Annotated in this window: 43 protein-coding genes (1 of these 43 only partly in view); 22 read left to right on the forward strand and 21 right to left on the reverse strand. The window is 65.0% G+C overall.

Translation table 11 applies throughout. The features are described from left to right. Together flgK and flgL are read left to right on the forward strand one after the other, a co-directional pair. Positions 1-1,058 carry the 3' portion of a flagellar hook-associated protein FlgK gene (flgK, locus tag DER72_RS06825; RefSeq protein WP_110069254.1) on the forward strand. Its footprint begins 556 nt before the window's first position, so 1,058 of the gene's 1,614 nt are visible here — the last part of the coding sequence; its start codon lies off the left edge, out of view; its stop codon occupies positions 1,056-1,058. A gap of 17 nt (positions 1,059-1,075) precedes the next feature. After that, entirely contained in the window at positions 1,076-2,338 is a 1,263-nt protein-coding gene (gene flgL, locus DER72_RS06830; RefSeq protein ID WP_110069255.1) for a flagellar hook-associated protein FlgL, read from the forward strand. A 100-nt stretch (positions 2,339-2,438) separates the two neighbouring features. On the opposite strand, the gene fliR is transcribed toward flgL, so the two are convergent. The 13 genes from fliR to fliF form a co-directional block, all read right to left on the reverse strand. Continuing rightward, entirely contained in the window at positions 2,439-3,227 is a 789-nt protein-coding gene (fliR, locus tag DER72_RS06835; protein ID WP_110069256.1) for a flagellar biosynthetic protein FliR, read from the reverse strand. A 10-nt stretch (positions 3,228-3,237) separates the two neighbouring features. Next, positions 3,238-3,507 (reverse strand): flagellar biosynthesis protein FliQ, encoded by a 270-nt coding sequence (fliQ, locus tag DER72_RS06840; protein WP_110069257.1) that lies wholly within the window; start codon positions 3,505-3,507, stop codon positions 3,238-3,240. A 57-nt stretch (positions 3,508-3,564) separates the two neighbouring features. Beyond that, positions 3,565-4,308: a flagellar type III secretion system pore protein FliP gene (gene fliP / locus DER72_RS06845; RefSeq protein ID WP_110069258.1), complete on the reverse strand. Its 744-nt coding sequence runs from the start codon at positions 4,306-4,308 to the stop codon at positions 3,565-3,567. Next, positions 4,305-4,757, reverse strand: coding sequence for a flagellar biosynthetic protein FliO (gene fliO / locus DER72_RS06850; protein WP_110069259.1), 453 nt, complete (start codon positions 4,755-4,757; stop codon positions 4,305-4,307). The genes fliP and fliO overlap by 4 nt, the downstream gene beginning before the upstream one ends. Continuing rightward, on the reverse strand, positions 4,754-5,320 hold the full coding sequence (gene fliN, locus DER72_RS06855) for a flagellar motor switch protein FliN (RefSeq protein WP_110069260.1): 567 nt from the start codon (positions 5,318-5,320) through the stop codon (positions 4,754-4,756). The genes fliO and fliN overlap by 4 nt, the downstream gene beginning before the upstream one ends. Continuing rightward, positions 5,313-6,356 (reverse strand): flagellar motor switch protein FliM, encoded by a 1,044-nt coding sequence (gene fliM / locus DER72_RS06860; RefSeq protein WP_110069261.1) that lies wholly within the window; start codon positions 6,354-6,356, stop codon positions 5,313-5,315. Before fliM ends, fliN begins: the two co-directional genes overlap by 8 nt. Before the next feature lie 14 nt (positions 6,357-6,370). After that, on the reverse strand, positions 6,371-6,910 hold the full coding sequence (gene fliL / locus DER72_RS06865) for a flagellar basal body-associated protein FliL (protein WP_309064160.1): 540 nt from the start codon (positions 6,908-6,910) through the stop codon (positions 6,371-6,373). 72 nt (positions 6,911-6,982) lie between these two features. Further along, positions 6,983-8,248 carry a flagellar hook-length control protein FliK gene (locus tag DER72_RS06870; protein ID WP_110069263.1) on the reverse strand — a complete coding sequence of 422 codons (1,266 nt, stop codon included), beginning with the start codon at positions 8,246-8,248 and terminating at the stop codon, positions 6,983-6,985. Between the two features lie 14 nt (positions 8,249-8,262). Further along, on the reverse strand, positions 8,263-8,721 hold the full coding sequence (gene fliJ, locus DER72_RS06875) for a flagellar export protein FliJ (protein WP_110069264.1): 459 nt from the start codon (positions 8,719-8,721) through the stop codon (positions 8,263-8,265). Positions 8,722-8,756: 35 nt separating this feature from the next. Further along, on the reverse strand, positions 8,757-10,145 hold the full coding sequence (gene fliI / locus DER72_RS06880; protein WP_110069265.1) for a flagellar protein export ATPase FliI: 1,389 nt from the start codon (positions 10,143-10,145) through the stop codon (positions 8,757-8,759). Then, positions 10,142-10,927 (reverse strand): flagellar assembly protein FliH, encoded by a 786-nt coding sequence (locus tag DER72_RS06885; RefSeq protein WP_110069266.1) that lies wholly within the window; start codon positions 10,925-10,927, stop codon positions 10,142-10,144. Before DER72_RS06885 ends, fliI begins: the two co-directional genes overlap by 4 nt. Next, the gene (fliG, locus tag DER72_RS06890) at positions 10,920-11,924 is read right to left on the reverse strand and encodes a flagellar motor switch protein FliG (protein ID WP_110069267.1); all 1,005 of its coding nucleotides are present in this window, start codon (positions 11,922-11,924) and stop codon (positions 10,920-10,922) included. The genes DER72_RS06885 and fliG overlap by 8 nt, the downstream gene beginning before the upstream one ends. Then, entirely contained in the window at positions 11,921-13,663 is a 1,743-nt protein-coding gene (gene fliF / locus DER72_RS06895; RefSeq protein ID WP_110069268.1) for a flagellar basal-body MS-ring/collar protein FliF, read from the reverse strand. Before fliF ends, fliG begins: the two co-directional genes overlap by 4 nt. 269 nt (positions 13,664-13,932) lie before the next feature. Here fliF and fliE point away from each other — a divergent pair, with 269 nt between their 5' ends. Beyond that, on the forward strand, positions 13,933-14,262 hold the full coding sequence (gene fliE / locus DER72_RS06900) for a flagellar hook-basal body complex protein FliE (protein ID WP_110069269.1): 330 nt from the start codon (positions 13,933-13,935) through the stop codon (positions 14,260-14,262). A gap of 67 nt (positions 14,263-14,329) precedes the next feature. On the opposite strand, the gene DER72_RS06905 is transcribed toward fliE, so the two are convergent. Further along, positions 14,330-14,704, reverse strand: a complete 375-nt coding sequence (locus DER72_RS06905; RefSeq protein WP_110069270.1) for a flagellar protein FlaG — start codon at positions 14,702-14,704, stop codon at positions 14,330-14,332. Positions 14,705-14,857: 153 nt separating this feature from the next. After that, a complete protein-coding gene (locus tag DER72_RS06910) occupies positions 14,858-16,831 on the reverse strand; it encodes a methyl-accepting chemotaxis protein (protein WP_258306228.1) in 1,974 nt (657 codons plus the stop codon). A 339-nt stretch (positions 16,832-17,170) separates the two neighbouring features. Between DER72_RS06910 and DER72_RS06915 the strand changes: the two genes are divergently transcribed. The 5 genes from DER72_RS06915 to DER72_RS06935 all read left to right on the forward strand — a co-directional run bounded on the left by DER72_RS06915 (position 17,171) and on the right by DER72_RS06935 (position 24,718). Further along, entirely contained in the window at positions 17,171-18,589 is a 1,419-nt protein-coding gene (locus DER72_RS06915; RefSeq protein ID WP_110069271.1) for a diguanylate cyclase domain-containing protein, read from the forward strand. 125 nt (positions 18,590-18,714) lie between these two features. Then, positions 18,715-20,094, forward strand: coding sequence for a diguanylate cyclase (locus DER72_RS06920; RefSeq protein WP_110069272.1), 1,380 nt, complete (start codon positions 18,715-18,717; stop codon positions 20,092-20,094). After that, the gene (locus tag DER72_RS06925; protein ID WP_110069273.1) at positions 20,094-21,833 is read left to right on the forward strand and encodes a bifunctional diguanylate cyclase/phosphodiesterase; all 1,740 of its coding nucleotides are present in this window, start codon (positions 20,094-20,096) and stop codon (positions 21,831-21,833) included. Before DER72_RS06920 ends, DER72_RS06925 begins: the two co-directional genes overlap by 1 nt. Positions 21,834-21,916: 83 nt before the next feature. Next, the gene (locus tag DER72_RS06930) at positions 21,917-24,442 is read left to right on the forward strand and encodes an EAL domain-containing protein (protein WP_110069274.1); all 2,526 of its coding nucleotides are present in this window, start codon (positions 21,917-21,919) and stop codon (positions 24,440-24,442) included. 84 nt (positions 24,443-24,526) lie between these two features. Further along, the gene (locus DER72_RS06935; protein WP_110069275.1) at positions 24,527-24,718 is read left to right on the forward strand and encodes a hypothetical protein; all 192 of its coding nucleotides are present in this window, start codon (positions 24,527-24,529) and stop codon (positions 24,716-24,718) included. Here the strand turns inward: DER72_RS06935 and tnpA are convergent. Continuing rightward, complete coding sequence (gene tnpA / locus DER72_RS06940; RefSeq protein ID WP_110069276.1) at positions 24,694-25,107, reverse strand: IS200/IS605 family transposase; 414 nt, start codon at positions 25,105-25,107, stop codon at positions 24,694-24,696. The two genes, DER72_RS06935 and tnpA, sit on opposite strands and share 25 nt — an antisense overlap. Before the next feature lie 56 nt (positions 25,108-25,163). On the opposite strand from tnpA, the gene DER72_RS06945 reads away from it, so the two are divergent. The 4 genes from DER72_RS06945 to DER72_RS16140 all read left to right on the forward strand — a co-directional run bounded on the left by DER72_RS06945 (position 25,164) and on the right by DER72_RS16140 (position 29,352). Beyond that, the gene (locus tag DER72_RS06945) at positions 25,164-26,339 is read left to right on the forward strand and encodes an RNA-guided endonuclease TnpB family protein (RefSeq protein ID WP_110069277.1); all 1,176 of its coding nucleotides are present in this window, start codon (positions 25,164-25,166) and stop codon (positions 26,337-26,339) included. Between the two features lie 50 nt (positions 26,340-26,389). After that, a complete protein-coding gene (locus tag DER72_RS06950) occupies positions 26,390-27,985 on the forward strand; it encodes a methyl-accepting chemotaxis protein (protein ID WP_258306233.1) in 1,596 nt (531 codons plus the stop codon). Positions 27,986-28,118: 133 nt separating this feature from the next. Next, on the forward strand, positions 28,119-28,805 hold the full coding sequence (locus tag DER72_RS06955) for a hypothetical protein (RefSeq protein WP_110069279.1): 687 nt from the start codon (positions 28,119-28,121) through the stop codon (positions 28,803-28,805). After that, positions 28,798-29,352: a hypothetical protein gene (locus tag DER72_RS16140; protein WP_181395616.1), complete on the forward strand. Its 555-nt coding sequence runs from the start codon at positions 28,798-28,800 to the stop codon at positions 29,350-29,352. Before DER72_RS06955 ends, DER72_RS16140 begins: the two co-directional genes overlap by 8 nt. A 24-nt stretch (positions 29,353-29,376) precedes the next feature. Here the strand turns inward: DER72_RS16140 and DER72_RS06965 are convergent, their stop codons facing one another. Then, on the reverse strand, positions 29,377-29,679 hold the full coding sequence (locus DER72_RS06965) for a nucleotidyltransferase domain-containing protein (RefSeq protein ID WP_110069280.1): 303 nt from the start codon (positions 29,677-29,679) through the stop codon (positions 29,377-29,379). 246 nt (positions 29,680-29,925) lie between these two features. Here DER72_RS06965 and DER72_RS06970 point away from each other — a divergent pair, with 246 nt between their 5' ends. Both DER72_RS06970 and DER72_RS06975 read left to right on the forward strand, forming a co-directional pair. After that, positions 29,926-31,764, forward strand: coding sequence for a methyl-accepting chemotaxis protein (locus tag DER72_RS06970; protein ID WP_110069281.1), 1,839 nt, complete (start codon positions 29,926-29,928; stop codon positions 31,762-31,764). Between the two features lie 168 nt (positions 31,765-31,932). Next, the gene (locus DER72_RS06975; protein ID WP_110069282.1) at positions 31,933-33,507 is read left to right on the forward strand and encodes an ATP-binding protein; all 1,575 of its coding nucleotides are present in this window, start codon (positions 31,933-31,935) and stop codon (positions 33,505-33,507) included. A 113-nt stretch (positions 33,508-33,620) separates the two neighbouring features. Here DER72_RS06975 and DER72_RS06980 read toward each other — a convergent pair whose 3' ends face one another. Then, complete coding sequence (locus DER72_RS06980) at positions 33,621-33,935, reverse strand: hypothetical protein (protein WP_110069283.1); 315 nt, start codon at positions 33,933-33,935, stop codon at positions 33,621-33,623. A 260-nt stretch (positions 33,936-34,195) separates the two neighbouring features. On the opposite strand from DER72_RS06980, the gene DER72_RS06985 reads away from it, so the two are divergent. From DER72_RS06985 to fliD (DER72_RS06995), 3 genes are all read left to right on the forward strand, one after another. After that, on the forward strand, positions 34,196-35,512 hold the full coding sequence (locus DER72_RS06985) for a Fic family protein (protein ID WP_181395617.1): 1,317 nt from the start codon (positions 34,196-34,198) through the stop codon (positions 35,510-35,512). A 67-nt stretch (positions 35,513-35,579) separates the two neighbouring features. Continuing rightward, entirely contained in the window at positions 35,580-36,983 is a 1,404-nt protein-coding gene (gene fliD / locus DER72_RS06990) for a flagellar filament capping protein FliD (protein ID WP_110069285.1), read from the forward strand. Positions 36,984-37,083: 100 nt separating this feature from the next. Then, positions 37,084-38,487 (forward strand): flagellar filament capping protein FliD, encoded by a 1,404-nt coding sequence (fliD, locus tag DER72_RS06995; protein ID WP_110069286.1) that lies wholly within the window; start codon positions 37,084-37,086, stop codon positions 38,485-38,487. A gap of 61 nt (positions 38,488-38,548) precedes the next feature. Here the strand turns inward: fliD (DER72_RS06995) and DER72_RS07000 are convergent, their stop codons facing one another. Together DER72_RS07000 and DER72_RS07005 are read right to left on the reverse strand one after the other, a co-directional pair. Beyond that, a complete protein-coding gene (locus DER72_RS07000; RefSeq protein ID WP_110069287.1) occupies positions 38,549-39,847 on the reverse strand; it encodes a type II toxin-antitoxin system HipA family toxin in 1,299 nt (432 codons plus the stop codon). Further along, complete coding sequence (locus DER72_RS07005) at positions 39,840-40,118, reverse strand: helix-turn-helix transcriptional regulator (protein ID WP_110069288.1); 279 nt, start codon at positions 40,116-40,118, stop codon at positions 39,840-39,842. Before DER72_RS07005 ends, DER72_RS07000 begins: the two co-directional genes overlap by 8 nt. A 432-nt stretch (positions 40,119-40,550) precedes the next feature. Here DER72_RS07005 and DER72_RS07010 point away from each other — a divergent pair, with 432 nt between their 5' ends. Beyond that, on the forward strand, positions 40,551-41,768 hold the full coding sequence (locus tag DER72_RS07010) for a FliC/FljB family flagellin (protein ID WP_110069289.1): 1,218 nt from the start codon (positions 40,551-40,553) through the stop codon (positions 41,766-41,768). A gap of 99 nt (positions 41,769-41,867) precedes the next feature. Then, complete coding sequence (locus DER72_RS16010; RefSeq protein ID WP_146209039.1) at positions 41,868-42,524, forward strand: hypothetical protein; 657 nt, start codon at positions 41,868-41,870, stop codon at positions 42,522-42,524. A gap of 140 nt (positions 42,525-42,664) precedes the next feature. Here the strand turns inward: DER72_RS16010 and DER72_RS16655 are convergent, their stop codons facing one another. Then, complete coding sequence (locus tag DER72_RS16655) at positions 42,665-42,889, reverse strand: integrase core domain-containing protein (protein WP_110069290.1); 225 nt, start codon at positions 42,887-42,889, stop codon at positions 42,665-42,667. Between the two features lie 129 nt (positions 42,890-43,018). On the opposite strand from DER72_RS16655, the gene DER72_RS16145 reads away from it, so the two are divergent. From DER72_RS16145 to DER72_RS16015, 3 genes are all read left to right on the forward strand, one after another. Further along, complete coding sequence (locus tag DER72_RS16145) at positions 43,019-43,177, forward strand: hypothetical protein (RefSeq protein ID WP_181395618.1); 159 nt, start codon at positions 43,019-43,021, stop codon at positions 43,175-43,177. Between the two features lie 358 nt (positions 43,178-43,535). Beyond that, on the forward strand, positions 43,536-44,501 hold the full coding sequence (locus DER72_RS07020; protein WP_181395619.1) for an HNH endonuclease: 966 nt from the start codon (positions 43,536-43,538) through the stop codon (positions 44,499-44,501). 87 nt (positions 44,502-44,588) lie between these two features. Then, on the forward strand, positions 44,589-45,038 hold the full coding sequence (locus DER72_RS16015) for a hypothetical protein (protein ID WP_146209040.1): 450 nt from the start codon (positions 44,589-44,591) through the stop codon (positions 45,036-45,038). Positions 45,039-45,150: the final 112 nt, after the last annotated feature.

Consider the following 45,150-nt stretch of genomic DNA (forward strand, 5'->3'; position numbering starts at 1 on the left):
ACGGGCTGCTCAACCAGCGTGACCAGCTGGTGGCCGAGCTCAGCGAGCGCATGGACGTGCGCCTGGTGATCCAGGATGGCAAGAGCTACAACATCAGCCTGCCCAACGGCCAGCCGCTGGTCTCCGGCACCAACCACTACAAGTTGGAGGCCATGGATTCACCGAATGACCCCCAGCGTACCATTCTGGGCTACCGCGATTCCGGCGGTGGCCTGGTGGCCCTGCCCGAGAACACCGTCAAGGGCGGCACCCTCGGGGGGCTGATGGAGTTCCGCACCGAGACCCTGGACAAGACCCAGAACCAGATCGGGCAACTGGCCATCTCACTGGCGGTGGGCTTCAACGAGCAGCATGCCAAGGGCATGGACCTGGCCGGGGAGCCGGGTGGCGACTTCTTCGAGATCGGTGAGCCGGTCGTATTTGGTCACTCTCGCAACAGTGCAGATATCGCGGTTGAGGCTAGCTTCGATGCCACTGACATCGGTGCGCTTAGGGCCACCGACTACAGCATTCGCTTCCTTGATGGCGCTACCGCTGAAATCACCGTAAAGCAGGGAGGCGAGCGCTTCACCCAGCCGCTGGACGGTGACTTGCTGAGCTTTGGCGGTATCACTTTGAGCTTCACTGACGCCCCCCAGGCAGGTGATCGCTTCGAGGTTCAGCCCGTCCGACGTGCGGCCCAGGGATTCGAGACGGCGTTCACCGAGACGGATCAGATCGCCGCAGGACTCAGCGGTGCTACCGGTGACAACGAAAATGCCCTGGCCCTCCAAGGCCTGCAGGACAAGCTGCTGGTGGGCGGTCGCGCCTCCTTCAACCAGGCCTACGCCAGCATGGTCAGCGATGTGGGCAACAAGACCAACGTGGTGCAGGTCAACCTGGAGGCCCGCCAGGGTCTGACCGACCAGCTGCGCGCCGTGCAGCAGTCCGAATCCGGCGTGAACCTGGATGAGGAGGCCGCCAACCTGCTGCGCTATCAGCAGTTCTATGCGGCCAATGCGCGAGTCATCGACACCGCCTCCACCCTCTTCGACACCATCCTCGGCCTGCGTAGCTGATCAGGGAGACTCAAGCGATGCGTATCAGCACCGTCACCATGTACGAGCAGAGCATCAACTCCCTGAACCGCCAGCAGGGCGATTTTCTGAAGGTCGGCCAGCAGATCGCCACCGGGCGTCGGGTGGTCAACCCCTCCGACGACCCCCAGGCGGCGTCCCGGGCCGTGGCGGTCAGCCAGGCCAAGGCGGTGACCCAGCAGTACGCCGATGCCCGTATCAGCGCGCGCAATACTCTGGCGCAGACGGAGAGCGTGCTCAACAGCGTGGGGGACGCCATCACCAGCGCCAAGACGCTGCTGGTGCAGGCGGCCAGCGATACCCTGAGCGATGCCGACCGGCAGTCGGTGGCCTCTGAGCTGCGCGGTGTCTACGAGACGCTGATCGGCCAGGCCAACGCCACCGATGGCAACGGACGCTACCTGTTCGGTGGCTATCAGGATAATTCGCCGCCCTTCGTCCGCACCGAGTCTGGCGATGGCCGCGCAGCGGTGATCGGCTACCAGGGCGATGATAATGCCCGCGAGCAGCGTATCGATGCCTCGCGCCTGATGGCGGTGGCCGAGAATGGCAAGGCTATCTTCCAGAGCGTGCCGAGCGGGGCCGGCTTCGTGGCCCGGGCGGAGCGCGATGATGGGGCCCGCAATGAGGGATCGTTGACCTTTACCTCCGGCCCCAGCCGCGTCGACCCCTCTGCCGATGGTTTTGGCCAGCCCTTTACCCTGGCGTTCACGGTCGACGAGGATTCTGGGGAGCCTTCGGTGCGTGCCACTGCCGCTGACGGCAGCGAGCTACTTGCTGAGGAGCCCTTCACCTCCGGGCAGAGCCTGACGGTGGCCGGCGTCAGCATTACCCTTCAGGGCACGCCCGCCGATGGGGATGCCATCCAGGTGCGCCCGGCCAATGCCCCGGAGGCCAACCAGGACCTGTTCCGCTCGCTACGCGAGGCCATCGATGTGCTGGAGATGGACCAGCAGGGCACCGCCGAAAACCGCGCCCTGTTTCGCAATACCATCAATACCGTGATGCGCGAGCTCGACAACAACCTGGACAACGTGCTGACCGTGCGTGCCTCCGTGGGCGCGCGCCTCAACGAGCTGGACGTGGTCGATTCGGTGGCCGGCAACCGGATGCTCAACTACGAGCAGACGCTGTCGGATCTCGTCGATCTCGACTACGCCGAGGCGATCTCCGAGTACAGCCTGCGCCAGGTCGGGCTGCAGGCGGCCCAGCGCGCCTTCGTGGATATCAAGAGCATGTCGCTCTTCGACTACCTGCGCTGATTCCCTCCCTCCCGCCCGACGTCTAACCTTCCCTGATCCGGGTGCTGCCACTCTCGGCACCCGGTGTCCCTTGCCCTGGCGCACCACCGCCCGGGCTTTTTTATGCCAGCGGTGCCAGGGCGTCGAGCAGCTCACGCATGAACATCAGGGCGCTGGCGAAGAGCCTCTGCAGGAAGCGGCCGATATCGGTCATCAGCACCATCATCAGTGCGAGCCCCACGGTCAGCGAGGCGGGAAAGCCGATGTTGAAGACCGTGAGCTGGGGAGCGGAGCGGTTGAGGATGCCGAGTGCCAGGTTGATGATCAGCAGGGGGCCCACCAGCGGCAGGGCCAGCAGCATCCCCGACATGAAGATGGTGCCCCCGTAGCGGGCCAGCATCTCGAAGGCGCCGGCGTTGAAGCCGCCCAGGCCGATGGGCAGGGTCACGAAGCTCGTCGCCAGGATCTCCAGCACGATCAGGTGGCCGTTGAAGGCCAGGAACATCAGCAGGGTGACCATGTAGAGGTAGCGCGACAGCACCACCATGTTGGTGCCGCTGCTCGGGTCGAAGAAGGTGGCGAAGGCCAGGCCCATCTGCAGGCCGATAAACTCGCCGGTGGCCTGCACCACGGCGAAGGTAACGTGCATCACCAGGCCCATGGCAATGCCGATGAGCATCTGCTCGACCATGATGCCGAATCCCGCCCAGGAGACCAGCGGCACCTCGGGGAGCGTCACCAGCGGGGCGATCACCATGGCCACCAGGGCGGCGAGCCCCACCTTGGCCTGGTTGGGCACGCTGGAGTGGCCCCACAGCGGCGAGGCCGCCAGGAAGGCGGTGATGCGCGTGAAGGGCCACAGGAAGGCCATGATCCAGCCCTGCAGCTGGGCGAAGGTCACCTCGACCATGGCCGCCCCGTCACGACACCATCATCGGGATATTGAGGAACAGCTCCCGGGTGAAGTCGGTGATCAGCTTGAGCAGCCAGGGACCGGCCAGAATCAGCACCAGGAAGACCCCGAGGATCTTGGGGATGAACGACAGCGTCATCTCGTTGATCTGGGTGGCGGCCTGAAAGAGGCTCACCGTGAGGCCGGTGAGCAGGGCGGTGATCAAGAGCGGCCCGGCCAGGAAGAGGGTCACCTTCATGCCCTGGTAGGCCAGGCCCATCACCATTTCCGGTGTCATCGTTCTCTCCTCGCGCCGCGGTGGGCGCCAGATAGGCGTGCGCTTGATATCGCGGCGCTAGATATAGAAGCTCTGGGCCAGGGAGCCCACGATCAGCTGCCAGCCGTCCACCAGCACGAACAGCATCAGCTTGAAGGGCAGCGAGATGGTGATCGGCGGCACCATCATCATGCCCAGCGACATTAGTATGCTGGCCACCACCAGATCGATGATCAGGAAGGGGATGAAGATCATGAAGCCGATCTGGAAGGCGGTCTTGAGCTCACTGGTGACGAAGGCGGGCACCAGGATGCGCAGGGGGACGTCCTCCGGTCCCTGCATGGGGCCCACCTCGGCCAGTCGCGCGAAGAGCATCAGGTCCGGCTCGCGGGTCTGGGCCAGCATGAACTCGCGGAAGGGCTGCTGGGCGAGGACCAGGAACTCCTCGAAGTTGATCTCCTCGGCGGAGAGCGGCACCCAGGCGGTGTCGTAGACCAATTGAAAGACCGGGGCCATCACGAAGAAGGTCAGGAACAGCGCCAGCCCCAGCAGCACCTGATTGGGGGGCGTGGCCTGGGTGCCCATGGCGGTGCGCAGCAGGCTCAGTACGATGATGATGCGCGTGAAGCCGGTCATCATCAGCAGCATGGCGGGCAGGAAGGCCATGGCGCTGAGCAGCAGCAGCGTCTGCAGCGACAGCGACCACTGCTGGCCGCCATCCTCCAGGGGCTGGCTGATGATCCCCGGAATCTGCTGGGCCGAGGCCGCTACCGGCAGCAGCAGCAGGGCGGCGCCGATCAGCAGGAAGAGCGCACGATTCACGACTTGCCTCGTCCCGTCCCGGCCCGTTCCTTGAGCCCCGCATTGTGCCGGAGCGCCTTGGTGAAGCGGGTCGCGAAGCTGTCGCCGGCCTCGAAGCCGGCCCCCGACGAGGCGGCGGCCTCCTGGGGGGGAGCCGCCAGCTCATGCAGCTTGTTGACCTGGCCGCCGCCCACGCCGAGCACCAGCCAGCGCTCTTCCACCTGGACGATCACCACCCGCTCGCGGGGCCCCACGGCCGCGGCGCTGATCACCCGCAGGCGCCCGCCAGCGGGCTGGCGAAGAAGCTGCAACCGCTTGAGCAGGGCGCTGGCGGCGAAGATGATCACAAGCACCAGCGCCAGGGCGGCGGCGGTCTTGCCCAGGGTGGCCATGCCGACCAGGGCGTCGGTGCCGACGCTCACGGCCTCGAGGCCGCCGGTGGCCGTGTCGCGGATGGGGGTGGCGCTCATTTGTTCAGTTTCTGCACGCGCTCGGAGGGGGTGATGATCTCGGTGATACGGATACCGTACTTGTCCTCCACCACCACCACCTCGCCCTGGGCGATCAGGTAGCCGTTGATCAGGATGTCCATGGGCTCGCCGGCGAGGCCATCGAGCTCGATCACCGAGCCCTGGGCGAGCTCCAGGAGCTGCTTGATGGTGATCCGGGTCCGGCCCAGCTCCACGGTCAGCTTGACCGGGATATCCATGATCATTTCCAGGTCGCGGGCTCTCCGGGTGCTGCTAGCCTGCTCCAGCGGCCGGAACACGCTGTCACCGGCGGCCCTGGCCGTGGCCGGCGAGGAGGGCGGCTCAGCCGGGCCGGTATCCTGCTCGGCGGCAGCCTGCTCGGCCATCGCCTCGGCCCAGGGGTCGTCATCGGCAGCGGAGGGGGCGCTGCCCCCCTCCTGCTCGGCCATGGCGTCGGCCCATAGGTCCTCGGCGCTCTGGGTATCGTCTGCCTCCTGCTCGGACATGGCCTTGGCCCAGTCGTCGTCGCCGATGGGCTGATCGGGTTTCTTGGGATCAGTCATTCTTCGATTCCTTGGATGGCGGCGCCGACTCCTTGACGAAGGTGTCGGGCGAAGCGGTGCTCGGGGCGTGGTCGATCATCCTCAAGACCCGCAGCGCGCGCTGTTCATGTTGACTACCGTATTCGCACTCCATGACAGGGACGCCATCCACGCGAGCGATGACCGTCTCGGGGAGGTCCAACGGCAGGATGTCCCCCTCCTTGAGCGCCATGACATGGGCGATGCGGGTGGGAATGCTGGCGAAATCGGCGACCAGCTCCACCTCGGACTGGCGGATCTCGCCGGCCATGCGGCGCTTCCAGGTGCCATCGTCATGCTGGCTGTCGTTGAGCGGGTTGGAGAGCAGGTCGCGCAGCGGCTCGATCATGGCGTAGGGCATGCAGATCTGGAACTTGCTCGACAGGTTGCCAACCTCGATGTTGAACGAGGTATTGACCACGATCTCGTTGGGCGAATTGGTGATGTTGGCGAACTTGGACTGCATCTCCGAGCGCAGAAAGCTGATCTCAATCGGGTAGACCGACTTCCAGGATTCGGCGTAGGCGTCGATGGCCAGGTGCAGCAGGCGCATGATGATGCGCTGCTCGGTGTTAGTGAATTCGCGCCCTTCGGAGCGGGTGAGAAAACGCCCGTCGCCGCCGAACAGGTTGTCCACCACCATGAACACCAGCGCCGGTGGAAAGACGATCAGCGCCGAGCCGCGCAGCGGCTTCATGGCGATCATGTTGATATTGGTGGGCACCGGCACGTTGCGAGAGAACTCGCTGTAGCTCAAATAGCGTACCGCCTCCACGGTGATGTCGGCACTGCGCCTGAGCAGGTTGAACAGCCCCATGCGAAAGTGACGGGCGAATCGCTCGTTGATGATGTCCAGCGCATGCAGTCGCTCGCGGATGACGCGATGCTGGGTAGCCGGATCGTAGGGCCGAATGCGGGCGTCCTCGGCGCTGTTGCCGCCGCTGGGCTCCTCCTCGCCGCTGACCCCCTTGAGCAGGGCATCGATCTCTTCCTGCGAGAGCAGATCGTCTTGTGACATGGGGCTCGATCCGCTTATTGGACGATGAATTCGGTAAACAGCACGTCTTCGATCAGCAGGTCGGGCTGGTTGTCGGTCATCGGCGCATGCAGCGTGGCCATGACCTTTTCCGCCAGCCGCACCTTGCCGTCAGGCTGGGTCAACTCGCGCGCCTCCTGACCGGAGAAGAGCATCAGCAGGCGGCTCCTCACCTGGGGCATGTGCTCCTGAAGGATGTCCCGGGTCTGCTGGTCGCCAACCTTGAGGGAGATGCCGATATAGAGCAGTCGGCTGCCGTAAACATCGTCGGCCAGGTTGACCGTAAAGGGATCGATCTTGACGAAGATCGGCGCACGACGCTCCGGCATCGCCTGGGCCTGGGAGGCGCGCGGCTCTCCCTGGCCCATCACCATATAGAGCGCCGCCCCCGCCGCAGAAACGGAGAGGATTACCAGAATTGCCATCAGCCACAGCAGCTTGCGTGAGCCACCACCGGTGTTTGCCATTGCCTTGCTACCTCTGGGCGCGGTGCGCAAAAGAGTCGAATGCCATGCTGGGCAGTATGCCTGCGCCATGGCCATGTCCATGATGAAAACAGGCCCGCGTTACGGGCCCTTCTCGGCTTTTTGGGCCGTTCGGCGGGGGTGTCAGGCGTAGAGGTCGACGCGCCCCTCGGCCAGCGGGACGGCTGAGGCGGCCATGGCGCCGGCGTTCGGGTCGAGCTCCTTGGAGCCGCTGGCATTACCGCCTGTAGCCGGCCCACCCGCCAGCGCCTGGCGTTCGTCCTGTCCCTGGTGGCGCTGCTCGCCCACCGAGGTTTCGCCCAGGCTGATGCCCTGCTCGGCCAGCGCCTCGCGCAGTTGGGGAATCGCCTGTTCGACGGCCTGGCGCACAGGGGCATGGGCGGAGAGGAACTGGGCCTGGGCCCCCTGCTCACTTAGCTTGAGCGAGATGGTCAGCGGACCGAGCTCGGCGGGGTTCAGGTGCAGTTCGACCCGCTGCTCACCGCCGCGCTGGCCCATCATCACCAGCTGCTGGCCGAGCTGACTCGGCCAGGCGGCACTGGCGAGCGGTGCCGTGAGTGCGGCTGGCGGGCTCATGCCCGCGGCGGCTGCGCCAGGCACAGTGGCCGCGCCCGGGGCGTTGGCGCCGGCGAGGGGGGCAGACACACCGGCGAGGCCCTCGCTGCGCCACTCGGCGGGTGCCGCAGGGCGCAGCTCGGAAGCGCCGGGCGCCTGAGGCGCCTCGACGGCACGCGCCATGGCCTCGGCAAGGCCCTGGGCTCGGCCTGCCTGGGCGGGCAGTTCGCGGCCGGCGGGGTTGGCAGCAGTGGCGGCAGTCAGGCCATCGGCCGTTGGGCGAGCCTCTCTCGGCAGGGCATTGCTCGGCAGGGCATTGCTCGGCAGGGCATTGGCGGTGGCCGCGAGCCACGGTTCACCCGCCTTGGTGCCCGCTGCGCGACCATTGGCATCCCCCGGCAGGAGTGGTGCAACCGCCGCTTCGGCCAGTGCTGGCGGCTGACCGTCGGCGAGGGCGATGCCCTCCGCCTGCTCCCGGGTGACCCGTGCCGCCTCGCGTGCGAGGTCTCCCAGCTCGGCGTCGTCCGCGGGTGCGCCGGCCGAGGCAATCAGCGCCAGGCGCTCGGCGATCTCGGCAAGGGCACCATCCCCCTGGAGCTCGGTATCGTCTCCCAGCGCCTGCATCATGGCGACCAGGCTCGCCTGGGCGGCCCGCGGGCCGCCAGGTTGTGCACTGCTCTGCACAGAGGCAGGCAGGGCGAGGCCCTGAGGCGCCGCCTCGAGGCTCGCAAGGGCCTGGGCGAAGCCGTTACCGGCCTGGCCGGGGGCTCTGTCGGCCTGGGCGGCGGGGCGTACGGGCCCGGCAATCGAATTGAGCAGCAGCGTGATATCCATGGTGCCTCCGGTAATCAGGTGTCGCCGGCGTGGCGAGTGCGGGCCAGTCGGCCATTGACCAGTTCATCGCTTGTGCGCTGCTCCTGGCGTGCCTCCTGGCGGCGCTGATGGCCTTCGCGGCGCGAGGCCAGGGTGTCGTAGGACGAGAGCTTGCGCTGCTCCTGCTGCCACTGGGCCTGGCGCTGGCCGACGCGCTGCTGCTGGGCCGCCAGGGCCTCCCGGGCGCGCGCCAGGGCGGCATCCAGGGAATCGAGAAACTGCTGGTAGTTGCGCATGGTGGCGGGATCGATGCCGTCCCGCATCGCCTGCTGCAGGCGCTGGGCATACTCCAGGCGGTATTGCTGCAGCGACTCGAGCTGGCCACTTACCTGGTGCTCGTTCTGGCGCTCGCTGGCCAGCGCCTGGCCGGCCTGGTCACGAGAGCCGCGGGCCAGCTCGATCAGGGTATTCAGCGGTGAGGCAGAGTGGCTCATGGCGGTGTTCCTCGCATCGTTCCTTGCCGGATGGCTCACGCGGCGCCGACGGCCCGGGCCAGCCCCTCGAGGGAGGCGTCGGCCGGGGCCTGCTCATCGATATGCTGCTGGAGAAATGCCTCCAGGGCGGGGTAGCGCTGTACCGCTTCGTCCAGCTGGGGGTCGTGCCCCGGGCTGTAGGCCCCGACGCTGATCAGGTCGCGGTTGCGTTGATAACGGGAAAACAGGCGTTTGAACGATTGTGCCATCTGCGCCTGCTCCGGCCGGATGAGCTGGGTCATGGCCCGGCTGATGGAGGCCTCGATATCGATGGCGGGGTAGTGGCCCGCCTCGGCCAGGGCCCGCGACAGCACCACATGGCCGTCCAGGATCGCTCGCGCCGAGTCGGCGATGGGGTCCTGCTGATCATCGCCTTCCGTCAGTACAGTGTAGAAGGCGGTGATGGAACCGCCACCGCGCTCGGCGTTGCCGGCGCGCTCCACCAGGCTCGGCAGTTTGGCAAATACCGAGGGCGGATAGCCCTTGGTGGCCGGGGGCTCGCCGATGGCTAGCGCGATCTCGCGCTGAGCCATGGCGTAGCGCGTCAGCGAATCCATGATCAGCAGCACGTCGCGCCCCTCGTCGCGGAACCCCTCTGCGAGACGGGTCGCGTACGAGGCCCCCTGCAGACGCTGCAGCGGCGAGGTGTCGGCGGGGGCCGCCACCACCACGGCACGGCGCCGGCCCTCGGGCCCGAGGATGTTGTCGATGAAGTCCTGCACCTCGCGGCCCCGCTCCCCGATCAGCCCCACCACGATGACGTCGGCCTGGGTGAAGCGCGCCATCATGCCGAGCAGCACCGACTTGCCCACGCCGGAGCCGGCGAAGAGCCCCATGCGCTGGCCACGGCCCACGCTGAGCAGGGCGTTGATGGCGCGGATGCCGACGTCGATCTGGGTGTCGATGGGCGCCCGGGCGAGGGGGTTGAGCGGCGGGGTCTGCAGGGTCGCCTGCCGGGCGTCATCCAGCGGGCCGAGGCCGTCCAGGGGCTCGCCGTTGCCGTCAATGACCCGCCCCAGCAGCGATTCGCCGAGCGGGAAGCGCCGCGCGCCGTTGCCGCCGCTGCCGAGCGGGAACACGCGGGCGCCGGGCAGCAGGCCGGTGACCTCGGTCAGCGGCATCAGGAACAGCTTCTCACCGGCGAATCCCACCACCTGGGCCTCGGCGAAGCTCGGCGGCTCGTGGCTGTAGGGGGCCGGCAGCTCGATGCGACAGGCGCTGCCCAATGGGGCCTGCATGCCTATCGCCTCGATCACCATGCCGGTGGCGCGCACCACCCGCCCGCTGGCGCGGAAGGACGGCGCCTTCTCGACACGCGCTCGCACCTTGCGCAGCGACTGCTGCCAATGCTGGTGGTAGGGGTTCGGCAGGTCGGCCGCGCTCATGGTGCGCCTTCCTCGCGGGGCGGAGGGGCGGCGCGCCGGCGCACCTGGCGCTTCACCGCAGCCCAGCGGCTCTCCCAGGTGGCATCGAGCTCGCCGCTGGCACTGGTCACCCGACAGCCGCCGCGGGTGACCTGGTCGTCGGGCTGCAGGACCCAGCCGGCGGCGGCGAGCTCCTGGCCGAGGTACTCCTCGACCAGAGCGTGATCGCGGGGATGCAGCCACAGGCGTGGCTTGCCGCTCATGCCCGGCTCGGTGTGCAGCAGGCCGCGCACGATCTCCAGTACCTGCTTGGGGCGCGCCTTGAGCGCCTCGCCGGCCAGCTGGCGGCCTGTGGCCAGGGCCAGCTCCACCAGCTCCTCGGCCAGCACCTCGTCCAGCTCATGCAGGGCCTCTCCGAAGGACGCCGCCAGGGGCAGCAGTGGCGTCAGGGTCTCGCGAAGCTGCCGCTCGAGCTCCTCCCGGGCCTGGGCGCGCCCCTGTTCGAGGCCCTCGGCGAGCCCCGCCTGGAAGCCCTCGGCCTGTCCGACCTGGTAGCCTTCCCGATGCCCCTCCTGGCGGGCCTCTTCCCTGGCGCTGTCCTGCAGCGCGCGCAGCTCGGCCTGGCGCTGGAAGGCCGCCTTGCGCCGGGCGGTCTCCTCGGGGGAGGGCGGGGTGCTGCCGGCGGCGCGCCGCGCCTGGGGCAGCTCGCCCATCTCCCAGCGCTGCCAGGGCACCTCGCCCTCGCGCCCGGGTAGCGGATGCCCCGGGCGCGGCTCAGACTCCGGACCGAGCCGCTTAGACATAGGTGTCGTCTCCGCCGCTCAGCACGATCTCCCCGCTGTCGGCCAGGCGGCGCACGATCTGAAGGATCGCCTTCTGCTCGGCCTCCACCTGGGAGATGCGGATCGGGCCGCGGGCCTCCATGTCCTCGCGCACCAGGTCGGCGGCGCGTTGGGACATGTTGCGCAGGAAGCGGTCCGTGAGCGCCTCGGGGGCGCCCTTGAGGGCCACCACCAGGGAGTTGGTGTCGATCTCCTTGAGCACCAGCTGGATGCTGCGGTCGTCGAGATCCATGAGGTTCTCGAACAGGAACATCTCGTCGATGATCTTCTGGGCCAGGTCCTCGCTGTGAGCGCGCACCGTCTCGATGACGGCCTCCTCCTGGCTGGAGTTCATCAGGTTGAGGATCTCGGCGGCGGTTCTCACGCCGCCCATCTTGCTGCGCTTGAGGTTCTGGCCGTCGAGCATGCCGGAGAGCACCTCGGTGAGCTCCTGCAGGGCGGCCGGCTGCACGCCGCTGAAGGTGGCGATACGCAGCACCACGTCGTTGCGCAGCTTGTCGTCGAACAGCTCCAGCACGTCGGCGGCCTGGTGGCGCTCCAGATGGATCAGCACCGTGGCGATGATCTGCGGATGCTCGTCGCGGATCAGCTCGGCCACCATGGAGGCCTCCATGAGATTCAGGGCGTCGATGCCCGAGCTGGCACCGGAGCTTTCCAGCACGTCCTCGATCAGACTGGAGGCGCGCTCGCTGCCCAGCGCCTTGGTCAGCACCGAGCGGATATGGTCGCTGGAGTTCAGGTTCAGCGCGATGAACTCCTCGGTCTCGGCGTGGAAGTCGGCCAGTACCTGGCGCATCTCGTCATGGGAGACCTGGTCGAGGCGGGCCATCTCGGCGCTGATCAGTTGGATCTCCTTGGCCGAGAGGTACTTGAACACCTCGGCCGCGTTGTCCTCGTCGAGGGCCAGCAGCAGGATGGCGCTGCGCCGGGCGCCGCTTATGTTCTGTGGCTTGTTCATTCCTTGTTCATCCAGCTGCGCACGATCATCGCCACCATGCGGGGGTCCTCCTGGGCCATCTCGCGCAGGTCGCTGAGGTTCTGCTCGTACACCGAGGCCTTGCGGCGGCGCTTGCGCGGCGGTTCGTAGGTGTCGTCGGCCTCGTGGTCGGCTGCCGATGCTGCCGATGCTCCCTCATCGTCACCGTCACCGTCGCCGACCCGTACCTGGAGAGCGGCGCCGGGGGCTGCAACGGCCACCGGGGGCTTGTGGCGCTTGATCAGCGGGCGCAGGATCAGCAGGTAGAGCAGCAGGGCGGCCAGGGCCACCAGCAAATAGCGGCCGATGGAGAGCGCCAGCGCCTGGATCTCGGGAGACTGCCACCACTCCAGCTGGTGCTGCTCTTCGGTGGCCAGCGAGAAGCGGCTGTTGACCACCTCGATCTCGTCGCCGCGGGCGACCGAGAAGCCCATGGCCTGGCGCACCAGGCGCTCGATCTGGGACATCTCGAGCTCGGTGAGCGGCACGCGCACGCGCTCGCCCTCCTCGTTGATATCGTCGCGGTAGTTGACCACCACTGCCGCCGTCAGGCGCTCCACCTGACCCAGGCGGTGCTGGACGTGGGAAACGCTGCGATCGACCTCGTAGTTGACGACCTCGTCCTGGCGCAGGGTGTTGATGGCCTGAAGGGCGGCCTGCTGGGCCTCGGCGTCGACGCCTTCCTCGCCCTCGGCAAGCTCGATGGGGGAGGGCGCGGTGCCCGGCGGCGTGTTGCTCAGCGCCCCGGGGATGCCCTGGGCCAGCCCCTCGTCGCCGTTGTAGGAGACGCTGCCCTGGCGGCTGCGCACCGCCGCCTCGTTGGGCGGCTGGTTGGGGCCGTAACGCTCGGCGGTCTCCTCGCGTCGAGAGAAATCGATCTGGGCCGCCACCTGGGCGCGCACGTTGCCCTGGCCCAGCAGCGGCACCAGGATGTTCTCGATGCGGCGCTGGAAGGAGCGTTCCACCTCGTCGATATAGTCGAGCTGGGAGCCGTCCAGGTCGTGGCGGCCGGCGGCCTGGGTCGAGAGCAGGCGCCCGCTCTGGTCCACCACGGTGACGTCTTCGGCGGAGAGCTCCGGCACGCTGCTGGCCACCATGTGCACGATGGCGCTCACCTGGCCATCGCTGAGCAGGCGGCCGGGGTGCAGGGTGAGGATGACCGAGGCCTTGGCCGGCTCGCGGTCGCGAACGAAGACCGACTGGCGCGCCAGCGCCAGATGCACGCGGGCGCGTTCCACCGGGCCCAGCGACTCCATGGAGCGCGCCAGTTCGCCCTCCAGGCCGCGCTGGAAGTTGACCTGCTCGGCGAACTGGCTGATGCCGAAGGCCTGGTCATCGAGCAGCTCGAAGCCGACGTTGCCGCCCCGGGGCAGGCCCTGTTCGGCCAGCTGCAGGCGCAGGCCGAACACCTGGTCGGTCGGCACCAGCAGGGCCTGGCCGCCCTGGCTGAAGCGGTAGGGCACGCCACGGCTTTCCAGCTCGCTGACGATGCGGCCGCCATCGGCGTCGGAGAGATTGCTGTAGAGCACGCGATAGTCGGGCGCACGCGCCCACATCAGCAGCGCCACGATGATGGCCACGCAGGCGGCGCCGGCGACCATCAGCAGGATCAGCGGATTGCCGCGCAGCTGCTGCAGCATGCGTTCGACGCCGCTTGAGGGCTTGGCCCCCTGGCGAGAGGAACTGTCCTGGGTGCCGGTGGCCTGGGCGCCATTACTCATTCATGCCACCCCGAGGGTCGGCATGAGCAATGACGATGGCCACTGTCATGGAAGAAAAAGGCATTATCGGCGTCCATGGCTCGCGATTGGCTGCCCTGGCGGCAGTCGGAACTGTGATGGACGCCATTATCCTTGTCGCCGTCGACCCCTAATCCGGAATAAGCCCCCCTTTTCATCGGCATTTGCCCCGATGGCGGCGAGCCACCCGGTGCTAGCCTTGTCAGCCATCGACTACCGTCAACCAGAACAGCAGCAGGCGAGGCGTTTTCATGAGTTCACCGGCTATTCAGTCCGCCCTGACCCAGATGCAGAGCCTGGCGACCCAGGCCGCCGGCCAGTCGGCCAAGGGACAGCAGGTCTCCACTCAGGTGGGGGCGGGGGGCTTTGCCGGGGAGCTGCAGGCGTCGATCCAGCGCATCAACCGCCTGCAGCAGGTTTCCGCGGCCAAGGCGCAGGCCTTCCAGGCCGGCGACCCCAGCGTGGAACTCAACGACCTGATGGTGGACATGCAGAAGGCCAGCGTGGCCTTCCAGATGGGCACTCAGGTGCGCAATCGCCTGGTGACGGCCTACAAGGACGTGATGAACATGCAGGTGTGATATTGCCTGCTGCGCTCGATATCCCGTCCGCCGGCGGTACTCAAGATCCTCATTGAGCAAACACCCGCTAGGCTTCCAGGCTGAGCAGCCGCCCCTGCACCTCGCCGAGGCGCTCCGCCACCCGCAGCACCTCCTCCGAGGGGATCTGGCGGATCACATCGCCGCTCTCGCGGTCGACGATACGCGTCACCACCCGCGACTCCACCTCCCCCAGCTCGAACTGCACCCCGTAGTGGCGCATCACCTCGTTGATGCGCTGGATCGGCTCGACCAGCTCACCGCGGCTAGGCGGCACCTGGCCGCTTTCCGCCTGGGCGAGGACGCCGCCGGCGGCGGGCAGGGCGGTCTCCAGCACGCGCTCCATCTGCTGGCGGGGCGTCAGTCCCTGCAGGGCGGGACTGACGGCGGTGACGCTGGTGGCATCATAGAGAGGTGAGCTCATGGCACGGTTCCTTGGCGGACGTTGTTCTAGGCGAGACACCCCGGCAGGCTGCCGCGGCACCCTTTGATTCGATCGCTTCCCTCCTTTTATCGGCACGGGGGCGGCAGAGCTTTAGCTCGGCCGCCCCCGGGTGCTCTGGCGTCGGCCTGAGGCCTAGGAGAAGGCGGGTTCGCGCTGACTGGCGTCGGGTGTCTCGGCGCTGGGCAGTGAGGCGCTCTCGCTCACCTTGAACTGGCCGATCAGCCGGGCCATGTCGCTGGCCTGGTCGTCCAGCGAGCGGCTGGCGGCCGACACCTGCTCCACCAGGGCGGCGTTCTGCTGGGTCACCTCCTCGAGTTGGGAGACCGCCTGGTTGATCTGCTCGATGCCCGCCGACTGCTCACCGGTGGCCGCTGCCATCTCGGCCACCAGCTCGGCGACCTTCTCTACCTGGCGAGTGATCTCGGCCAGGGTCTCACCGGTGGTGCGCACCAGCCGCTCGCCCTCGTCGATGCGCGCTACGTTGGTGCTGATCAGGCGGCGGATCTGCTCGGCCTCCTCCGCGCTGCGGCTGGCCAGCTTGCGCACCTCCTGGGCTACCACCGCGAAGCCGCGCCCGTGCTCACCGGCGCGGGCCGCCTCCACCGAGGCGTTGAGGGCCAGCAGGTTGGTCTGGAAGGCGATGTTGTCGATCGCCGCGACGATGGAGGTCACCTCCTGGTTGGCGGTATGGATCTGCTCCATTGCCGCGCTGGCCTGCAGGGCCACCTCGTTGGCGGCCCGGGCGCGTTCGGCGGTCTCGCCGGTCATGGTGCGGGCGGTGTGGGCGTTGTCGGCGGTCTGGCGCACGGTGGCGGTGATCTGCTCCATGCTTGAGGCGGTCTCCACCAGGGAGGCGGACTGCTCCTCGGTACGCTGGGCCAGGTCCTGGTTGCCCTGGGCGATCTCGCCGCTGGCGACCTCCACCGAGAGCGCCCCGCGGCGGATATTGGCCACCAGTTGCTCGGTGGCCTCGGTGGCGTCGTTGAACGCCCGGTAGAGGCGGTTGAGCTCGTCGCTGCCGAGCACCGGCAGGCGCCGGGTCAGATCCCCGCCGCGGCTCTCGATATCCTCGAGGGCGAGGCGCAGGGAGCGCGTGATGCTGCGCACCACCAGGAAGGCAAAGAGGATGGCCAGGCCCGCGGCGACAAGCGTCACCACGGCGTAGGCGATCAGGTCCTGGCGCGCCTCGCGGCGCAGGGCCGCCGCGGCCGTCTCGACCTCACCGATCGCCGCGTACTCTACGTCGCGCAGGCGCTCGATCTTGACCGTCTGCCAGTCGAACCACTGTTCGGCATCGACCTCGAAGTCGCCCATGACGCCGCGCTCCACGGCCACCTGACGCAGCGGCACCAGACGCTCGATCTCCGGGCCGCTCAGCGCCTCGGCCAGCCGCTCGCGAAGGCTGGCACTCGCCAGGCTGTCGAAGGTCGCCAGGAAGGCCGCTTCCTCACCGACCAGCGAGAGCAGGCGCTGGTGGGCGGGGGCGCGCATCACGTTGGCCCCGAAGGCGTTGGTGAGCAGGGCGCGCTCGATGCCCGCCAGGTCCTTGGCCTCGAGCAGGGCGTAGTAGGTGGAGAGCCCGCGGGTGATGCTGGCGGCCTCGGTGCGCTGGGTCATGCGTCCGACCAGGGTCATCAGCTCGCCGTTGATGGCGGTGTAGTGGCCGATGGCCTCCTCGGCGGCGATCGCCAGGCCGTCGACCCGCTGGCGAATGCCCTCATGGCTCGCCAGCAGCTGCTGCACCCGGTCGAGACTGCCCTGCATCCGCTCGTCCAGGCGGCTCTCCATGTTGTCGATGTAATCGCGCAGGACCGCGATCTGGGCATCGGTCTGCGAGCGCTGGGCCGCCAGGCGGTTGACGAACTCGCTGCCCTGGCTGCCCAGGTAGTAGCCCGAGGTCATGCTACGTTCGCGCTGCATCTCATGCACCAGGTCGCCGGCGCGAAGGGCGAGCACGGCCAGCCCCTCCAGCTCGGCCATGTTGGCGGCCAGGCGCTGGCGTTCGAGGATGCCGCTGCCCGCGAACCAGGCCAGGGCCAGCAGCGGCAGCAGCAGGGTGAGCAGGAACTTCCTGCCCATGGGGATGCGGTGAAGAAGGTGGGTCATCAAGGTCTCTCCGGAGGGTGGCAGGCAGCCTGTCTGAAAGCGTTATCGGCAGTGTGCCTTTAGGCTTTAGGCTTTAGGCGAACAGGCAGCCACCGGTGCCGACGATGACCCAGGTCAGAAATGCGCCGCCCTATTCGCCACGCCTGAGCCGGCGGAGGGCGGCCAGGCGAAACGCCTGCTCAAACCTCCGATTCCAGAAGTCATGGTTGAAGGTTGGCATCTCGCACCTAAGTGCTGCCCGATGAAGTAGTTGACACCAAGGATGCAACGGCGCAAATAAAGAGCCTCGGTCGAGGTCTATTCCGGCATCGCCCCGCCTTCCACCCTCTGGATCCGTGAATGCCCTACTCCTCGAAACCTGCCGAATCCGACATGTCCGGCATGATCCAGTCCTGCGGCGCCCTGCTGGTGCTTTCCGCAGACCTGGGGCAGGTCCTGCAGGCCAGTGACAACCTCGCCGAGGTGGCCGGTGTATCGCCGGATACCGCCCTGGCGCACGGGCCCGGGAAGGTGCTGGGCCATGCCCTCTGGCAGCGGCTGTCTCGTGAGCTGCAGGGGCGTGCCCGGCTTGCGGCCGCCGTGGTGATTTCTCGGCGGGTGGCGGGACAGGTGCGGCGCCTGCAGGTCGATCTCCATCGGCAGGGCGAGCGCGTATTCGTCGAGATCGAGCCTTTGCACGCAAGCAGTAATAAGCGCCGCCTGCTGGCCGCGGTGAGTGGCTGGCTTGCGCAGCTGGCGGCTGCCGACCACCCCGACCGGCTGCTGGAGACCCTGGTGGAGGGCGTGCAGTCGATCACCGGGCACGACCGCGTGCTGGTGGCCAGCTTCGATGCCGAGGGGCACGGCGCCGTGGTGGCAGAGTCGGTGGCGGCGAAGGTGCCCTCGCTGATGGGCATGCGTTTTCCCGCCAGCGACTTCCCGCCCCAGATGCGGGAAATTTTCGAGCGTCAGGCGGTGTGCAGTGTCCCTGACGTCGAGGCGGCCTCCGTTCCCCTGAGGCCCCGCCGAGACCCGCTGACGGGGGCCCCCGTCGACCTCTCGTCCGCCCTGTTAAGGGGGCTCTCCTCTGCCCAGCGGCACTACCTGCGGGCCATGCAGGTCAGGGCGGTGCTGACCGTCGCCATGCAGGGCGATGCCGGCCTGTGGGGGCTGCTGCTGTTTCGCGGCGAGCAGCGGGAGACCCACGCCTGGGCCGGCATGCCGAGAAGCGGCCGCGAGGCCATGGCGCCGGCTACCCAGCCGCTGCTCGGCCAGCTCTTCGAACAGTGGCGCGAGGAGGTGCGCGGCCGGAGCGCGCCCTGGGAGAGGATCGAGCGGCTGGCCGCCATGGACCTGGCCGAGGATCTTGGGGTGATGGCCGCGGCCCAGCAGATTCACCGGCTCTATGCCGACCTGCGCCGCGAGCGCGAGGCCCTGGCCGAGGCCAACCGTCGCCTCGAGCGGCTGGCCCACTACGACCCCCTGACGCAGTCCTGGAACCGCTACAGCATCGAACGCGCCCTGGATACCGAGATCGGCGCCGCCGAGCAGTTCGTGGTGGTGGCCAGCCATTGTGGCCTGGAGTCGGGGCTTGGGCTTGCCGAGCGGCTGCGCGCCCATGTGGCGGCGCTCAGCGTGCCGGGCCTCTCCCGGCGCATCACCATCAGCATCGGGGTCGCTACCTGGCAGCCGGGCGATACCCGCAAGAGCCTGCTGGCCCGCGCCGATGCCGCCATGTACCGGGCCAAGCACGGCGGCCGCAACCGGGTGGAGTCCTGAGCGATACACTGGCCTGCCCCTGCCATTCGACTGATTTTTCCGAGACTTGAGTGATACCTTCGTCTCTCGTGCTGCGCTGCGATACGCTGTTATTATCCTTCGCGATAAGAACAAGGACATTCTTCATGTGTAACCCATGCCACTCCCCGGATGGTCTGGCGGGCCGTGATGCTGCCATCGAAGAGGCGCTCTCCCTGCCGGCAGGCGCCGTGACTTTCGAGCCGGCCTCGCCTGAGGTCTTCTGCCGCCAGCTGCACGTGGCGGTCGAGCAGAGCCCCGTCGCCATCGCCATCACCGATCTCAACGGACGCATCCTGTATGCCAATCGCTGCTATCAGCAGATCTCCGGCTATTCCCTGAGTGACCTGCTCGGCCGCACGCCCGCCCTGGTGCAGTCTGGTGAGACTCCCGCTGAGATCTATCGCGAGCTCTGGGGCGCCATCACGAATGGCTGCGTCTGGGAGGGGGTGCTGAAGAATCGACGCGGCAATGGCGAAATCTACTGGGCGAAGCAGGTGATTACCCCGGTGCGCAACGCCGCGGGCGAGCTGGTCAACTTCGTGGCCGTTCAGGAGGATGTCACCAAGCAGCGCCGTCAGCAGAACGAGCTGCGGTTACTGGCCATGGTCTTCGAGACCGGCCAGGCGACCCTGATCACCGATGCCGAGATGCGCATCGAGAAGGTCAACCAGGCGTTCGTGGATATCACCGGCTACCAGGCCGAGGAGGTCGTCGGCCAGACGCCCCGGCTGTTCAAGTCCGGGCGCCATGACAAGGCCTTCTACGACCGCCTCTGGGAGTCGCTCGAGACCACTGGTCACTGGCAGGGCGAGATATGGAACCGCAACCGCTTCGGCGAGGTGTATCCCCTCTGGCAGTCGATCACCGCGGTGCTCGACGACCAGGGGCAGGTGCGCAACTACGTGGCGGTGTTCCACAACATCAGCGAGCGAAAGCGCATGGAACAGGAGCTGGAGCGCCAGGCCTCGCGTGATCACCTCACCGGCGCCTACAACCGCCGCGCCTTCGATACCGCGCTGCGTCAGGCGATGCAGGAAGCCGAGCACGATGGTCAGCCCCTGTCCCTGCTGCTGCTCGATATCGACCACTTCAAGGCCGTCAATGATCGCCATGGTCACGACGTCGGCGACCGTGTTCTCCAGAGCGTGGCCAAGCGGCTGAGCACCAGCCTGCGCAGCAGCGACCTGCTGGCGCGCTGGGGCGGTGAGGAGTTCGCTATCCTGCTCCCCGGCACACCCCTCAAGGGGGCAGCCACCTTCGCCGACCGGCTGCGGGCTCAGGTTGCCGAGCAGCGCCTGCACGGGATTTCGATCACCGTCAGCATCGGTATCAGTGCTCTCCGTCCCGGTGAAGGGCCCGAGGCGCTGCTGCGCCGCGTGGACACTGCGCTCTACCGCGCCAAGAATGCCGGACGCAACAGCGTGGTGGTGGACGCAGAACCAGGGGGCAACGGCGAGTCAGCGCATGGGGAAGAGATGCCGTGATGAACTCCTTCTCTTCCATCAACCCCCTGGCGTTTCCCGCCCGCTACGCCGAATCCGGCTTTCAGCATGCCGACGAGGCGATCCTGGTGACCGATAAGCACCACTGCATCGTGGCGGCCAACCCGCGTTTCATGGAGCTGACCGGCAAGCCGCTGGATGCGCTGATCGGCGAAACCCTCGAGGCGGCGGGGCTTGAGGGCCGCTGGCATATTGACAGGCCGCGCTTTCTGGCGGAGCTGGAAAATGGCGGCCGGGCGCGTGCCGAGGTGCACTGGCGCGATGCCCGTGGCCATGAGCGCCCCGGCCTGCTCTCCGCGCGCCGGGTGCGAGAGCCCAGCCGCGAGCCCTATCAGGTGCTGGTGCTGACGGACCTGGCCTGCCTGGCGGTGCCGGGGGGCGTGCCAAGCTCGACCCGTGAGGTCTACTTCGACAGCCTGACCGGGCTGCCCAATCAGCAACTGGTCACACAGCTGATCGAGGAGTCGATCCGGCATGCCCGGCACTCGGATGGACAGCTGGCCGTGTGCGCCCTGGATATCGACCACTTCAAGCACCACAACGACCAGCTAGGCCGCCAGCTCGGTGACCTGCTGCTGGCCACCTTTGCCAAGCGCATCACCCACCTGATGGGCGGCGACGACGTGGTCGCCCGGGTGGGGGGTGACGAGTTCGTGCTGCTGCTCCACGGCGTCTCGGGCGATGCCCTCTATCAGCAGCTGCTGGAGGCCATCGAGAAGCCCCTGGTGCTGCAGGGCCACAGCGTGCGCCTGACCGCCAGCCTCGGGGTCACCTGCTTTCCCGACGACAGCGTCGAGGGCGACGTGCTGCTGCGCCATGCCACCCAGGCCATGTATCGGGCCAAGCAGCGTGGACGCAACACCTTCCACCGCTTCGACCCCAATCAGGACCGCGAGCTGCAGGTGCGCCAGGAGCGGCGCACCCGGCTGGCAGAAGGGCTCGAGCTGGGCGAGCTGCGTCTCCACTACCAGCCCCAGGTCGACCTGTTCGATGGCAGCGTGGTGGGCGTCGAGGCCCTGGTTCGCTGGCAGCACCCCGAGGACGGGCTGCTGGCGCCGGGCGCCTTCCTCTCGGTGGTCACTGGCTCCCACCTGGAACAGGAGCTCGGCGAATGGGTGCTCGAGGCCGCCCTTAAGCAAATCACCGAGTGGCAGGGCATTGGCATCGACCTGCCCGTGCACGTCAACATCAGCCCCCCACATCTTCTGAGCGACACCTTCGTGGCCGGCCTCGAAGCGCTGCTGGCGCGCTACCCCAATGTATCGCCAAGCCGGCTCAAGCTGGAGATCCTCGAGAGCACCGCCATCCATGACGTCCAGCAGGCGCTGGCCACCATGCGCCGCTGCCAGGCCATGGGCATCGACTTCGCCATCGACGACTTCGGCACCGGCTTCTCCTCGCTGACCCACCTGCGCCAGCTCCCGGTGGACCTGATCAAGATCGACCAGAGCTTCGTGCGCGACATGCTCAGCGACCCCGACGACCTCGCCATCGTCGAGAGCGTCATCTTCATGGCCAATCGCTTCAAGCGCCCCATGCTGGCCGAGGGGGTAGAGACCCTCGCTCATGCTCGCGCCCTGGTGAAGCTGGGGTGTTGCCTCGCCCAGGGCTATGGGATCGCCCGCCCCATGCCCGCCGATGCCCTGCCGGACTGGCTGGCGGAGTGGCCGCATCGACACGAGTGGCGGGTGCTCTCGATGCAGATGAGCGCATCAGGTTGATCCGGCTCAAGATGTTTGTGGGTCGGCCGAGATACACTGATCCGTTTACTTGATCAATATCGCCCCTTGACCCACGGAAGCCCATGAGCCAGGAACTGCCCATCGAGCGCATCATGCAGCGTGCGCTTCTCACCTGTGACCCCGACACGCCGCTCAGTGAGGCCGCTGCCCGCATGGCCGAACGGCGCTGCAGCTCTATCGTGGTGATGGAGGGCGGCAAGCCGGTGGGTATCTGGACCGAGCGCGATGCCTTGGCCGTTGATTTTGCCGACCTCTCCGCCATGCGGCGCCCCATTGCCGAGGTCATGAGCATGCCGGTGAATGGGGTGCACCGCGCGACGCCGGTAGGCGAGGCGCTGATCGCCATGGACAGCGCGGGCCGTCGTCATCTGCTGGTGGTGGGCGACAGCGGCGAGCCCCTCGGCATGGTGACGCAGACCGATCTCGCCGTGAATCAGGGCATCGAGCCCTACCTGCGCCTGCGCGAGGTCAGCAGCGTGCTTAGCCACCGCCCGCTGGTGCTGTCGGGCCACCTGCTGCTTGCCGAGGCTGCCGCGGCCATGCGTGAGCATTGCGATGCTGCCGTGGTAGAGGCGAACGCCGCAGGCGAACTAGGCATCATCACCGAGCGCGACATGGTGCGCTTCATCGCCCGCTACCCGGGCAACACCCCGGTGGTCGCGCTGGCCAGTCGCCCGCTGGTCACCGTGGGACACGAAGACACCCTGATCCACGCCCGCGACCGCCTGATCGACCTGCGGCTGCGTCACCTGGCGGTGGTCGACGGCCACGGCCAGGTCGTCGGCCTGCTGGGGTTCCGCGACATGCTGGCCGGCGCCGAGCGGCTCTACGTGGAGGACCTGCGCCGCGCCCTGGAGCAGCGCGACCAGGCCTTGGCGCTCTCTCGCCAGAACCTGCAGATGGCCGAGCGGGTGATCGATGCCTCCCTGGAGGGGATCATCATCACCAACCCCAACGGCGTCATCGAGTACGTCAACCCGGCCTTCTGTCAGGTCACCGGCTATAGCGTAGAGGAAGCGGTCGGGCGCACGCCGGCGCTGCTCTCCTCCGGGCGTCACGATGCCAGCTTCTACCGGCAGATGTGGCAGGAGCTCGACGCCCACGGCTACTGGCGGGGGGAGATCTGGAACCGGCGCAAGGGCGGGGCGCTCTACCTGGAGCGGCTGACCATCACCGCCGTCACCGATGACGGCGGCGAGGTGACCCACTATGCCGCGCTCTTCACCGACATCACCCTGATCCGCGAGAACGAGGAGCGGGTGCGCCGGCTGGCCTACTACGACCCCCTGACACGCCTGCCCAACCGCCGCCTGCTGGAGGACCGCCTGGAGCTGGCCATTCGCCACGCCCATCGCCAGGGGCAGGGGCTGGCGGTGATCTTCATCGACCTGGACCATTTCAAGCAGGTCAACGATACCTTGGGCCACGCCGTGGGCGACGAGCTGCTGCTACAGGTGGCCCAGCGTCTGCAGGCGCGGCTGCGCGAGGACGACACCCTGGCCCGCCTCGGCGGCGATGAGTTTCTCGCCCTGCTGCCGGAGCTGAACAGCCTGGAAGAGGTGACGCTTGTGGCCCGCCGGCTGATCGACGCCGTGGCCCAGCCTTTCGAGGTCCTTGGCAACACCTTTCGCATCGGCTGCAGCCTCGGCATCAGCCTCTATCCGGAGGATGGCACCACCGCGGATGCCCTGGTGCGCAGCGCCGACACCGCCATGTACCGTGCCAAGCGCGAGGGGCGCAACACCTACCGGCTGTTCCGCGCCGAGATGAACGACCACGATAGCCGCCTGCTGGCGCTGGAGAGCGCCCTGCGCGACACCGTGGAGAGCGGCGAGGGGTTAGCCGTTCACTACCAGCCACTGGTGAGCCGTGATTCCGGCGAGGTGGAGGGTGCCGAGGCCCTGGTGCGCTGGGCGCATCCCGAGTTCGGCGATGTCTCGCCAGGGGTTCTGATCCCCATCGCGGAGCGTTCCGGGCTGATCATTCCGCTCGGGCGCTGGGTCATGGAGGAGGTGGCCGGGCAGCTCAGGGAATGGCGCCAGGCAGGGCTCAACCCGCCCCGGGTCGCCATCAACCTCTCTTCCAGCCAGTTCTGGCAGCGCAGCCTGGTCGAAGAGATCCGCCAGCTCTTCGAGCGCTTCGAGCTGCCGCCGGGGCAGATCGGCTTCGAGCTCACCGAAAGCGTGCTGCTCGACCGCCAGCAGGAGGCTGTGGCCGTGCTGAGTGACCTGCGAGAGCTGGGCTGCCGTATCGCCATCGACGACTTCGGCACCGGCTACTCGTCGCTCAGCTACCTGCAGGACCTGCCGCTGACCACCCTCAAGGTGGATCGGAGCTTCGTGCAGCGCCTAGCCGTCGACGACGCGAGTGAGCGCCGCGGCAGCGCCGCCATTGTCGCGGCCGTTACCGGCCTGGCTCAGGAGCTGGGGCTGCGGGTGGTGGCCGAAGGGGTGGAGACCGAAGCGCAGCTCGAAGCGCTCGCCCGCTACCCGGTCACCCTGATCCAGGGCTACCTGACCGGCAGGCCGGTAGACGCCGAGACCTTCCAGCGGCGCTATCTCGGATCTGTAGACGCCTGTCGCGATTAAAGTTATTGGCCTTGCGACCGATAAGACTCTTTCATGAACCGATGCGGTGGCGTGCCGCAGTCAAGCCCGTGAAGGAGTCCCCCCATGCGTCATCTTTCGATTCGTGCCAGCCTGCTGATGGCCTTCGGTGCCATGCTGGCGCTGATTCTCGGCATCAGCGTGCTCAGCTTTCAGGCACAGGGAGTCAGCAAAATCCGCGTGAACCCTCGCCCACTCGGGCGGGGAGGTAAGCGGTGGCCGCGCAAGCGGCCCTATTCTGGCGTCTTCTGCCCCTGAACATAGGCTTTAAGCATTTCGATAGTGGCGCCGCCTGCACTACAGGCAAAATACGACCGGGACCACAGCGCAGCGCTATTGCTCAAGCGTGGAATATGGGTGTTCAAGAAACGCACCCGACGGGATGAGGTGGATTTCAAGTTGTTCACCAGTACGCTGATTGACAGCTTCGGCGGATATTCCACCAGTAGGTGGACGTGATCCTCTTCCCCATCGAACTCAAGAACGTGGCAATCGAGCTTTTCGCAGGCCGACTCAAACGCCTCACGCAACTGCCCGATCATGTAACCGTCGAACACCTTGCGCCGATATTTCGTCGTAAAGACGAGATGGACAACCAGCCGCGTGACGCTGTGCCTGCCACGCCGGTAGTTTCCCTGCACACTCACTTGCTTTTCTCCGTTTGAGACCTTAATTTATAGGCATTGTAGCAGGGAGCACTGACATGCTGAAGGCCATCAAGATACGCATCTATCCCACGACCGAACAGGCGGATTTCCTGAACCGCCAGTTCGGCGCGGTGCGTTTCTGCTACAATACCGGCCTTCGCGTCATGTCCCATCGCTACCGGCGTCACGGCCAGTCGTTGAGCGCCAAGCACGACCTCAAGAAGCTACTTCCTGTCGCCAAGAAGTCCCGCAAGTATGGGTGGCTGAAGGAGGCAGACTCCATGGCCCTCCAGCAGGCGTGCCTGAACCTCGATCATGCCTTCCAGCGCTTCTTCGATCCCAAGCAGAAGGGCGGCTACCCGCGCTTCAAGAGCAAGCGGGGCAAGCAGTCCAGCTATCACTGCGTCGGCGTCAGGGCCGGCGACAACTGGATCAAGGTGCCCAAGCTCGGGCCGATCAGGGCCAGGGTGCATCGGAAGGTCGAGGGCCGACTGAAAAGCATCACCCTGACCCGCACCGTCACCGGCAAGCACTATGCCTCCTTGCTGTTTGAAACAGAGCAGGCCGCCCCGGCACCGCTGAAGGACATTGACGCCGCCAAGGTCGTGGGCCTGGATATGGGGCTGTCGCACCTCGCTATCGACTCCGCCGGCCGTAAGTTCGCCAATCCGAGATTCCTCAAGCAGGCGCAGAAGAATCTCAAGCGCAAGCAGCAGGCGCTGTCCCGCACGAAGAAGGGCAGCGCCAACCGGAGCAAGGCCCGATTGCTCGTCGCCAAGGCTCACGAGCGGGTGGCCAACGCCCGCAACGACCTCCAGCACAAACTGTCTCGGCAGATCGTTGACGACAACCAAGCGGTGATCGTCGAGACGCTGAAGGTCAAAAACATGATGAAAAATGACAAGCTCGCCAAGCACATCGGCGACGCATCATGGCACGCCTTGATCGCCAAACTGGAATACAAGGCCAAGGAGCAGGGCAAGCATCTGGTCAAGATCGACCAGTGGTTCGCAAGCTCCAAGACTTGCCATGCCTGCCAGCACAAGAGGGGCGCCATGCCGTTGAACGTCCGGTCGTGGGAGTGCCCGGCCTGCCACACACAGCATGACCGGGACATCAATGCGGCGCGGAACATCAAGCAGCAAGGCATCATCCAGTTGAAGGCGGAAGGGCTGTCCGTCTCTGCCCATGGAGGCTTGCGTAAGTCCGGCACATCGCCGGCGGCTGCCTGAGAAGTGGGAAGCCTCGCCCGTTAGGGCGGGGAGCAGTCACCAGAGCGGCCCTGAATGACCTGGTGCGCGTCAACCTGGCCCAGGCCAATCATGCCAACCGGGCCGACGTGAACGTCGCCGAGATGCGGGCCCACATCGTGCGCTTTGGTGAGTTTGCTCGCCAGGGGCAGGATGCCGCGGCGGCACGGGAGATCGCCCTGGCAGGGGAGGCCATGGAGCGTGCTGAGGCTCGCATGGAGGCCTTTCGCGGCATTACACTCGGCCCCTCCCCCGAGCGCGCCCGGCTGGTGGATGAGGTCAACGCCGCCTATGCCGAACTGGTGAGCCCCGGCTTCAAGGCCGCGATCCTCGGCGGTGAGCTGGACGGCATCTTCGCCTATCGTCAGCAGGTCACCGAGGCAGGGGGGCGCTTCGCCGAGGTGATGCGCGAATTCATGAATTTCTCCGAGGCCCGTGCCGATATGCGCTATGCGGGTGCGGCAGCAGCCGGCGAACGCATGCAGTGGATTTCCATCGCCCTGTTGGTGCTCGCCCTGTTGGTGGCCGCCCTGGTGATGCTGATGATCAACCGTCAGGTAGTGGCCCCGCTGCGCGAGACCGTCTCCCACTGCGAACGCATCGCTGGCGGGGATCTGACCGGCACGATTCGCCGCGGCAGCCGCAACGAGATCGGCCAGCTCTTCTCCGCCCTGGGCGATATGCAGGCGCGGCTGCGCGGTATCGTCACCACCCTGCACGCCAGCAGCGACAGCGTGGCCACCGGGGCGACCCAGATCGCCGAGGGTAGCCAGGACCTGGCCTCGCGGACCGAGGAGCAGGCTTCCGCCCTGCAGGAGACCGCCTCCAGCATGGAGCAGATCGCCTCGACCGTGCGCCAGAATACCGACACGGCCTCTCAGGCTAACGAGATCTCCCGCACCGCCGCCGAGCGCGCCGAGGTGGGCATCAAGGAGGTCGAAGCCAGCGTCGAGCTGATGCAGGGCATGGAGGAGAGTTCGCGCCAGATCGCCGAGATCATCGGGGTGATCGACGGTATCGCCTTCCAGACCAATATCCTGGCGCTCAACGCCTCGGTGGAGGCGGCCCGGGCCGGCGAGCACGGCAAGGGCTTTGCGGTGGTGGCAAGCGAGGTGCGTATCCTGGCCAGCCGCACGGCGGACTCCTCCCGTCAGATTCGCACCATGATCGAGGAGGTGACCCAGCGCATCAGCGAGGGCTCTCAGCAGGCGGGCCGCAGCGGTGAGAAGATCCGCGGCGTGGTGGAGTCGGTGCGCCAGGTGGCGGCGATGATCGACGAGCTGGCGCTCGCCGCCCAGGAGCAGCAGTCCGGCGTCGAGCAGGTGGGCACTGCCGTCTCCCAGATGGATGCCGTGACCCAGCAGAACGCCTCACTGGTGGAGCAGACGTCCACCGCTTCGGCCAACCTCAAGGACGAAGCTCAGCGCCTGGCCCAGGTGGTCGGCACCTTCAAGTTCGAGGCAGGCCAGGAGGGCGTATCCCCGGCGGCGCCCTTTGCCCCGGCAGCCGCTGCGGCGGCACCGGCGGCACCCGTGACTAATCGCCCCTCGCTCCAGGCCCCCGCCTCCGGTTCCAGGGCCCCAGCGCAGCGCCAGGCGCAGGCCGAGCCGGAGTGGGAGGAGTTTTAAGAGTTGAAGGCGGGGCGTGGGCAGCGGAGGCTGAGCCTTAAGCTGCTAGAGACGTTGCCGATATGACACTAATCGGTGGTGTTGCCACCTCGTCCTGCCGTTAAAGGCGATGGCCAAACAGTAAGGAAATTGCATGAGCAAATATCACGCCAGTCGCGCCATTCTGGTGCTGGAGTCGCCTTGGGAGCTGGATGACAAGGATGCCAATCGCAGCAGCGTAATCCCCTTCATCGAGGGCGTTGCGAAGCTCACCGGTGACACCGAGGTGCACTACGCTAACTTCTACGACGAGCGCAGCTTTCAAATTGCCCTTGACTGCCTCTGCAAGGGCGAGCTGGAAAGCCGGATTGTCTATATTGCAGCCCATGGCCACCAGAAGCGCGTGGCAGGTGTGGACATCCTCAAGCTGCTCAGTCGTGTGGCGGACAAGTCCCGGCGCTACCATATCGATGGCGTGCTGCTGGGCAGCTGCTTTGTCGGTGAGCACACCACCACTATGGAAGTGTGCCTGGAGGAGTCGCGGCTGCGCTGGTGCATTGGCTACTCTGCGGCGACCTACTGGCTGGATGCTTCCCTGATCGACTGCGCGATTCTCGCCGCCATGTCGCGGCTGGAGCACGATGACTTCCTCGAACGCGACGTTCCCATTGAAACCCTGGCCGAGGCGCTGCAGCTTTTCGACCCGCAGGCGCTTATCGGTGAAGATTATGGCGGCGCCGCGGTGGCGCTTAAGGATGCCATGAGCTTCGTTCTTCAGCTCAGGGGAAGAGGGCAGCGGGCGCGTAATGTCACGGGGCAGGTGTGGGAGGCGCGTGGGTAAGGTGCTACAGCTCGATATTGCGCTCGAGAGGCTCAAGGCGCACTGCTATGCCGCCGCAGAGGCGAGGCGCCGCGACTGCATGTTCGAGATGGTGGGCCCCGGTGAGAGCCGCGACGACCTCGACGCCATCGGCCAGGAAGCCCGGTGCCTGCTCGCTGAGTCCGGCGCCTCCGATGCCATGGGGGTGGCCGCCGAGGCGCTGCTGCTGATGGAGGAGGTGGAGCGCCTGCCGCCCGAGGCGCTGGAGGCGGCGCTGGGGACCGAGGTGGCCGGCTGGGTAGCCGCTGCCCAGCTGCCAGAAGAGCACGACCCGTTCACTTGGATGCAGGATGATGAGGCGCTGCCTTGCCTCGCTCAGATGCCGGCCGGTGCCCATACCCTGCGCGCCGCGCTGCTGCTTGCCCAGTGGCGGCGACTGCCGGACTCGCCCCATCACGCCGAAGTGTGGTGGCGAGAGGCCGAGCATCTGAGCGGCGCCGATCCGGCGCTTCTGGCGCATCTGCGCAGCGGGCTGCTGGAAACCCTGGGAGTTTCGAGGGATGCGTAAATCTGCGGTTTGCGAAGTACCTTTTTAAAGTGGTATTCCGCTTTCCCGCGCTACCCGGTGGATCGGCAGCTGGCAGCCCCCGGGCCGCTTGATCACCAGGTCGATCTTCTGGTCGCCCAGGCGCTGATGCAGTTCCACCAGCGCATCAAGTTTGGCCTCGACAATCTCGTCGGCGCTCTGAAGCGGTGTCTCCACCATCAAATCGATATCGCCGCCCCGAGCGTTGTCGTCGGCCCGCGAGCCAAACAGCCATACAGCGGCACTTTCACCGAAGTGGCGCTTCAGTACGTCAACGATGATGTGGTGCTCCTGCTCGCTGATCCGCATTCGTCTTGCCTCCCAAGATGCATGGCAAGTCTAGCACAGGCCCCAGTGCCTCCACCCGCCGGCCGGGCGGCGCGACCCTGTAGGCTTGTAGGCAGAGGCGCAACAAACTGCGCGAGACGGCTGCACTGGTGGGGTAGGGCAGCTAAAAAGCCCCTCAAGTCTTCCTTCCAGTGGACGATATCTCTCCAGCAGCCCCCGGCGTGGCACCCGCGCCTGGGGCTTACCTCCTTATCCGAGAGAGCGACAATGCCCACTTCCCTGCGACACCGCTTGCTGATCGCCACCCTGGTGGTGGTGGTCTTGGCGCTGGCGATCAATACCGCCGCCAGCTACTTCACCGTCAAGTCTCACAACGACGACCAGGTGGCCAGCAACCTGGCGGCCGTGGCCCAGGGCAACGGCCAGGCCATCGCCGAATGGGTCCAGTCTCGCGCCGCGACGCTCGAGGCCCTGCCCGACACGGCTCTTGAGTCCGACCCCCTGCCGGCGCTGCAGCTGCTACAACGGGCCGGCGACTTCCAGGCCACCTATCTGGCCGACCCGCAGAGCGGCGAGACCCACTTCCACGACGGCTGGCAGCCTCCCGCCGACTTCGACCCCCGCCAGCGCCCCTGGTACCGGCAGGCGGTGGAGGCCGGAGCGGCCATCGTCACCGCCCCCTATGTGGACGCCGTGACCGGCGGGCTGGTCGTTACCATGGCCGTCCCCTTGCTGAGCGATGGTCGCCTGCAGGCCGTGGCCGGCGGCGATGTCGGCATCGACAGCGTGGTCGAGATTGTGCGCGGTATCGCGCCCACGCCCAACAGCCTGGCCTTCCTGGTGGCCGCCGACGGCACGCTTGTGGCCCATCCCGACCCCGACCTCAGCCTTGAGCCGGTCAGCCGGCTCAACGAAGCCCTGAGCGGCGAGACCCTGGCGGCCCTTGGTGCCGCAAGCGACCCTCTGATGGTGAATCTGGCCGGCCGCGAGCGACGCCTGCTGAGCCAGCCCATTGCCGGCACCGACTGGCAGCTGGTGGTCGCTCTGGATGGCCACGACGCCACCGCCGGCCTGCGCGGCGTGCTGGCGTCGTCGCTGACCACCCTGCTGCTGGTGGCGCTGGCCACCGCCGTGCTGCTCGGTGCCCTGCTCAGGGTGATCTTCCGCCGATTGCTGGGCGTTCGTGATGCCATGGCGGAGATCGCCAGCGGCGAGGCCGACCTGACCCAGCGCCTGCCCGCGCAGGGGCGCGACGAGGTGGCCCAGATCGCCGGTGCCTTCAACCAGTTCGTGGAGCGCATGCAGGCGGTGATGCTGACCATTCGTGACGCCAGCCAGGAGGTAAGGGTGGCCGCGGGGGAGATCACCACCGGCGGCCAGGACCTCTCACGGCGCACCGAGAGCGCCGCCTCCAGCCTGCAGCAATCCTCCGCGTCCATCGAGGAGATCACCAGCACCGTGGCCCAGACCGCCGACGCCGCCCGGGAGGCGAGCCGGCTCTCCCAGGCGGCGGCCGAACAGGCCAGCCAGGGCGGCGAGGTGGTCAGCCAGGTGGTGGCCACCATGGACGAGATCAGCGCCTCCTCGGCGCGCATTGGCGAGATCGTCAAGCTGATGGATGACCTCGCCTTCCAGACTAACCTGCTGGCGCTCAACGCCTCGGTGGAGGCGGCCCGGGCCGGTGAACAGGGTCGCGGCTTCGCGGTAGTCGCCGGCGAGGTGCGCAAGCTCGCCACCCGCTCCGCCGACGCCTCCCGGGAGATCCGCGGCCTGATCGAGGCCTCTGGCGCCCGGGTCGCCGACGGCACCGCCCTGGTGAATCGGGCCGGCGCGAGCATGGGCGAGCTGGTCGAGAGCGTGCAGCGCGTGGCCAGCGTGCTGGGCGAGATCAACGTGGCCGTGGGCGAGCAGCGCGACGGCATCGGCCAGGTCAACGTCGCCGTGGCCGAGCTCGACCGCGCCACCCAGCAGAACGCCGCCCTGGTGGAAGAGTCCACCACCGCCGCCGAGCACCTCAAGGAACAGGCCGACCGCCTAGCCGAGACGGTGGGCGGCTTCAGGCTGGGAGGCCAGGTGGCCGCACCACCGCAGGCGCCACGTGACTAACTGCTACCCTAGAGCAGCGCCGATGGCCGCTAGCTGGCCGGCAGGGGGCCAACAAGAGCGCCTCCTGGGCTATGATGGCCGGCAAAGGCTGGCAGCGACGCCGTTTTCCGTTGGGGGATGGGCGAAGAATCGTTTCTGCCGGCGTCCTATCCAGGCACGGGAGGGGATATGTCGCAAGTCACCCGCCAGAAACTGCCCATCGGTATTCAAGCCTTCGACAAGCTGCGCGAGGGTGGCTACTACTACGTCGACAAGACGCCAATGCTCCATCGGCTGGTGGAAGAGGGCGGCTACTACTTCCTCTCCCGGCCGCGGCGCTTCGGCAAGAGCCTGCTGCTCGACACCCTGCGCTGCCTGTTCGAAGGGCGCGAGGCCTTGTTTCAGGGGCTCGATATCCACGACAAGTGGGACTGGCAGGTGCAGCATCCGGTGATTCGCATCAGCTTTGCGGATGGCGTGATGCGTCGCCGCGACGAGCTGGACGCCCACATTCGTTATCAGCTGCTGCAGCACCGCGAGCGGCTGGGCATCGAAACGGCGCCGCCTGAGCTGATCGCCAACGATTTCTCCCAGCTGATCCGGCTGGCCCACGAGCGTCACGGTCAGCGGGTGGTGGTGCTGATCGATGAGTACGACAAGCCGATCCTCGACAACCTTCTCGAACCTGAAGCCGCCCGGGAGCTGCGTGACGGGCTCAAGAACCTCTACAGCGTGCTCAAGGATGCCGACCTGCACCTGGCCTTCGTGCTGCTCACCGGGGTCTCCAAGTTCAGCAAGGTGAGCCTCTTCTCCGGGCTCAACAACCTCAACGACATCACCCTCGATGCCCCCTTTGCCACGATCTGCGGCTACACCGACGAGGATATCGACACGGTATTCGCCCCGGAGCTCCCGGGGCTGGAGCGTGAGGCGATCCGCCACTGGTACAACGGCTACCGCTGGGGCGGGGAGGAGGTGACATCGGTCTACAACCCCTTCGACGTGCTGCTGCTGTTCCAGAAGCGCCAGTTCGGCGCCTACTGGTTCGAGAGCGCCACGCCGACCTTTCTGGTCGAGCTGCTCAAGGCCCGCGGCGTGTTTACCCCGGCGCTCACGGCCTGGCACAGCCGGCCCGCGCTGCTGGGCCGCTTCGATGTCGACGATATTGCCACCGAGGCGCTGCTCTTCCAGACCGGCTATCTGACGCTGCACGGCGTGCGCGAAGACATTCCCCACCGCCCCATTTACCGCCTGGGCTTTCCCAACCAGGAGGTGGAAAGCAGCCTCAACGAGGCGCTGCTGCCTGTGCTGGGTCTGGGCAACGATGCCCTGGACGAGCTGATGTTACGGCTGCCGGCCCTGCTCAAGGCCGCCGACATGCCGGGCCTGGAGACCTATTTCAAGGCCCTCTACGCCGGCCTGCCCCATGACTGGTACCGCAACAACCCTATCGCGAAATACGAAGGGCACTACGCCAGCGTCTTCTACAGCCACTTTGCCGCCCTGGGCGTGAGCGTTACCGTGGAAGACGCCAGCCACCATGGCCGGGTAGATATGACCGTGGATGCCTTCGGCCGCCTCTACCTGTTCGAGTTCAAGGTGGTGGAGCAGCTGCCCGACGGCAGCGCCCTCGCGCAGCTAAAGGCAAAAGGCTACGCCGACAAGTACCGCGGCCAGGGCAAGCCGATCCATATGATCGGCGTGGAGTTCTCCCGCGAGCGGCGGCAGATCGTCGCCTTCGAGGTGGAGACGCTGCCTGCCTAACGTTGGGTTCTTCGTAGGCTGGTGTGAATCGGCTCGGGCGGGGAGGTAAGCGGGCAGTGCGCTCGCCCGTGGCGCGTCAGCGGTTAGAGCGGGGAGCAGTCACAGGAGGGGACTCACCGCGTCCGGAGCGGCAGGTCGCAGCGCAGTGTCCCGCGCACGAAGCGTTCGGTCTCCACGCGGCCGGCAAGGCCTCGAGCGAAGTCCCGCTGGGTGCCGACCAGCCGGGCGCAGTCGGCCCCCGAGCGATCGAGCTCGTGCTCGCTACGACAGAGCGAGAGCGTCTGGCCATCGAAGGTGGCGTGGGCCGTCTGGCGGTAGCGGCCGTCGCGGGTGGTGAGCGGCGCCGGGGCCGTGATGCCGGTGACCACATTGATGCCTGCCGGAGCCAGAGGGCGCCAGTTGCCGCCGGCACGCAGTTCCCCTCCCAAAGGTGGAAGTGGCTCCCGAACGGAGGTTACGAGCTCGGTCGTCGAAACGTGGCTGATAAGTGGCCGGCAACTGAGAATTTGCCCGATAAATGGCCGGCAAGTGGCCAATAAAGGCCTCAAAGCGCTATGCTGGCCGATAAGTGGCCGATAAGTGGCCGATAAGAACACCGATCCGCCCCTGGAGCTGTTGTATGACAGAGCATGAATCCATCCGCCGGGCTGTTCTCGACTACCTCTCGGCACGAGGTGAGTGGCTTTCCTTGAGTGAGATTCTCGTTGCCCAGGGGAGCGACCTTGCGCCTCGTACCCTACGGCGCTGGCTCAAGGCGTGGGTCGAGCAGGGGGTGTTGGTGAGCCGTGGAGGCCAGCGTAACCGCCAGTACCGAGTGATATCCGACGGGGCCAGGGAGGTGGGGGGCAGTAGTAGCGCTGTGGCGCTCCCGGTGCCAGCCGAGCCCTTGAGCGAACGGGCGCGGGCCGCGCTGCGGCGCCTCGATGTGCCGATTTTCCAGCGCCCGGCCAGCACCTATCGGGATGAGTGGGTCGAGGCCTACGTTCCCAACCAGAGTTTCTATCTGAGCGAATCGCAGCGCGAAACGCTCTCTTCCAGCGGTAGCCGTTTTGCAGGTGTCATGCCAGCCGGTACCTTCGCCAGGCGCATTTACAATCGACTGCTGGTAGACCTCTCCTACAACTCCTCAAGGTTGGAGGGTAATACCTACTCCCTGGCGGAAACCGAGCGGCTGTTGCTGGAGGGCGTTGCCGCCGATGACAAGCTCGATGCCGAGCAGGCGATGATTCTCAATCACCGCGATGCGATCCAGTTCCTCGTCGAAGGGATCAACCGACTGGAGATTTCTGTCAGCAACATCCAGTCGCTTCACTACCTGCTGGCTGATGGTCTGGTCGCGCCGGGCATGGCCGGCGAGCTGCGTGATGAAGGGGTGAGAATCGGTGGGTCGCGCTACCTGCCTCTGGAGCGCCGCCATCAACTGCTGCCGCGCCTGGAGCGGCTGGTCGAGAAAGCACGAGCCATTCGTGACCCCTATGAGCAGAGCTTTTTCCTGCTGGTGCACTTGGCCTACCTTCAGCCCTTCGTGGACGTGAACAAGCGCACGGCGCGCCTGGCCGCCAACCTGCCACTGGTGCGCCACAATCTAGTGCCGCTCTCCTTTCACGATGTCGAGCCCGGCGACTACCACGCGGCCATTCTGGTGGCCTACGAGTTCAACGACGTCTCGCCTCTGGCAGAGCTCTATGTCTGGACCTACCTGTGCTCCTGCCGCGACTATGACGTAGCGGCCGAAGCCGTCGGCTTCGATCCGCTGCGGGTGAAATACCGCAAGCTCCGCCGCCAGATCATCGCCGAGATCGTGGCCGAACTGCTCACGGGGCCAGACATGGAGGCACGGATTCAGGCGCGCTGTCTCACCGTTCCCGAGCAGGATCGTGAACACTTCCTGCGCCACCTTCACGAGGATCTGCGCGTCCTGGCGCCCCATCGCATTGCCGGCATGGGCCTCTCCCAGCGGCAGCTTGACGCCTGGCTCGCCAGGTCGCGAGACCACCAACCCTAAAGTTCTCGCTTCCCCCGCCGATCCCCTTCCCCAGGAGGCAAATTCACCGGCAATAAGGCAGTGTGTTATGGCGAGTATTTCAGCCCTCGGCATCGGTTCCGGGCTCGACCTCAACGGGCTCCTGGATCAGCTCAACGAGGCGGAGCGCGGCAAGCTCGAGCCCGTGGAGCGCCAGATCGAATCCCAGCAGGTGAGGATCTCCGCCTACGGCGAGCTGCAGGGGGCGCTGGCCGCCTTCGAGGGCGCGGTGGGGCGGCTGGCAAGCTCCGAGCTCTTCCAGAGCCTCTCCGCCAATGTGAATGGCGACGCCCTGCAGGCCGCCGCCGACGCCGATGCCGCCCCTGGCCAGTACCAGCTGGAGGTGGAACAGCTCGCCAGCGCCGGCAGCCTGGCCAGCCAGCGGATCGACGTTGAGCTCGACGAGGCCCTGACCGATAGCGACTCGACTCTGACCCTGGCGTTTGGCAATGCCCCGGACGGAAAGCCCGATGCCATCCACATCAGCGTGGCGGCCGGCAGCACCCTCGAGGAGGTGCGCGACGCCATCAACGCCCATGAGAGTGCCAACGTCTCGGCCAGCCTGGTCAACGACGGCGAGGGCTACCGCCTGGCGCTGATGTCCAACGAGACCGGCGAGGCGGCCTCCGTCACCGGCATGACCTTCGAAGATGGCTTCTTTGCCGATGGCGTGATCGTCAGCGATGCCGAAGACCCCGACGAAGGCCTGGTGGTCCAGCCAGGCCGCGATGCCGCCTTCAGCGTCAACGGCATCGGCATCACAAGCCCCACCAACCAGGTGGAAGGTGCCATTCAGGGGGTCACCCTGGACCTGCAGCAGCCGGGCAGTGCCACCCTCGGCGTGGAGCAGGACACCCTGGCGGTGCGCGAAGCGGTGAGCGGTTTCGTGGAGGCCTACAACGCCCTCAAGGGCACCATCGGCGAGCTGACCGCCTTCGATGCCGACTCCGGCCGGGCCGGTGAGCTGCTGGGCGACAGCGCCGTGCGCACCATCGAATCGCGGCTGCGCAGCGATCTCAGCAGCATGGTGGGGGACCCCGCCCAGGGCGAGCTGGCCATGCTCAGCGAGCTTGGCATCTCGCTCTCCCTGGACGGCACCCTGAGCCTGGATAGCGCCGAGCTCGACATGGCCATCGCCAACGACATGGGTGCCGTGGAGCGTTTCTTCGCCGGCGGCGAGGATGCCCCGGGCATGGCCGGGCGCCTGGCGGAGACCAGCGGCCAACTGCTGGGCAGCAACGGCGCGCTCACCAACGCCATCGGCGGCGCCGAAAGCCGCGTCGAGAGCCTCAACCAGCGCTACGTGCGCATGGAGCAGGGCATTGCCCAGACCATCGAGCGCTACCGGGTGCAGTTCGGTCAGCTCGACGGCATGATCGCCCAGATGAACCAGACCAGCGATTACCTGACCCAGCAGTTCGCCGCCATGGATGCCCAGCTGGGCCGGGACTGATCCGTCACCTATGACATGCTAAAGTTCCTCGGGCGCCTGCCGATAACAGGCTAAAGCCCCTATGGGCACCCGCGCTCCGCGCGCCTACTGAGGAACTTCCATGTCAACCATCACGGCCCTTGGCGTTGGCTCTGGCCTGGACCTTTCCGGTCTTCTCGATCAGCTGCGCGATGCCGAGCGCGGCAAGCTGGAGCCCATCAAGCGCCAGCAGGAGCAGCAGCAGGCGAAGATCTCCGCCTACGGCCAGCTGCAGAGCTCGCTTTCCACCTTCCAGGACAGCGTCGCCAAGCTCAACGACGCCTCGCTCTACCAGAGCCTCTCGGCCAACGTGCGCGGCGACGCCTTCACCGCCACCACCAGCAAGGCGGCCCAGCCCGGTAGCTACAACGTAGAGGTGGCTCAGCTGGCCACCGCCGGCACCCTGGCCACCACGGCGGCCACCACGCGGGATGGCGAGCTGTTCACCGCGGCCGATACCCTGACGCTGAACTTCGGCGCCACCTTCGATGCCGACGGCGAGCTGGATGATTCCGCCGCGCCGCTGCGCAGCGTGGAGATCCAGATCGAGGCGGGCTGGTCTCTCGAGGACCTGCGGGACGCCATCAACGCCGACGAGAAGGCCGGTGTGTCAGCGTCGATCGTCAACGACGGCAATGGCTACCGCCTGGCGCTGGCGAGCAAGGAGACCGGCGCCGACGCCTCGCTGACTGGCCTCGCGTTCGGCAGTGCCACTCTTGAGGCGGATGCCGATACCCTGCGCGTAGGCCGCGACGCCAGCATCAACGTCAACGGCATCGACATCACCAGCGCCACCAATAAGGTGGAGGGCGCTATCCAGGGCGTGACCCTGAACCTGGAACAGACCACCGAGGCAGGGCAGCCCATCACCCTGCGGGTGGAGCAGGACACCCTCAAGGCCCGCGAGGCGGTGCAGGGCTTTGTAAAGGCGTTCAACGAGCTCAAGGGCACCATCGGCAAGCTCACCTCCTTCAATGCCGAGACCGGCCAGGCCGGCGAGCTCAACGGCGACAGCGCCGTGCGCACCATCGAGGCGCGCCTGCGCAGCGTGCTCTCCGGTGGAACAGGTGAAGGAGAGCTGCGCATGCTCAGCCAGGTGGGCATCAGCCTGCAGCGCGACGGCACCCTCAAGCTCGACGACGCCAAGCTCAACGAGCTCACCAGCGGCAACATGGCCGCCCTGGGCGAGTTCTTCGCCGGCGCCGACAGCAAGGGCGGCCTCGCCGGCAGCCTCAATAGCACCCTGGGCCAGCTGCTGGATGGCAACGGCATCGTCAAGCGCTCCATCAGCGGCGCGGAGAGTCGGGTCAAGAGCATCGGCGAGCGCTATACGCGCATGGAGGTCTCCATCGAGCGCACCATCGACCGCTACCGGGTGCAGTTCGGCCAGCTGGATTCGATGATCGCCCAGATGAACCAGACCAGCGCCTACCTCACCCAGCAGTTCGATATGCTGGCGGACCTGGGCAACCCCAGGAAGCGGTAGCGGCGCCGTGATCCAGGCACCCGCCTTGGCGCCGGTGGCCAGGGCGGGCGTGCTCCGCCCCTCAGCCGCGCCAGAGCGGGCGGTTCTCCTCGAGAGTGGCGTTCAGCCGCTGCTGTATTTCACGGCGCACCCCGGCGCTGACGCCAAGCGCCTTGGCGGTTGAGCTCCAGCCGCTGATCGCCGTCACGACCTCCTCGATCGTTTCTCTTGCCTCGCGCCAGCGCGCGAAACCGGCCTGATCGGCCAGCGCCTGAACGGCCTTGAGCGGCGGGGCCTTGCCATACCCCTTGAACGCCGTGGCGTGTTCACCATAGGGGCTCGGGCTGAAGGTCAGGTCGTAGCCGGGCGAGGGGCGCCATTGGCCTTCATCGTCCAGCAGGAACGCCCAGTTCTTGCTGTGATCGTCCTGGTTGCAGGCGAACAGGTTGAAGAGGGCGCGACGAAACAGCTGCCTGCCGACGGCAGGGCTGGCGCAGAGCACTTGGCCGGCCTTGATCAGATCCTCGTAATCCAGAGAGGGGAGGCGAAAATCGGCATCCAGCAGTGCGCAGGCGCTGCTCATGTGATACCGGCCCCGTTCGCTGGAGCTGGCGCTGCAGTCGAAGCGCCGCAGTGCCAGCCACCCAAGCGCCGGGGAACCTTCGGGCGGCGTGATCAGCTTCCAGCTCGGCGTTTCGATGCCGCTACGCTGGGCAAGAGTCAGATAGGCAGCCTCGCATAGCCCTTCTTCATGCCCCAGTGCCAGCGTGCCGGAGGTGAACTTGACCAGCCAGGGTTCCAGCCCTGTGCGGGGGTGGGTGCTGGCCCGGTCGGGAGTCTCCGGGGAGAGATACACCTGCACTTTGGGGCGCGCACCGCCCGAGCTGCCGGCCTGTGCCAGGGTGGCCAGTACGGTGTCGGTCTGGCCCTCGAAGAGCCGGCGGGCCTGTTCGCCCAGCTCGCCCAGGCTGCACTCGGGGGCGGCGTCGCTGTCGGCGCCAAGCGCCGATACCGGGTAGTAGCGCAAGGCCCCCATGCCGTGCTCGCCCACAAAGGCCAGCCGATCCATCGGCGTCACGTCATGGGGTGAAATGCCGTGCTGGCGAAACAGGCGGTCCATCAGCATCATGCCCCAGCCGTCCGGCAGCGAGTCGGCGAAGAGACCATGCAGCCCCCGGTGCGGGGAGCGAGGGGCGGCCTGCAGCCGGGTGTCGAAGGCCAGCTGAAACGGCGCGAGGTTGTGGAAGGCCTGGCAATAGGCGTCGTCATACTGGAAGAACACGCCCTGGCGATTCTGCGCCAGCCGGCCCACGAAAATCTGGCGGCCGTCGCCGAGGGTGCGCCACACCTCCAGCTGCCGCACGGGCGTGAACTCACTCATCGCGGAGCACCTCTTCGATGCTGCGTGGCGCCTCAGGCGTTGGCGCCGCCAGCGCCGCGATTCGCTCCAGTCGATCCACGCACTGCCACAGCAGCAGGAACTGGCGCAGGGAAATCTGCCCGGTGGTTTCAAACCGCTTGATCGTTGGGGCCGGTACCCCGCTGCGCTCTGCCAAGGCGCTACGCGAAAGCTTCAGCTCGCGTCGGCGGCGGCGCACGGCCTTGGCAAGATCGTGCTGGGTGTCGCTGGCGGTGAGGAGAGAGAGGCGCATCAATGAATCCATCGTGGGGCATCATGATGTCTATTTTAGCAGAAAATTGATTGCTTTAGACATCATGATATCCAGGTGGAATAGCCTTGCGCCTGGTTGGCCGGCAGCTGGCTGCCGGCAACTGAAGCGGGAACGGCCAGGGCGGCTCTTCGGCTTTCCAGCCCCTTCATCACCAGTCCCTCCTTCCCCGCAGCGCCCGGCTCCGCCGGGCGCTGGCCTTTCCGGGTTATCTACAGGCCAGATTTACCTTTTGTTACGCACTGTCAAGGCAAATGTCACAAATTATTTCGCCACGGGCCTAAAGGTTTCCCCGGGGCCGCCGTTATAGAGAGTAACGGCCACCGGCGCCGTTGTGGCAGGCCCGCTGGGCCTTGAAAGACCAATCGCAGCGGGCCCGCCAATGGAGCCCCCCACGTTAGGAAGGAACATCACATGTCCGTGATCAATACCAACATCACTTCCATGATTGGCCAGTCCAATCTGAACAAGTCCCAGAACGCCCTGCAGACCTCCATGGAGCGTCTCTCCTCCGGCCTGCGCATCAACAGCGCCAAGGATGATGCGGCCGGTCAGGCCATCGCCAACCGCATGACCGCTCAGATCACCGGTCTGGCACAAGCACAAAGGAACGCCAACGACGGTATCTCTGTTGCCCAGACTGCTGAAGGTGCGCTGAATCAGGTCAACGATAACCTGCAGCGTGTTCGCGAGCTGAGCGTTCAGGCTCAGAACGGCACCAACTCGGCCGATGACCTGCAGTCCATTCAGGACGAAATTACTCAGCGATTGAGTGAAATCGACCGTATCTCTGGCGAAACAAGCTTTAACGGCGTAAAGGTGCTGTCTTCTAACGAAGGCTTGCAAATCCAAGTGGGTGCGAACGACGGCGAGACAATCACTGTCAATCTTGAAAAAATCAACTCCACCTCGCTGGGTTTGACTAATTTCAGTGTTAACAAAGTAAACCTTAGTGATGAAATCACCCATAACACGGCAGATCCGTCAGTTGCAATAACGACTACCGGAGGTACGCTGCACGAAGTTCTTAATGATGACGGAACCGGGACAGGTGACTTCGTTATTAAAGACGCTGATGGCAACCTGTTCAAGGCAGCAGAGGCTAATACTGCTGGCAGTGCTGCAACAGCATTCAATCTGAGCACTAGTACTACTGCGGTGATTGCTACCGCCCCTGATGGTGCCACTCCTGCAAATGATCTTCAGATTCGCTATTCAAATGACGGTAATGAGGTTGTGCAGGTAACCAATAGCGATGGGGATGATATTTTCGTTTTGGCCTCTGCTATCGGTAGCGTCGATACTGGTGATGCAAAAGCGGTTGATGCACTCACAGAGTATACTGGCGAAATGACCAGCGGAACTCCTCTCGCTGATCTCGATGCTGCTCTGAACCAGATCGACAGCCTGCGCTCAGCTCTGGGTGCCGTGCAGAACCGCTTCGAAGACGCTATCACCAACCTGAACACCAACGAGACCAACCTCGCAGCCGCTCGTTCGCGCATCGAAGATGCCGACTACGCCTCTGAAGTGGCCAACATGACCCGCGCGCAGATTCTGCAGCAGGCCGGCACTTCCGTACTGGCACAGGCCAACCAGATCCCGCAGAACGTGCTGTCTCTGCTGGGTTAATCTGAGGCTTAGCCTCACGCTTGGCCGAAAGGCTGAAGTGGTAAGTAATGACGGGGGCCTAAGGGCCCCCGTTTTTATATATGCATGAGGTGCTTCCGTATGTCTCCTGAAAAAGAAAAAAGAATGTTAGAGCTCATGGAGCGATATAAAAATAACATGCGTGAAATAAAAGAGCGCATGAGCATTATTCAAGCCATGGAGGAATGTCATAGCAAACAAAAGCTTTTTACCGGACTGATAGAAATCGATATTGATTTACTTTACCTTCAGTTAAGGAAAATAAACGAAGTTATAATGTTTAGCTGTGTTATTGCTAGCGAAGCCGCAGAAAAACAACTGAATGCTGATTTGAGAAGAGGGTGGGAGCTAAATAAAATCAAGAGAAGTCTAGAAAGATTAAATCAAAACTACTTCCCCTACCCCGTTAAGGTAGTAAATACAGAAGACGGAGGGTGCAAGATTGAGAAATATGATAAAGATGACCGTGTTTATTTAACTGAAGATGAGCTTTTTGACATCTACAAAGATGCATCTAATTATGTTCATGCCAAGAGGAGTTATCAGTACGGGTCAAAAGAAGAGCGTTTTAGGATATTGCACAAAGGCTTTGAACATGCCTCTAAAATCACTCGGCTTCTTAGTCATCACTGGCTCCCAATCAATGATTCATTAGAGTATGCAGTGATAATGGAGTATGGTGACAAAAAAGATATTCAAGTAATATTGATGGAAAGAGAAGGTGAAAAAATAAAATAATAATTTTAAAAAAAGTGAGCTATAGACTTTCGGTAGTCACATTGCAATGCAGCCCGTGAGTGAAATTCCCCCTGCATAGCTGCAGGGGGTTACTTCAACCAGATGGAAATCTATGTAATGACCCAGCTAAACTTGCACACCTAGGCCGCTAATTGTTGATACACTGTGCTGGGTGCTTTCATCCCCAGCGCTTGATGAGGACGTTGCTCGTTGTAGTACGTGAACCACATCCTCAAGGTTTGCCTGACTTCATCCAGTGACTGGAAGTTATGAAGCCAGAGACACTGCTCTTTTACCGTTCGGATCAGACGCTCAACCATTCCGTTCTGCTGCGGGGTATGGGGGCGAATGAACTCCTGTTTCAGACCGTATTAGTACACCGTCCGAATGTAGTGTTGAAGCGCCCCCTCCATAGCTGCACAGGTTATAGTGCAGTAATCAGGAGGACGAGATGAGTAGCGACCCCAACGTCAAACGCTGGACTGCCAAGTGCTATGAATGAAGCCGAATACCAGCAGGTCGTCGCGGAGTTGCAAAGCGTTATTGATGAGGCCCAACACACCCTCGACCGCTTCGAGGCCACCGGCATGGATGATCGGATGCCGGAACGTTACGACAAGCTGCTGATAACTTTGGGTGATGCTGTGAAATAGCAGTGGGAGCATACGCTGGCGATGTTGGGTAAGCCATAGAGTATGTGCTGGGAAAATCAATAACAGGGCTCAAGATATCCAGCGCCTTGCCGATAGAGCCTATAGAGACGTGGCGGTTGCCATGCCGATATCAGTATCGAAGTTCTAAACACTGCTAGCCGTGTGTATACAGTGTTATTGGCTCCGGAAAAACGCGCAAGCGCGATTTACACAAGTAGCCAAGGCTTCCTTTGGGTGTCATGAATCAATGGGTTAACTGAGAATAGGTTGCGCTGATTGGATTGTGAGCACGCAGGCTCGTTCAAGTCAATAAACGAGCGTGCTGTCTAATACGCTGTTAGCTTGTCAGGAGAAACTTGTGAATTTGGACGAAAGATTGGACTACTTTGAGGAACACTACGACATTATCGCTGGCCATCACTTGGGCAGTGGTCCAAAAGTTTACGTAGGTTCGAGCCAGAAGGTGTGCAGGTTCTGCGGAAAAAGCGAGCCGGATGTTACATTTCGAACAGTTGCCCATGCAGTCCCCGAGTTTCTAGGTAATAAACAGTTGGTACTCAGAAATGAGTGCGATGTGTGCAATACATTTGTATCGAACAATCTGGAAAACCATCTTGACAAGTATACGAAGCCATTTCGGTTGGCTGCACAAATAAAAGGGAAAAAGAAGGTCCCGAATTACAGGACTAATGATAAACGTTCGCGGTTTGAGTTTGACGTCGCTGCGGGAGCAAAGGTTATTGATCCGGTTGATAGCGGCTTCTCGTTGCTAGACGTGGAAAGCAAAGAGCTTACCGCTAATTTTCATCTGGAGCCGTATATCCCAACCGCGGTATACAAGTGTTTGGTCAAAATTGCTCTTTCGGTCATAGAAGAAGAAGAACTAATTGCGTTCAAGAGCACTGTCGCATGGATCATGGACCCAAACCACTCCTTTGCGATTATTAACCCTCAGATTTTGCTTTCGGCCTTTGTTCCGGGGCCGCGGCCGAATAGATTAATGACAGTATTGGTTCTAAGAAGGAAGGCTGAATTGAATGTTGTGCCCTACTGCCTTTGTGTCGTCGCTTTTGGAAACCTCTCCTATCAAATAATCGTTCCGTCAGATATCGATATATCGGCAGGTAGCAGTACGGTTAAACTTATTCGGTTCCCAATACCGTTTGAGAGTGACTGGGAGTTTGGGTCGCCACGGTTTAGCCAAGCAGACCTCACGAGTAATGAGGTTGTAAAAGGCGCAATGCTTCCGATTACGTTCACCTTTGACGAGGCTCAAAAACTTGATCCAAGCACCGTTCATCTTGAGGCGTCAAAGCAAAGCTAACAACAGTGTGAACTCGGATGCCCGATTCCGCTGCGCTTCATCGGGCGCCGGTTACACTGGGCGTTAGGCGCCAAGTAAGGGGGTGGCATGGGGCTCTGCGTTGACTTTGATGAGAACGGTGAAGACTACTTGGTCGAAGGTCTTCAGTTGGCTCCTATTCCACAGAGGATTCCACTGAAACACCTTAAGCCGCTCGATGTGCTGGTTTGCTACACGGACGATGAGTACAAGCGGTTAACGATGAATAGGGTCATTCAAACGACAACGCGAGGCATTTATGGTCACGTTGCGATATGTCTTGGCGGGTCTTTTGCAATAGAAGCCAGGAAAGAGGGTGGCGTACAGAAATCCCAAGTTAAGGAGCTAGTGAAGCGTTATACGGTCGTTTCGGTCATGCGCTGGCCGCGCATGACTAACGCAAGTACTCGTCGTCATCAGGGGCGCACATTTCTTGCGAATCAAGTCGGAAAGAAGTATGGCCGACTTGGCGCAATGCTTATTGGCTCTTCGTCGTTGGGTGTGGAATTCGCCCCCTGAGCTGGGCCAGGATATGACCTCCACGACGACAGGAGGCATGGCATGGACGGCACCCAGATTCTGACCCTCGGCCTGGGCCTGGAAGCGCCCTGGATCCTCAAGGACCAGCACC

Origin of the sequence: Halomonas sp. A11-A, from assembly GCF_003182195.1 — a bacterium.
GTDB classification, from domain to species: Bacteria; Pseudomonadota; Gammaproteobacteria; order Pseudomonadales; family Halomonadaceae; genus Halomonas; species Halomonas alkalicola.

Bases quoted from the DNA above. Each gene is read 5' to 3' on its own strand.
- fliQ (WP_110069257.1), bottom strand. From the start codon at position 3,507: ATGACACCGGAAATGGTGATGGGCCTGGCCTACCAGGGCATGAAGGTG.
- DER72_RS06965 (WP_110069280.1), bottom strand. From the start codon at position 29,679: ATGCGGATCAGCGAGCAGGAGCACCACATCATCGTTGACGTACTGAAG.
- fliD (WP_110069286.1), top strand. From the start codon at position 37,084: ATGTCAACCATCACGGCCCTTGGCGTTGGCTCTGGCCTGGACCTTTCC.
- fliI (WP_110069265.1), bottom strand. From the start codon at position 10,145: ATGAGCGCGGCCGACCTGCCGAACCCCTACCACCAGCATTGGCAGCAG.
- DER72_RS06870 (WP_110069263.1), bottom strand. From the start codon at position 8,248: ATGGATATCACGCTGCTGCTCAATTCGATTGCCGGGCCCGTACGCCCC.
- fliD (WP_110069285.1), top strand. From the start codon at position 35,580: ATGGCGAGTATTTCAGCCCTCGGCATCGGTTCCGGGCTCGACCTCAAC.
- DER72_RS06925 (WP_110069273.1), top strand. From the start codon at position 20,094: ATGAACTCCTTCTCTTCCATCAACCCCCTGGCGTTTCCCGCCCGCTAC.
- DER72_RS06935 (WP_110069275.1), top strand. From the start codon at position 24,527: ATGCGTCATCTTTCGATTCGTGCCAGCCTGCTGATGGCCTTCGGTGCC.
- fliO (WP_110069259.1), bottom strand. From the start codon at position 4,757: ATGAGCGCCACCCCCATCCGCGACACGGCCACCGGCGGCCTCGAGGCC.
- fliG (WP_110069267.1), bottom strand. From the start codon at position 11,924: ATGAACAAGCCACAGAACATAAGCGGCGCCCGGCGCAGCGCCATCCTG.
- DER72_RS16145 (WP_181395618.1), top strand. From the start codon at position 43,019: ATGAATGAAGCCGAATACCAGCAGGTCGTCGCGGAGTTGCAAAGCGTT.
- DER72_RS07010 (WP_110069289.1), top strand. From the start codon at position 40,551: ATGTCCGTGATCAATACCAACATCACTTCCATGATTGGCCAGTCCAAT.
- DER72_RS07005 (WP_110069288.1), bottom strand. From the start codon at position 40,118: ATGCGCCTCTCTCTCCTCACCGCCAGCGACACCCAGCACGATCTTGCC.
- fliE (WP_110069269.1), top strand. From the start codon at position 13,933: ATGAGTTCACCGGCTATTCAGTCCGCCCTGACCCAGATGCAGAGCCTG.
- fliF (WP_110069268.1), bottom strand. From the start codon at position 13,663: ATGAGTAATGGCGCCCAGGCCACCGGCACCCAGGACAGTTCCTCTCGC.
- DER72_RS06920 (WP_110069272.1), top strand. From the start codon at position 18,715: ATGTGTAACCCATGCCACTCCCCGGATGGTCTGGCGGGCCGTGATGCT.
- DER72_RS06885 (WP_110069266.1), bottom strand. From the start codon at position 10,927: ATGTCTAAGCGGCTCGGTCCGGAGTCTGAGCCGCGCCCGGGGCATCCG.
- DER72_RS06910 (WP_258306228.1), bottom strand. From the start codon at position 16,831: ATGACCCACCTTCTTCACCGCATCCCCATGGGCAGGAAGTTCCTGCTC.
- fliR (WP_110069256.1), bottom strand. From the start codon at position 3,227: ATGGTCGAGGTGACCTTCGCCCAGCTGCAGGGCTGGATCATGGCCTTC.
- DER72_RS06945 (WP_110069277.1), top strand. From the start codon at position 25,164: ATGCTGAAGGCCATCAAGATACGCATCTATCCCACGACCGAACAGGCG.
- DER72_RS06955 (WP_110069279.1), top strand. From the start codon at position 28,119: ATGAGCAAATATCACGCCAGTCGCGCCATTCTGGTGCTGGAGTCGCCT.
- DER72_RS16015 (WP_146209040.1), top strand. From the start codon at position 44,589: ATGGGGCTCTGCGTTGACTTTGATGAGAACGGTGAAGACTACTTGGTC.
- DER72_RS07000 (WP_110069287.1), bottom strand. From the start codon at position 39,847: ATGAGTGAGTTCACGCCCGTGCGGCAGCTGGAGGTGTGGCGCACCCTC.
- fliL (WP_309064160.1), bottom strand. From the start codon at position 6,910: ATGGCGCAGGCATACTGCCCAGCATGGCATTCGACTCTTTTGCGCACC.
- DER72_RS06970 (WP_110069281.1), top strand. From the start codon at position 29,926: ATGCCCACTTCCCTGCGACACCGCTTGCTGATCGCCACCCTGGTGGTG.
- DER72_RS06905 (WP_110069270.1), bottom strand. From the start codon at position 14,704: ATGAGCTCACCTCTCTATGATGCCACCAGCGTCACCGCCGTCAGTCCC.
- DER72_RS06975 (WP_110069282.1), top strand. From the start codon at position 31,933: ATGTCGCAAGTCACCCGCCAGAAACTGCCCATCGGTATTCAAGCCTTC.
- DER72_RS06930 (WP_110069274.1), top strand. From the start codon at position 21,917: ATGAGCCAGGAACTGCCCATCGAGCGCATCATGCAGCGTGCGCTTCTC.
- DER72_RS06915 (WP_110069271.1), top strand. From the start codon at position 17,171: ATGCCCTACTCCTCGAAACCTGCCGAATCCGACATGTCCGGCATGATC.
- DER72_RS16010 (WP_146209039.1), top strand. From the start codon at position 41,868: ATGTCTCCTGAAAAAGAAAAAAGAATGTTAGAGCTCATGGAGCGATAT.
- fliJ (WP_110069264.1), bottom strand. From the start codon at position 8,721: ATGAGCCACTCTGCCTCACCGCTGAATACCCTGATCGAGCTGGCCCGC.
- fliN (WP_110069260.1), bottom strand. From the start codon at position 5,320: ATGACTGATCCCAAGAAACCCGATCAGCCCATCGGCGACGACGACTGG.
- fliM (WP_110069261.1), bottom strand. From the start codon at position 6,356: ATGTCACAAGACGATCTGCTCTCGCAGGAAGAGATCGATGCCCTGCTC.
- flgL (WP_110069255.1), top strand. From the start codon at position 1,076: ATGCGTATCAGCACCGTCACCATGTACGAGCAGAGCATCAACTCCCTG.